We start from the raw sequence: 54,705 nt of genomic DNA, 5'->3' as shown, positions 1-54,705 counted from the left end.
GGGCCTGCATGAACATGCAGGCGCAACGGGCGGGAGCGCCCCCGCCCCGGTCTTGTCAGTGCCGGTGAATCAGACGCCGAGACACCAGCGCATCACCGCCTTCTGCGCATGCAGACGGTTCTCGGCCTCGTCAAAGATCACCGACTGCGGCCCGTCCATCACCGCCGAGGTCACCTCCTCCTCGCGGTGCGCGGGCAGGCAGTGCATGAACAGCGCATCGGGCTTGGCGTGGGCCATCAGCGCATCATTGACCTGATAGGGCCGCAGCATGTTGTGGCGCCGCTCCTTGGAGGACTGGCTGTCATGCATCGACACCCAGGTGTCCGCCACCACCAGATCGGCGCCCGCCACGGCCTTGGCCGCGTCGCGTTCGATGGAGATGGTGGCACCGGCCTTGCGCGCCAGACCGATGAATTCCTCCTCCGGGTCCAGTTGCGACGGGCCGGTAAACGTGAGGTCAAAGCCGAACTGCCCGGCCGCATGGATGAAGGAAGCGCAGACGTTGTTGCCGTCCCCGGTCCAGACCACCTTCTTGCCCTTGATGGGGCCGCGATGCTCCTCATAGGTGAGGATGTCGGCCATGATCTGGCAGGGGTGGGTGCGGTCGGTGAGACCGTTGATCACCGGCACATCGGCATATTCCGCCATCTCGGTCAGCACCGTCTCGTCAAAGGTGCGGATCATGATCAGATCCACATAGCGCGACATGACGCGGGCGGTATCGGCGATGGTCTCGCCGTGCCCCAGCTGCATGTCCTTGCCCGACAGCACCATGGTCTCGCCGCCCATCTGGCGCACGCCGACGTCGAACGACACCCGGGTCCGGGTCGAGGGTTTTTCGAAGATCAGCGCCACCATGCGCCCCGCAAGCGGCTGGTCGTCGTCGGGCGTGCCCTTGGGGCGGCCGGCGCGCGCGGATTTCATCTGCGCGGCATGGTCGATGATCTGCCGCAGGTCGTCGGGGGAGGTCTTATGGATGTCGAGGAAATGGTTCATGAGGTGTATCGCTTTGTTGTGCCAGAGGTGACGCTGGGACCCGTCCCCGCACCCCTGGGGTATTTGGGAAAAGATGAAGGTCAGGCAGCCTCGACCGCCGTGGCAGCCGCATCGAGGCGCAGGACGGCCTCCTCGATATCCGCATCGGTGATGGTCAATGCGGGCAGCAGGCGGATCACATTGTCGGCGGCGGGCACCGTGATGACCTCGGCGGCATAGCCCGCCTTGACCACATCGGCGTTCACCGCCCTGCATTTCAGCCCCAGCATCAGCCCGGAACCGCGCACCTCCTCGAACACCTCGGGGTGCGAGGCAACCAGCCCTTCGAGCTTCTGGCGCATGAGGCCCGCCTTGCGGTTCACCTCCGCGAGGAACTCGGGCGCGGCCACGTGATCCATCACCGCGCAGCCCACCGCGCAGCCCAGCGGGTTGCCGCCATAGGTGGAGCCATGGGTGCCCGCCGTCATGCCGGAGGCGGCCGTTTCGGTGGCCAGCACCGCACCGAGCGGGAAGCCGCCGCCGATGCCCTTGGCCACCATCATGATGTCGGGGGTGATGCCCGCCCATTCATGGGCAAAGAGCTTGCCGGTGCGGCCCACCCCGCATTGGACCTCGTCGAGGATCAGCAGGATGCCATGTGCGTCACAGAGCGCGCGCAGGTCCTTCAACTCCTGATCGGGCATCGGGCGGATGCCGCCCTCGCCCTGCACCGGCTCCACCAGCACCGCCGCGGTGGTCTCGCCAATGGCGGCCTCGACGGCGTCGGCGTCGCCCCAGGGCAGATGCACAAATCCCGGCAGCAGCGGGCCGAACCCCTTGGTCATCTTTTCCGACCCCGCCGCGGCGATGCCGGCGGAGGACCGGCCGTGGAAAGACCCCTCGAAGGTGATGATTTCCACTTTCTCCGGCTGGCCCTGCTCAAAGTGATATTTGCGCGCCATCTTCACCGCCAGCTCGCAGGCCTCGGTGCCGGAGTTGGTGAAGAACACCGTATCGGCAAAGGTTTCCGCCACCAGCTTGTCGGCCAGCGCCTGCTGCTGCGGGATCTCGTAGAGGTTGGAGACATGCCACAGGTTTTGCGCCTGGCTGGTCAGTGCCTCAACCAGCGCCGGATGCGCATGGCCCAGCGCGTTCACGGCGATGCCCGAGCCCAGATCCAGAAAACGTCGGCCATCCGCCTCGATCAGCCAGGAGCCTTCGCCTTTGACGAAGGTCAGGGGCGCCCGATTATAGGTCGGAAGAACGGAGGGGATCATGGGGGTCATCCTTATCATGACTATGAGGGATCAGGACCAAATCAGTGCCCCACCACGGGGCGACGGTCAACAACTGGTCCGGTCTGGGTTCGAGAAGGTCGCGCCCCCTTGATGAACAAGCAAGGCGCGCGGGATCAAAGGCGCTGCGGATGGCAGCGTGTCAGGCACATTGGCGTCGACGTCGGGTCGACAGGAAAGACGCGTGTTTGATCATAGGCAGGGTCCATAACGGAAGTTTATCGGCATGAAAACCCCCTTTGACACCTTCATCAGCGCAAACCGGCATCCCAGCCCATCCGGGGGCACGGGACGCATCACCCCGGAGCGCAGCCTTTGCGCTTGCCTTTGGCGGCGGCCTGACGCACCGATTGACGCATGAGCCATGTGACCCCGCAAAACCCACCGCTTGCCGCCGCGCTGATCCTGCTGGCGACCGTCTTCATCGCCGGCACCACGCTGTTGGCAAAGTCGCTCGGCACCGACACGCTCGGCCCGCCGTTGCATGCCTTGCAGATCAGCCAGGGGCGGTTCGTCTTTGCCTTCATCGGGATTTCGATTGCGGTGATGGCGCGGCGCCAGCAGATTCGCGCGCCGCACTGGGGGTTGCATATCGGGCGCTCCTCCTTTGGCTGGGGCGGTGTCACGCTGATGTTTGCCTCCGTTGCCTTCATCCCGCTGGCGGATGCGACGGCGATTTCCTTTCTGAACCCGGTGATCGGCATGCTGCTGGCGATCCCGTTCCTGGGCGAGAAGGTCGGCCCCTGGCGCTGGCTGGCCGCCGCCATCGCCCTTGCGGGTGCGATGATCCTGCTGCGCCCGACACCGGAGAGTTTCCAGCCCGCAGCGGTTCTGGCGCTTGGCGCTGCGGTCGCCATGGGGGCGGAGCTGATCTTTATCAAGAAACTGGCGGGACGCGAACCGCCCTTGCAGGTGCTGTGGGTGAACAACCTGATCGGCATGGTGATCGCCAGCTGCGCCGCGCTGGCGGTCTGGCAGATGCCGACCCCGGCGCAATGGGGCGCGCTGGCCGCGCTTGGCGGATTGATGGCCTGTGCGCAGGCCTGTTTCATCAATGGCATGGCGCGGGCGGATGCGTCCTTTGTGGCGCCCTTTGCCTATGGCACGCTGGTCTTTGCCGCGATCTACGATGCGGTGATCTTTGGCGTGCTGCCGGATTGGATCACCCTTCTGGGGGCCGGCATCATCCTCTCCGGCGCGGCGCTGCTGGCCTGGCGCGAGAGCGTCAACGGCAAGCGCCCAAGCGTGACCGCACGCCGCCCCGCCCCCTGAGCCTCCGGACCTTCTGCGTCGCTCAGTCCTTCAGCCGGTATCCGCGGCGCAGCATCTGCCAGGCTACGACCAGAATGACGGCCGTTGCCCCAAGGCACACCAGGGCGCCAAAGGCCGGGTCGCTGTCGGACACGCCGATCATCCCGAACCGCACCCCATCAATGAGGTAGAATACCGGGTTGACGTGGCTGATCGCATAGAGCACCGGCGGCAGCGCCTCGACCGAGTAGAAGGTCCCCGACAGGAAGGCCAGCGGCGTCACGATAAAGTTGGTGATCGCCGCCATCTGGTCGAACTTCTCGGCAAATACCCCGGCCACGATGCCCAAGCCGCCCAGAAACGCGGCTCCCAGCACCACAAAGCCCAGCGCCACCAGCGGATGCGCGGGCACCAGCCCCAGCACCAGCACCAACCCGAGACCGATTCCCGTCGCCACCAGCAACCCGCGTGCGATCGCCCCGGCGAGATAGCCCAGCAGGATCTCCAGCCCCGACAAGGGCGGCATCAGCGTGTCAACGATATTGCCCTGCACCTTGGAGATCACCAGCGACGACGAGGTATTGGCAAAAGCGTTCTGGATCACCGTCATCATCATGATACCCGGCGCGATGAACGACATGAAGTCCACGCCCATGACGTCGCCCCGGCGCGGCCCGATGGCGATCGAAAAGATCAGCAGGAACAGCGCCGCCGTCACCATCGGCGCCACCAGCGTCTGGGTATAGACCACCAGGAACCGCTTGATCTCGCGCTCCGCCAGGGTTTTCAGACCCAGCCAATTGACCCGGCCGAACCGGCGTTCGCCGACCTCGATGCGAAAGCTCGAGTGTATGTTGTTGTCGGTCATAGCATCCTCATCGTCTCAGTCCCCCCTGCATAATCGCTCATTCCCGGGATGCAAGCTGCGGTTCTGTGCCGTCAGGGGTCGGTTCATGACTTGTATCTCGCCCGCCAGTGACTATTGTAGGGCAACACTCTGGAATTCGATGGCGGCCACAGGTTTCTTGAGGCCGCTATTAGCTTTGAAAGGCACCTTATGTCCTGGACAGACGAGCGCGTCGAACTGCTCAAGAAAATGTGGGGCGAAGGCCAGTCGGCCAGTCAGATCGCAAAGGAACTCGGCGGGGTGACCCGCAATGCAGTGATCGGCAAGGTTCACCGCCTCGGCCTGTCCAATCGCACCACCGGCGGCAGCAGCAAGGCCGCAGCCGAGCCGAAGGAAAAGCCCGCGCCCAAGGCGGCCGCAAAGCCCAAGGCCGCGCCCAAGACGGAACCGGCCCGCCCGGCCGCACCGGCCCCCGTCGCCGAAGCTCCGGCGGCAGAGCCGAAACCCGCCGCCCCGGCGCGCAAGCAGATCATCCCCGCAGGTCAGCCGCTGCCGCCGCAGCCCTCTGCCAATGAGATCAGCCCCGAAGCCCTGGCCAAGGTCAACGAGATCGAAAAGAAGGCCAAGAAGCTGACGCTGATGGAACTGACGGAGCGCACCTGCAAATGGCCCGTTGGGGATCCGGCGACCGATGATTTCTGGTTCTGCGGCCTGCCCACCCAGCAGGGCAAACCCTATTGCGAGGCGCATGTGGGCGTTGCCTTCCAGCCGATGAGCTCGCGCCGCGACCGCAAGCGCTGAGCGCGCATCCCACACGACACGACAGAAACCCCGGCGCCTTTTTGGACAGCCGGGGTTTTTCGTTGCACGCGGCCCATGCGGGGCGGGATGGGTCCGGACCTCGCCCAAGGCGCGCCGCCGCCAGGGCAGCGGCGCATCTCCCGCCCGAAGCGCTGCCCTAGGGGTGCATCTTTGCGCCTTTGGTGATCTTGTCGACCAGCTTCCTGTCTGCGCGCAGCGCCAGCCCCGCGAGGGTCAGATCCGCCGCTGCGTACTCCGCCACCACCGCGCGGTTGGCGGCGTCATGGCCGGTGGCAAACATCTCCTCGGTATAAAGCGACAGCGGCACCTCCCGGCTCAGCGCCCGCGCATGGATCTTGCCCAGCCCCGCGCCGTCGCTGGCCAGAACGATGACCGGCTGAATGGCCAGCGCGTTGTAGCTGTTACCGTCCGCGTCGCGGTAGCGCTCCCCGATCAGCTCCAGCGCCGCGCCGACGATGCCCGACATCAGAAACGCGGTGACATTGAGCTTCTGCCAGGTGGCAAGATCCGCGCGCAGGACAATGGCGATCTTGGTCTCGAACTGCATCGCTCAGCCCTCCGCCTGCAGGCGCTTTGGCGCCGCCACGGTCAGGGCACTCTCGGCATCACCGGTGTTCACCGTACCGGCGGGTTCCACCATGATCACCACCGGCTCCGGCGTCAGCGCCCGGGGGCGATGTTCGACGCCACGCGGCACACAGAGGAACTCCCCCTGCCCCAGTTCAACCACACCATCGCGGAAATCGATGGCGATACGCCCGCGCAGGACCAGAAACGCCTCGTCCTCCGCCGGGTGGCTGTGCCAGTCGAACAGGGGACCGAACTTGGCGACCTTGACCTGCGCGTCATTCACATCCGCCACGATATGCGGATCGAAGACCTGCGTTATCTGCGCATCTACCTGATCGAGAATATTGAGTTTTTCAGGCGGCAAAGGGATACTCCTTGTTGTAGTGCCAACCAGCCCGAGCCGGGCCAGCAGGATATGTCCCGTGCCGCCCAAGGATCCCCACCCATGACCGACACGTCGTCAAAGCCGCACCCTGCCAGAGCCGAACCGCCCGGTCTTGAACGATCCTGCACATTGCCCAGCCGCGGTGACTGGTTGCGGGTGGCGCCGCAAACCCCCGGCATCGAGCGGATCGAGGCGCATTTCGACGGCCATGCCTATGGTCCGCACCGCCACGACACCTATGCGATCGGCTATACCATCACCGGCGTGCAGAGCTTTCGCTATCGCGGGGCGCGGGCGGACAGTCTTGCGGGGAACGTGATCGTCATTCACCCGGACGAGCTGCATGATGGCGAAGCTGGTCATGACGCCGGGTTTTCCTACCGGATGCTCTATATCGCCCCGACCCGCATCCGGGACGCGCTCGGCCCAAACGCCCGCGCGCTGCCGTTTGCCCGCGATCCGGTGCTGACCGATGGCGCATTGTTGCAGGCGCTCCAGAACGCCTGCGCGGATATGGGCCGGACCCTGGAGCCGCTGCAACTGGATCAGATCATCACGCTGCTGGCGCAGGGATTGCTCGCACAGGACCAGAGCGCGGGCCAGATGCGGACGTCCCGCATTGATCTCCGCGCGGTGGAGCAGGCGCGCGCCTATCTGGATGCCCACGCGGACCAGGTGGTTCCGTCCGAGGACCTGGAGAACCTGACCCAGCACGACCGCTACAGCCTGTCCCGGCAATTCCGCGCCGCGCTGGGCACCAGCCCCTATCGCTACCTGACGCTGCGTCGGGTCGACCGGGCACGGCAGGCGATTTCCGACGGCATGTCCCTGGCGGAGGCGGCGGCCTATGCAGGTTTCAGCGACCAGCCGCATATGACCCGCCAGTTTACCGCCGCCGTGGGCATGTCTCCGGGGCGGTGGCAACGGATGGCAGGCCCGTCACCGGCCCGCTGATCCCCCCCCCCCCGCAGCAGACAGTGCAAACAAAAAGGCCCCGCATCACCTGCGGGGCCTGTGTATGACTGACCTTTAACCGTCAGTCCTGCGCCGGGGCGCTGGACGCAAAGTTCGGGATCGGATTGGTCGACGCCGGGTTGGGATCAATGCCGGGCCAGTTGCCCTCGGCCAGGGTGATGTTGCCGGGAATGTCTTCTTCCCAGAAGCTCACCACATTCTTGGTGATGTTCAGATACAGCTTGTCATCCACGATCCGCCACAGGTTGGGATTGCCCGGCACCTTGCCGCCCTTGGAGACGCCATAGGCACAGTGGCCGTCATAGGCCGGGGCATAATAGGCCGGGTTCTCCAGGAAGGTGTCGCGGTTTTCCTCGGTCGCAAAGGCGAAGGTCGCGCCATTGTAATCCGCGGTGATGTCGGCCTTGCCGGGGACCGCGGCGGGCTGCGCCTGCCCAACCGGGGCCTGCGCCAGGCTGCGGTAGGCCACGACGTCATAGCCCGAAACCGCATAGCCGGTGTCGTCCACAAACTGCTCACCAGCAAACGCGGGTAGACCAAAAGACAGGGCTGCCACCGCAGCCAATGCAAAACGTTTCATCGCCAATTCCTCTCCTCGCGCCAGACGGCGCAGCAAACTCCAGTTGATCCGCATCAGTGCGGGATCTCAGGCGAAGATACGCGAGATTGGTCACATGCGAAGTGGCTCTCACGCGGCTGTGTTGAGAGACGAGACCGCGTGAGATACGCGTGATCGGCCGTGCGTCCGGCGCTATTCTGCGTCCTGACGCGCACGCCCGATGCGGCCGAGATGCGTAAATTCAAAGCCTTGCGGTGTTTTCAACCCGTATCCCAGCATCCGGTCGAGACCGCAATGCGCCAGCCAGAGCGCACCCAGCTCCCACCCCAGCGGCGCCTGCCACAGATGCGCCAGCACCAATGTAACAATTGCCGCCGCGTAGACGTGGACCAGGTTGTAACAAATCGCCCCGACACGGCGCCCGAATAGATAGCCGAGAAAGCTCAGATCCGGGGCAAAGAACACAAGCACCGCCCCCCAGATCGGAAGCACCGCCTCCGCTCCGGCATAGAGCCACAGACCGGCCGCGCAGATCACCGCGCCCTCGGCTTTTTGCCAGCGGAGCGCGCCAGGTTGCGGTGTCGGCATCAATCGAGCCGCCGCACGAGGATCTGGTTGCCGTCCCCCCTGCGGGTTTCCAGGATTTTCATCGTGGCGATCAGGTCCGAGAGTTTGCTCTTGCCGTAGCTGCGGGTATCGAAGTCCGGGCTGGCGGCGGTGATATACTGGCCGATCTGCCCAAGCGAGAACCACTCGTCCTCCTGGCTGATCGCATCCATGGCGCGCAGCACCAGTTTCTGCGGATCTTCGAGCTCTGCCGGAGCCTGATCGTCCTGCGGTGCTGCGGTCTGCTCGGTCGCCTGCGCGGCTGGTTTCTGTTTCTGCTTTTGCGGTTTGGGCTCCTCTTTCAGGAGATTCTCCACATAGATGAACCGCTTGCACGCCCGCACAAAGGCCGCCGGCGTCTTGCGCATCCCCATGCCATAGACATCCAGCCCCTGTTCGCGGATGCGACTGGCCAGACGGGTGAAATCGCTGTCGGACGAGATCAGCACAAACCCGTCGAACCGGCCCGAATGCAGGATGTCCATCGCGTCGATCACCAGCGCGATATCGCTGGCGTTCTTGCCGGTGGTGTTGGCAAATTGCTGATGCGGAACAATCGCATAGGCGGCAAGCTTGTCCTTGCTCCAGCCCTGCGGACCGCCACCGGAGAAATCCCCGTAGATGCGCCGGATGCTTGCCTCCCCCAGCGAGGCGATCTCCTCGAACATGGCTTCTGCAAATTTTGCGGAGATATTATCCGCGTCGATCAGGACCGCCAGAAGAGGCGGTTTTTCGCTTGTGGCCATGGGATATTCTGCCTGTCTGTAAGGGGCTTTCCCCATACATACGCGGCTGGGCGGAAATGAAAACCGCCGAGGTTCCCGTCAGCGCCAAATTGCGCCGCAGATCGCGGCGGATCGGGCCTCCGGCCCCGCCGCGCAACAACCGCGCACAATCAGGTGTCCAAAAATTTACCGCGCCAGACCTTCCAGTCATTGGAATTTTCGGTATCGTCCCCATCTGAGGTGAGGCGCCGCCTGCGGGCTGGCCCTTCACCAACGTCTGACACGGGAACAAAGAGGCCCTCCATGAGCGATTCGACCTATACCCCTCCGAAGGTCTGGACCTGGGAGCAGGAAAGCGGCGGCCAGTTCGCCTCCATCAACCGCCCCATAGCCGGCGCCACCCATGACAAGGATCTGCCGGTGGGCGCGCATCCCTTCCAGCTCTATTCCCTGGCAACGCCCAATGGCGTCAAGGTCACGGTGATGCTGGAAGAACTGCTGGCCGCGGGCGTCAAGGAGGCGGAATATGATGCCTGGCTGATCAAGATCGGCGACGGCGATCAGTTCGGCTCCGGTTTTGTCGAGATCAACCCGAATTCCAAGATCCCCGCGCTGCTCGATCGCAGCGGCGCAGAGCCTGTCCGGGTGTTCGAAAGTGCGTCGATCCTGATGCATCTGGCCGAGAAGTTCGGCCACTTCCTGCCCAAGGAGGGCAGCGCGCGCACCGAGGTTCTGAACTGGCTGTTCTGGCAGATGGGCTCCGCCCCCTATCTGGGCGGCGGGTTTGGCCATTTCTACGCCTATGCGCCGGAGAAATTCGAATACCCGATCAACCGGTTCACCATGGAGGTCAAGCGTCAGCTGGATGTGCTGAACCGGGAACTGGCGACCAAAACCCATATCGCCGGCGAGGACTACACGATTGCCGATATGGCGATCTGGCCCTGGTATGGCCAATTGGTTCTGGGCCGGCAGTACAATGCGGCAGAGTTCCTCGATGTGGAGAGCTATGAGCACGTCATGCGGTGGGCCAAGGCGATTGATGCCCGCCCGGCCGTCCAGCGCGGCCGCATGGTGAACCGCGTCTTTGGCGAGCTGTCCTCGCAGCTGCACGAACGCCACGCGGCAGAGGACTTCGACACCAAGACACAGGACAAGCTCGAAGCGGCCGAGTAATCTCCGGCCTTGGTTCATGAAATCGGCCGCAGGTCCCGCGGGGCTTGTGGCCGTTTTGTTTGAGCGGCGGTTTTTTGAACGGTACGGAGCCGAGCCAGAACAGCGGGATCAAGGCAGCATTCACCGTCGCGGCACCAGGGACGGGGGCGCTCCCGCCCCTGCGGGTGCCCTGCCTGCGGCAGATCCCCCTGGCAGCGTTGGGCCCAGCCTCCAGCCCCATTCGGGGCTGGAGGCCGCGCCGGGCCGACAGGCCCGGCGCCCGGCCCAACGGGAGCGGATCATGCAGATGATCCGACGACGGGCGGGAGCCCCCCCCGCCGCTGTCAACGCTCCATGGTTATTTCAAGCGCGGGGGCTTGGCCGGATCCGCGCCCGGCATCTGTGGGGCATGTGTTGGCGCGGATGCGGGCTCCGGCAGGTCGAACCGCAACCCGACCCGCGACAGGCGTGCGGAGATCTCGTCGCGGGCGGCAAAGAACCCGACGTCCAGTGCTCCGGCCTCGATGCCGGAGAACGTCAACGCCTCCCCCACAGCCTTGGCCAGCGCACCCTCGGACCCGGGGCGGGCCCCGACGAACGCCAGCAAATGGCCGTTGCCGCCGCCCTCGTAGGTCACCGCCGCCAGATAGGCCATCTTGGCCAGCCCGCCCGAGGTGGCCAGCTTGGCATCCAGCGCCGTCAACAGCACCTCCGGCAAGCCCTGCGGCGGGCGCACTTCGGATATCGCCGCCTCCACCTCGCCCGGGGCATGCGACAGGGTCTCCGCCAGCCACCCCATCGCCGCATCCGGGATCAATATCGACGAGGGCGCGACCTCAAGATTGACCCCAAGACCAATCCCCTGCCCCGCCAGCATCGCGGCGATCACCCGTCCCGACAGCGCCGCATAGGGCACGATCCGATCGGCGAACTGCGCCAGACGCTCCTCGCGGTCGAACACCAGCACAAAACGCCCCTCGCCGGTGTCAAAGATCTCCGGGCTGATGCGATCCCCTTCGGGTTCCTTGTCCAGCAGGATGAACAGCTCGCAATCGGCCAGCCGCTCAAAGAACCGCAACCGCGCCGCGTCGTCTTCGGGCGCGGCCTCCATCGCCGCATGGGCCAGATCCAGCGGGGTCATCTCAGTCATCTTGCATCTGCTCCTTCACCCGGGCGCGCAGAACCGGCAGCAGTTCCGCCTCGAACCAGGGGTTTCGATTCAGCCAAGCCGTATTGCGCCACGACGGATGAGGCAAGGCAAAGACCCCCTCGGGCAGGTCGCGCCAGGCCTGAACAACCTCCGTCACGCCCTTGCGGGTGCCGAGGTGATAGCGGTGAGCATGCCCGCCCACGATGATGCGCAGGCGGATCTCCTCCAGCTCCGCCATCACCTGACCGTGCCAGGTCGCGCCGCAGATCCGCGGCGGCGGCAGATCGGACCCCCCGGCGTCATAGCCCGGAAAACAAAAGGCCATCGGCACGATCGCCACCCGACGCTGGTCGTAGAACTGCTCGGCGTCCAGCCCGAGCCAATCCCGCAGACGATCCCCCGACGCATCCGTAAAGGGTTTACCACTTTCATGCACGCGAAGCCCCGGCGCCTGTCCGGCAATCAGGATACGCGCGCCGGGATCGAACCAGACCACCGGCCGCGGCGCATGCGCGGTTGCCGTGGCAGCAAACCGGTCCGCACAAATGCGACATGCAGCAATGCGTTGTTTTAACGTTAAGATCTCAGTCATGATGGCTCATCCCAACTCTGCTGCTGCGGCCCCCGCCCCGCCTCCGGGCCGCCCGGGCCCTGCGGCACAGTTGCACAGGTTTGCTCAAATTCGACATATTTGCGCCCAAATCAACGCGTAAACCGTTAACGATCCTGTGCTAGGGCTCGCTAAGCAGGCAGCTGGTCCAACATGCGCATGCATCAAGGCAACGACGCCGGCAGGCGGTGCGCACGGCAGACACGGAGCAAGGCAGGCGCGGAGCACGGCAGGCGCCGAGCATGGCGCGATGGCACGGCGCGGCCGAAACCGGCCCGCCACCCAAGGGTGACGGGATGCGGCGCATCCGGATTCAAAAATCCGGTGCCGCATGATAAGAACAAGCAAGGAGCGCACGGCCCGCAGCCGATGCCTCCGGGAACATGAGGCAAGAGGCGACAGACCGATCGGGCAATGTTGGAATTCGTGAACGTCAGCAAATCCTTCTGGACCGGGACCCAGCGCAAGGTGATCCTGGATCGGGTCTCCTTTGAGGTGAACCTGGGGACCTCGCTTGGCATCCTCGCGCCCAATGGCACCGGCAAGACCACCCTGATCAACATGATGGCCGGGCTGGAAAAACCCGACGAAGGGGAGATTTATCGCGGCTGCAAGATCTCCTTTCCGCTCGGTTTTATGGGCGGCGTCATCGGTCGCCTGTCCGGCATGGAAAACAGCCGCTATATCGCCCGTCTCTACGGGCTCGACCCGGATTACGTGGAAAGCTACTGCCGCTGGCTCTGCGGGCTGAACGAATACTTCGACCAGCCGCTGGGAACCTATTCTGCCGGCATGAAGTCGCGGTTTTCCTTTGCATTGATGCTGGCGCTGGATTTTGACATCTATCTGATTGACGAGGGCATGCCCAGTTCCACCGACGTGGAATTCAACCGCAAGGCCGGTGCGATTCTCCAGGAACGCCTGCAAACCACGACCATCGTGATCGTGTCGCACCAGCCCCGCACCCTGGAGAAATTCGCCAATTCGGCGGCGGTGCTGATGAACGGGCAGCTCCATATGTTTGAAACCTTGGAAGAAGCGAAACAGCTCTATGACTACGAAACCCAAGGCTAAGAAATTCCGCATCCGCCGCAGCGCCACGGCCGCGGCAGAGCAAGGCGACGCGCGCCCGGACGCCGCCACGGCACGCCCCGTGCCGGGACCCGACCGGGCGGAATTTGCTCAGGCTGGCTCTGCTCAGGCCGATCAGGCCGCGCCGCGGGCGGGCAACGCCGCAGCACGGGACCAGGCCGAACCGGCGCCGCAGTCCGGTGCCACCTCTGCCTCCGCCACCGGCCCGGACGCTGGGGCCCGCTCCGCCGCGGGGACCAACGCCGCTGATCCGGCGGCCACGCCCCGCAGCGGTCAGCTGTCCTCTGCCGCGGAAACCGCCGCGAGCACCGATATTGACGCCATCAAGCAGGAAGGGCTGACCGGCCGACAGCTGCGCCTCGCACGCCGCGTGGCCCAGAAACACGACCTGCCCGCCACCTCGGACTACGACGCGGTGCGCCTCTTGCGCCTGCGCGGCATCGATCCCTTCAAACGGGCCAACATGCTGGAACTGGTGGTCCCCCAGGGGCAGAAATCCGGCGTCCCGGCCAAGACCGACCCCGGCGACACCGCCAAGCCGCAGACCCTGCCGCAAACGGTCCCCGCAGGCGACCGCCCCGTACCGAGCACCGAAACCCTCAGCCCGGCAGAGCGGCGCAACCGCGAGATCCAGTCGATCCAGCGCGACATCGCGCGCCGTCGTCGCCGCAAAATGGCCCTGCTCGGCGTGCGTCTCAGCGCCTTTGTGCTGTTGCCGACCCTGCTGGCGGGGATCTATTTCTATACCATCGCCACGCCGATGTACTCCTCCAAGTCGGAGTTCCTGGTGCTCAAGGCCGACAGCACCGGCTCCTCCGGCTTCGGCGGGTTGCTCAGCGGCACCCAGTTTGCCACCAGCCAGGACTCGATCGCCGTGCAGGCCTACCTGCAATCCAAGGTCGCCATGCGGCGCCTCGATGAGGAGGCCGGCTTCCGCGCCCATTTCTCGCAGGACTGGATCGATCCGATCCAGCGGCTGGAACCCGGGGCCAGCAACGATGACGCCTACAAGATCTACAAGCGCAACGTGAAGATCGGCTACGACCCGACCGAAGGGGTCGTCCGGCTCGAGGTTTCGGCCGCCGAGCCCGAGGTTGCGGCCGAGTTCTCGCGCCACCTGATCTCCTACGCGCAGGAAAACGTGAACCACCTGTCCGAACAAAAACGCGCCGATCAGGTGGGCGATGCCGAAGACGCGCTGGAACTGGCCGAACAGCAGCGCCGCGACGCCCAGGCCGAACTGGTCCGCCTGCAACAACAGGGCGCCGTCCTCGACCCCGAGGGGGTGATTGCCTCGCTGCGCTCCCAGATCAACACCTTCGAGCTTCAGCTGCAGCAGAAACGTCTGGAACTGGCGGCGCTGAAGGACAACCTGCGCCCCAACCAGGCCAAGGTCGAAGGCACCGCCGCAGACATCAAGCGGCTGGAAACACTGATCTTTGAGCTGAACGAACGGATGACCGATGCCTCCCAGGGGGAAAACTCCCTGGCCTCGCTCAGCGTCAAGATCCAGATGGCCCAGGCCGACCTCGCCACCCGCGACATGATGCTGCAATCGGCGCTGCAACAGGTGGAACAGACCCGGATGGAGGCCAACCGCCAGGTGCGCTACCTCACCACCGCGGTCGAGCCGGTTCCCGCCGACACGCCCTCCTACCCGCGAAAATTCGAGAATACGATTTTGGCTTTCCTGATCTTTTCCGGTATCTACCTGATGTGTGCCCTGACGGCATCCATTCTCCGGGAACAGGTCTCTTCGTAAGCTCATGAAAAAAATCGACATCAATGGTCTCACCATTGGCAATGACTGTCCGCTGACCGTCATTGCCGGCCCCTGCCAGTTGGAAAGCGCCGATCACGCCCAGATGATCGCCGGCAAGATGAAGGAAGCCTGCGACGCCGTGGGCGCGCAATATGTCTTCAAGGCCTCCTACGACAAGGCCAACCGCACCTCGCTGTCGGGCAAGCGCGGTCTCGGCATCGACGCCGGGCTCCAGGTTCTGGCGGATGTGCGTGACACCCTTGGCGTGCCGGTGCTGACCGATGTCCACACCGAAGCCCAATGCGGCATCTCCGGCGACGTGGTCGACATCCTGCAGATCCCGGCCTTCCTCTGCCGCCAGACCGATATGCTGCTGGCCGCGGGCAACACCGGCAAGGCGGTGAACATCAAGAAGGGCCAGTTCCTCGCGCCCTGGGACATGGACAATGTGGTGTCCAAGGTCGCAAGCACCGGCAACGACAAGATCCTCCTGACCGAGCGCGGCACCTCCTTTGGCTACAACGCCCTGGTGGCCGACATGCGCGGCCTGCCCCGCATGGCGCAGACCGGCTACCCGGTGGTGATGGACGCCACCCATTCGGTGCAGCAACCGGGCGGCCAGGGCGGCTCCACCGGCGGCCAGCGCGAATTCGCCCCGGTGATGGCACGGGCTGCCGTTTCCTTGGGCATTGCCGCCGTTTTCATCGAAACCCACGAGGATCCGGACAATGCGCCCTCCGACGGGCCGAATATGATTTACCTCCGCGACATGCCGCAATTGATTGAGACTTTGATGGGCTTTGATGCGCTTGCCAAAGCCAACCCGATCCAAATGTGATTGCCAAAGGACCTGTTTTCCGATGACCAAACCGCTGCCCGATGTGACGCCAAACACCTGGGAATTCCTGCGCGATCCGATGATCACGCCCACCGGCTTTCGCGAATATGACGCGCGCTGGAAATACCCCAACGAGATCAACCTGCCCGGCATGACCGCGCTTGGCCTCGGCCTTGGCACCCAGATGATCCGCAATGGCATCGACCCGGTGATCGCCGTCGGAAACGACTACCGCGACTATTCGCTGACCATCAAGAACGCCCTGATCCTCGGCCTCATGCAGGCCGGCATCACAGTCAAAGACATCGGCCCCTGCATCACGCCGATGGCCTATTTCTCGTCCTTCCACCTCGGCGGCTGCGCGGTGGCCATGGTCACCGCCTCGCACAACCCCAACGGCTGGACCGGGGTCAAGATGGGCTTCAACATGCCGCTGACCCACGGCCCGGACGAAATGGCAGAGCTGAAGGACATCGTGCTCAACGGCAAGGGCGAGCCGCGCCCCGGCGGCGCCTATGAGTTCGTCGATGGTGTCTGGGACGCCTATATGGACGACCTCGTCGGCGACTTCAAAATGTCCCGCAAGCTCAAGGTCGTCTGCGCCACCGGCAATGGCACCGCCGCCGCCTTTGCACCGGCCCTGTTCAAACGCATCGGCGTCGAGGTGGTCGAGAGCCACAATTCCCTCGACTACACCTTCCCGCACTACAACCCCAATCCCGAAGCGATGGAAATGCTGCACGACATGGCCGACAGCGTGCGCGCCTCGGGCGCGGATTTCGCGCTGGGGTTTGACGGCGACGGCGACCGCTGCGGCGTGGTCGATGACGAGGGCGAGGAGATCTTTGCCGACAAGGTGGGCGTCATCATGGCGCGCGACCTGTCGAAACTGCACCCGAACGCCACCTTCGTCGCGGATGTGAAATCCACCGGCCTCTTTGCCTCCGACCCGGAACTCCAGGCCAATGGCGTTACCGCCGACTACTGGAAGACCGGCCACAGCCACATGAAACGCCGCGTGCACGAACTCGGCGCGCTGGCGGGGTTCGAGAAATCCGGCCACTACTTCATGGCAGAGCCGGTGGGCCGTGGCTATGACGACGGCATGCGCGTCGCGGTGGAAATCTGCAAGCTGATGGACCGCAACCCGGACATGCAGATGTCCGACCTGCGCAAGGCGCTGCCGAAAACCTGGTCCACCCCCACCATGTCGCCCTATGCCGCCGATACCGAGAAATACGACATCCTCGACCGGCTGGTGCAGAAACTCGTCGCCAAACACGAGGCGGGTGACACCTTTGCCGGCCGCGCCATCAAGGAGGTGGTCACCGTCAACGGCGCCCGCGTCATCCTCGACAATGGCTCCTGGGGGCTGGTGCGCGCGTCTTCGAACACGCCGAACCTGGTGGTGGTCTGCGAAAGCTCCGACAGCGAGGCCGAGATGCGCGCCATCTTCGCCGACATCGACGCCGTGATCCGCACCGAACCCGCCGTCGGCGACTACGACCAGACCATCTGACCGGCGCCCCCACAGAGAACAGCCGCGCCCCGGACAGGAGGCGCGGCTCTTCACCTTCATCTTCTTGACAAATATCCCGGGGTCCGGGGCAGCGCCCCGGTCCGGAACGCGGCCTCAGTTGCCGCCGAGGAATTTCAGCAACTGCTCCCGTGCCTCTTCCTCGACCCGGCGTTTCAGCGCGTCATTCAGGTCCTCTTCGGTCTCCACCGGCACCCCCAGCTCCTCGCTCAGCTTGTCCTTCACCGCCTGTTTCGCCTTCTCCTCGGCGTCTTCCAGCTGCGGCTCCACCAGCTTGCTCAGGTCCGGCTTGATCTTCGGATCGAACCAGGACCCGGATATGCGCACCGGCACCGACACCCCGGCGGAGGTCTCACTGGCAAAGGCGGTCGGGGTAAAGGTATAGTCCAGATCCTGCGCCCCGATCCCGACGCGCCCCTCCCCCTCGGCCTTCAGCGCCTCCAGCGTGGCCAGGAAATCCTGATTGGTCAGCGTGCCATCGGCGATATTGAAACTCGCGGTCAGACCGTCGAACACCGTGGTGCCGCCATTGCCGCCGTCGGGATCCATGATCGACTGCAGGTCAAACCCGGTAAAGAACCCCTTGCCGATCTCCAGCGTCCCCTTGCCATCAAGCGACCGCATGATCTGATCCATGGAGTTGCCGACACCGAGAAACTCCAGCGAACCCAGCGCCTCGCCCGTCAGCTTGTCATAGCCCGCCAGCTGCCCCAGCGCCTCCTGCATCTTCACATCGGCAAAGCTCAGCCGCCCGGCCACCGACAACCCGTTGCGATTGTTGGCGATCAGCTCGCCCTGAAGACTACCGCCAAAGGCCTGGACCGGCAGCAGGGACAACACCGCCCGCGATCGGTCGATGACCAGGTTCAGCCGGCTTGGCCCCAGCGTCAGCGCGGTGGTCTTCAGCCCCTGCACATCAAGGCCGATCTGCCCGTCCAGCAGCCCCAGCGCCGAGGCATCAATGGGATCGCTCGACCAGCCCTGCGCACCCGCCCCCGCAGCGCCGCCCCCGGCAGCCCCCGGTTGCGGCGCATCCAGCGCGCTCAGATCCAGCACATCCGCCCGCAACGCCGCCGTCACCCGCATCGGCGCACTGCCAAGCGTCAGATCCGCCTCGCCGCCGAGGGTGTTGTGATCCAGCGTCAGGCTGAGGTCGCGCAGGGCCAGTTTGCCATCCGGCGTATAGGTGGTGTCCGCCGCCACCTGAACCGCCTGACCGAGGCCCCGCGGGATCTCCACCGGCGCTTGGCCCAGCGCCGTCATCAGGGCGCGGGTGTCCTCGCTGGCGCCGGTCACGCGGCCGTCAAAGGCCCCGGTCAGATCCGCCCGCCCGTCCAGCCGCAGCTTGCTCGCCGCCGCCGTCATCGTCAGCCCGACCGACGCCACCTCGCCGCCAAGAAAACGGGCAAACTGGCCCACCTCGCCCTGCACCCGCAGCGGCGATCCCGCCGGACGCAGGGTCAGATCCACAGTCGCGGTGCCGGTGGGCTCCGGCCACAGCAGGTTGAGGTCCAGCTGGTCCATCTCCACCGGCTCCTGGCCGTAGGGCGCATAGCGCAGCGAGGCCCCGCTGAGCGAGATCGCCTCGATGGCAAAGGAGGCCTGCGCATCGCCCGCCCCCTCGGCCGCGGCGCCGCCCGCCGCCCCTTCAGCGGGTTCAAAGACCCAGTTTCCGGTGCCATCCGCCCGGGTCTCCAGGTTCAGATGCGGCACGATCGCGGTCAGCTCGGTGACCCGCACATCGCCCCGGATCAGCCGCGCCGCATCCACCCCGATGGTTAGCCGACCGGCCGTCAGCATCGGCTCCGGCCCCGCCCAGTCGGCATTGGCAAAGGCCACGTTGTCCGCCTGGATGCCCAGCGTCGGCCAGAAGGAAAACCGCACATCGCCGCCAAAAACCACCTGCCGCCCGGTCTGTTTCTCGATCTGCTGTCCGGCCAGCTCGGCCAGCTTCTGCCCGGGCAGAAAGGTCAGCAGCACAAGCGCCACGGCAATGGTCAGCAGAAATGCAGAGAGGATACGAAAAATCAGGCGCATAGGTCTTGGCCCCTTCTGGGAGTGCGTCGGGATTGAGCCCGCGGTACGTGGGCTTTGGCGCAGATTACACCGCTCGCGCGCGGGATCAATCCACCGCAGCCGCCCGCCGCGACCTCAGCGCAATCGAAACCGCTGCCGCAGCGCCAGACCGAGGAAAAACAACAGCGGCAGCGACAACACGGTCTGCGCCCCCGAAAGCACCTGCGCCCAGCGTGGCAAGCCCGCGAGCACCTCGCTCAGAAACACCCGGCCAAAGCCAAAGAGCGGAAACAGGTTGGAAAAGCTCAGCGCCATCGCCGTGCCCATCGGGCGTTCCACCACCCCCGGCGGCGTGGGCACGCGACAGCTCGCAAGATAGCCCCAGAAGGCAGCACCGCCAAAGGCCCACAGACACAGCAGCCACACAAGGGGTCGCTGGATCGAATACCCAAAGTCGGACAGCCAGCCGAACAACCGATAAGGCAGCCGCTGCCAGAATGAGCCGATCTGGCTGGCAAAGCGCATTTCCCGGCGAAAGAAGAAATGCGCGTCCTCCGGCAGCCCTTGCTGGGTCAGAAGATGCCGGATGGTGGCACATGCCTCCTTTGAACCCGCAGTGTCCTGCGGCGTGTGTTTCGGCCAGTGTTGATCGTTGGCACTAAAAGTCACGTTATCAGGAAAACTTGTACCATTCAGTTGAGGGTAGCTTGACGAGAATGTTGCATGATCAAAGCTCACCGGCGCCTGAAAATCGCACCCGTCAAACCTGATGGCGCGGGTAACATTGGTTTTAGAAACATCCGTTATGCCGTAAAACTTGGCCTCCCCAAAATCCACTCGCTTATGAAACAGTCCGGTTGTGAACCAAGCGCCATCGTCGAATTGTGTGGAGCGGAAGCCAGCTATCGAGTTAAATACTCCACCTTGAAAGCAGGCATTGGATTTGAAGTGACACAACTGGAAGTCTAAGGAACCCGAAAACTCAACGACTTGAAATTTCGCCTCTCCCCCAAATACTACCTTAGCGAACGAAACATCACCCTGAAATTTAGCGCGCTGAAAATACACTCTGCTAAATTTCGAATCTTCGAATTTTGCAATACCTCCGAAGTTAGCGTGAGTGGCGAACAGATCCCCCTTGACTAAAACCTTCGAAAAATCGACGTCGTTGCAACACTCTGTCTCGCGAAACTCAAGCAACCCGTGAAAGGTAGAATTTTGCGCGCTAAAAGAACCTGAAAAGTATGATTTGTTGACGTCTACTCCGGCAACAGCCTCAACGTTATCGAAACTCACCCCCCCATCAAACACCGTGCTTGCCGCAACCACCCCCTTATCGAAGAACGAACCATCTAGAAGAATGGAATGAGGTATCATCATTCCCTGCATGACGAGCGTGTTTTCGAAGTGCAGCTCACCCATAGCTAATCCCGTACGGAACTGCGGTAATGCGCGGCCCTGCCAATTACACTCATTTCGAGTCCGATACACTTCTCTGAAAAGCTTCCAAGCCTCTGGTCGTGCAGTGTGGAATTCCTCGCGACTTGGCACACTCAAGCCAAGTTCTCGGGCCTTTTCTCTGACCGCTTCTCCAATCGAATTCGATACCAATCTGTTCCAAAGCTTGGAGTTTTTCTCGTGCAATTCCCAATCAACCTCCTCCCCCTCCTGCTCCCCATAAAGGGTCATCAGAACATACCAGGGGTTTTCATTGGCGGGGCGCAGGCCCTCCGGGGTCTCGGGCGCATCAGTCATCAATCGGCTTTCGTCATCAAAATCGCGGTGCAGCCAGCCTAACCAGCGCGCGGGGGCCGGGCCAAGGGTGTTTTGCGCCAAGCAGCGTCCGAATACCGCCCCCGCCTGCGCGCGCCGGTCAGCGGAGCATGCAAATCCTGCATTCCCTTGCCCGCCCGCGCGGTTTATACGACGGCCATGACCAGCAATCCGCCAGATCTCCGCCCCGACCTTGCTCCGAAACCCACCTTCGGGTCAGCCCCCCGCCCCGACCAGCCGACCCTCGGCATGGTCTCGCTCGGCTGCCCCAAGGCGCTGGTGGACAGCGAGCGCATCCTCACCCGGCTGCGGGCCGAGGGCTATGGCATCTCGGCCGACTATTCCGGCGCCGATGCGGTGATCGTCAACACCTGCGGCTTTCTCGACAGCGCCAAGGCCGAGAGCCTGGAGGCCATTGGCGAGGCGCTGAAGGAAAACGGCAAGGTGATCGTCACCGGCTGTCTGGGGGCCGAGCCGGACTACATCCGCGAACACCACCCGCGTATCCTCGCCGTGACCGGCCCGCATCAATACGAACAGGTGCTCGACGCGGTGCATGCCGCCGTGCCGCCCGCGCCCAACCCCTTTGTGGACCTGCTGCCGGCGGCGGGCGTGAAGCTCACCCCGCGCCACTTCAGCTATCTGAAGATCTCCGAGGGCTGCAATCACAAGTGCAAGTTCTGCATCATCCCGGACATGCGCGGGCGTCTGGCGTCGCGCCCCGCCCACGCGGTGCTGCGCGAGGCGGAAAAGCTGGTCGGCGCCGGCGTGCGCGAACTCCTGGTGATCTCTCAGGACACCTCCGCCTATGGTCTGGATCGCAAATATGACGTGAACCCGTGGAAGGACGGCGAGGTCCGCAGCCATATCACCGACCTCACCCGCGCTCTGGGGGAGCTGGCCCCGGCGGAGGAGCTGTGGGTGCGGCTGCACTACGTCTACCCCTACCCCTCGGTGCGCGAGCTGATCCCGCTGATGGCCGATCCCGCCAACGCAGTGCTGCCCTATCTCGACATCCCCTTCCAGCACGCCCACCCGGATGTGCTAAAGCGCATGGCGCGACCCGCAGCGGCGGCCAAGACCCTGGACGAAATCCGGGCCTGGCGCGCCATCTGCCCCGAGATTACCCTGCGGTCGACCTTTATCGTCGGCTACCCCGGCGAGACGGAAGCCGAGTTCCAGCATCTGCTGGACTGGATGGACGAGGCGCAGCTGGATCGGGTGGGTTGCTTCAAATACGAAAACGTCGACGGCGCACGCTCCAACGCGCTGCCCGATCACGTGCCCGAAGAGGTCAAGCAGGAGCGCTGGGACCGGTTCATGGAAAAGGCGCAGGCGATTTCCGAGGCCAAGCTGGCCGCCAAGGTGGGTCAGACCATGCAAGTGATCGTGGACGACATCGACGCAGACGGCATCGCCACCTGCCGCACCAAGGCCGACGCGCCGGAGATCGACGGCAACCTGTTCATCGACGAGGGCACCGAAGGGCTGAACGTAGGCGATCTGGTGACGGTCGAGGTGGATGAGGCCGGGGAGTATGATCTGTGGGGCGCGCTGCGCTAACCTCGATTGATCGATCCGGCCGAGAGGCCGGACAGCCCCCGACCTCCCCCACGGGAGGGGGCTTCACCCCCACCCGAGGTCGGGGACTGTCCTACCCGGAACACAAAGCGGGTTCAGGGCTCCGCGCTGGCATCAAGTCAACGCCAAAACGAATCGCATCAGCATATAGCGTTGCTCAAGGCGACCTGCACTAAATGCAGATCGGCCATGCGCGACTTATCGCCACTATTCGAATTAGCGCCCCATGCCCCTTGACAGCCCTTAAAAATAGGCGCATTTCGGCAGAAGGCAGACACCGAGAGCGTTAGGAATTCGACTAATTGAATTTCTAACGAGTTGTGGCTATAAACGGAAAAGGCGAGGCACGCAGATCGCGGCCTCGCCTTTTGAAAAGAGGCCATGGTCCAAGCAACCCTTTCGGCCTGCCTCGTCACCACTTGTCACTCTCTCCTAGCAAAGCGAGTGTAAGTCGGTGACGCGGAAAATTCAACGGTTGCTGCGCAGGCAACATGGGAGAATTTCCATGCCGAAAAAACGTCCGAGCCCTCGGCTCACCCCAACCCTCGCCGCCTATATCAAATGGCTCTGGCAGTTCACGCCGCTCAACCAGGCTCAAATCGCGTCCCTCCTTGGCGCATTGAACCAGGGGCGGGTCTCCGAGGTCATCAATGGTCATCGCTTCCCCGAAGTCGCACCGCGGGAATATGCGGGGTGGAACGCATGACAAAGATCAAAGGCAACAATGACGGCCCCGGCGGTCGCAATGAGACTTACGACATTGGACGGCGCAAAAACGTGCGTCGTAGCGAAGTTGTCAAGGAAGTCGAAAAAGGTCTTCACCCGGACGCCCACGTTATCAAGGTGAAGAACCGCAAGTATGTGCGGGACAATCCTGATCGCTCCAAGTCTGACAATGTGAACAGATAAACGTCAGCGCCAGTGTCCTGAGCATTGCTCGTCACACCAAGCAAAGCCCCGCCCCTCCGGCCCGGAAGAGCGGGGCTTTTTGTTGTCTCGACGATCCTTGCGGTCGGAAGACAGGGACCGCCCCCTACTCCGCTGCCACCGCCTGCTCTTCCTTCAGATAGGCCAGCAGATCGGCGTTGCGGCAGTAATCCGGGGTGCGCTCGATCTCGCCTTCCAGGCTGGCCAGCTTGCGGTCACAGACCTGCGGGCAGGCGCAGCGGGTGCAGCGCAGGACCGCTTCGGCGATTTCCTCGAACCTGAGCGTGCCATTCACGGCTTCCTGTTCAAGGTCGAGGCCCATGGCCCGCCCCATGCGGTCAAAGAGGTCGGCGTGGGTCTTCAGTGTCTCCGGGTCGGTCATGGCGCGGCTCCTGATCCTGTTCACGGGGACCACCATGCCCGCCGCCGCAGCCGCGCGCCTTGATCGAGGTCAAATCCGCCCCTGCCACCCTCAGCGCCCCTCCAGATAGGCGCGGACCGCGTCCTGCACCCGGCGGAACCGGTCGCCGCCCAGCTTCTTGCCGCCGTACCAACGGGTGACGATGATGACGTGATCGGCAATCTCCTCGCGCTCCATCATCCGCAGGATCACCATGCCGGCGCCGCTTTCGCCATCGTCGGCCTTGAGCGCGCCGGTGGGCAGCATCGCCGCCCAGGTGTTGTGGGTGGCCTTGGCATAGGCGCGGTCTTCCTTCAGCGCGGCCAGCACCGCGTCGACCTCTGCGCGGCTGGTGACCGGCGCGCCGCTCACCGCATATTTGGACCCACGATCTGTCAGCACCACGCCAAGCCGGGTCAGGGCCGGCGTCGCGGCCTTGTCATTCTGTGTCATTGCCTGCCTCAGTTCAGCCCGTAGGTGCGGATCGTCTCCCGGACCACCAGGATACGGTCCGGATTGGCCGGATGGGTGCCGAGGAACGCGTCGCCGGGATCGGGGATCTGCTCGAAAAAGCGGACCCCGACACTGGGGCGATAGCCCGCCAGATGGGTGATCACCGTGCCCAGTGCATCCGCTTCCAGCTCGAACGCCTTGGAATAGCTGCGCGCGCCCACCACCGCACCGACATATTGCGCATTGGCGATTTCCTCCGGTGTCCCCCCTTCGAGCGAGACCAGCTCGCCCAGGAACACCGCCCCCTGCACCGCGTTGCGCCGCTGCTGATCCAGATGCCCGAGGATGTGATGCGCCACCTCATGGCTCATCACAAAGGCCATCTCGTCTGGGTTGCGAAAGGTCTCCAGCATGGCGGCGGTAAAGATCACCACCGGACGCCCGTTGCGATCAACGGTCTGGAACGCATTGGCCGGCGCCTGCGGGTCGAGATCCAGCTGCACGTCGAAATCGCAGTTGCGGTTGGGGTTCTGCTTGATGCATTCGGCTTCCGCCACGGGCTCCACGTCCTGCGCCACCGCGACAAAGGCGCGATAGGCCGGATCATCGGGCATCACCCCGGTACAGCCTGCCACCCACAGGAGAATGAGAATCAGATAACGGCGCATGCTATTCCAAAACTAGAGCCCCTCCACGCTAGACCGGATCACCGCGCGGGTGCAAACGGTTGGCGGGAATGCGTGCCAGCGGACCGGCGCCTCCGATCCCGGCTTGCCAGAGACGGGCACAGGGTGGCACTCTGGAGACATGTTTACCATCGAGCACGAATTCGATTCCACCGTGATCACACTCGTCGACGAGGGCAAGACGCATCTGAACGAGGATGTGATCCTGAACGCCTTTGCCGAATGCGTGACCATCGAACAATTCGACCCGCGCACCAATGTCGTGCAGCGCATCACCCTGTCGCCGGAACAGGTGCAGGACCTTGCCGCGGCGCTGGATCTGCCCGAAGGCGTCTATCGGCTGGTGCTGGAAAAGAACGACTGAGCACCGCCGACGGCCGCCTCAGCCCTCCCTGTATCTGCCGCGCGCCGCCGGAGACCAGAGCGCGCTGTGGCCCCGCCGCGGGCCGTCCCTAATCGCCATTGCGGATGGCAAAGACCTTGTCCCGCGCGGCAGCGCCGCGCCGCAACTCCAGCCGCGACGGTGCCAGACCAAGGGCACGGGCCAGCAGCGCCTGCACATCCGCCGTGGCCTTGCCGCCCTCGGGCACTGTCGTCACCAGCACCTTGATGACATCCCCCCGCCGCACCACCGCGTTATAGGCTGATCGCGGCGTCACCCGCACCGCGATCTCCGCCCCCGGCTGCGCAAGGTCGCTCAGATCCGCCAGTTCCCGCGCCTTTGGCCGTGCCATATGTCGATCCCCCTTTTTGCGCAATGTGCGTCATCGCTCGCCTGCCTGTGCAGCCGCACCAGTGGACGACCGACCTGCGCTCTCGTACACCCTGTGACGATCCGGTCCCAGCCCCGCGTGCCCGCCCTCATCGAGGTCCGCAGCCCGGCCCCTTTCCCCTTGAAACCCCGCTCCCGCTGCCCGACATAGGGGGAGACCAAATGTAAAGAGGTTTTACATATGCCGCAACGCAACGAGGCCGTCCTCGACTTCCTGCACCGTCGCCGCTCCCGCCCGGCCAAGACCCTGGTCGCCCCGGCGCCCGACCGCGCGGAGCTGATGGACCTCCTGACCGCCGCCGCCCGCACGCCGGACCATGGCAAGCTGGAGCCCTGGCGCTTTATCGTGGTGGAACACGGCGCCATGGCGCGGCTGGCGCAGCTGACCGAGGAAACCGGCGCGCGCCTGGGCAAATCGGCGGACGACATCGCCAAGGCCCGCAGCCAGTTCGACCTCGGCCAGCTTGCCGTGGTGGTGGTGGAGATCCAGAAGGACAACCCCAAGATCCCGGCGTTGGAAATGACCTATTCCGCGGGTGCGGTCTGCCTGGCCCTGCTGAACGCGGCACTGGCGGCTGGCTGGGGGGCGAACTGGCTCTCGGGCTGGATGAGTCACGACCGGGGCTTCTGCGAGGCGGCCTTTGACCTCGCCCCCAACGAGCGCATCGCGGGGCTGGTGCATATCGCCACCGAAGGTGCGGTGCCGCCCGACCGCCCGCGCCCCGATGTGGCGGCGCTCACCAGCTGGGTCGAGACATGATCTTTGCGGCCTTTGGCAAGGCCCTGGGCCAGACCGGCGACCCGCGCTTTCGCCGGGTGCTGTTCCTTGGCGTCGGCCTGACCTTCGCGCTGCTGGTGGTCGCCTATGCGGCGCTGTTGATGCTGATCCAATGGATGGTGGGGCCGGAAACCACCCTGCCCCTGATCGGCGAGGTGACCTGGCTCAACGACCTGCTGTCGGTGGGCTCGTTCTTCTTCATGATGCTGCTGTCGGTGTTTCTGATGGTGCCGGTCGCCTCGGCGATCACCTCGATGTTCCTGGATGAGGTCGCTGCCGCGGTGGAGGCCCGCCACTACCCGCATCTTGCGCCGGTGCCCGGGCTCTCGGTCTGGGACGGGGTGAAGGACACGGTGAACTTCCTCGGCGTGCTGATCACCGCCAATGTGCTGGCGCTGGTGCTGTATCTGATGTTTGCCCCGGCGGCCCTGTTCATCTTCTGGGGGCTGAACGGATTTCTGCTGGGGCGGGAGTATTTCACCCTCGCCGCCGCGCGCCGGGTCGGCCTGGTGGAGGCCAAACGACTGCGCCGCCGTCATGGCGCCACGATCTGGGCTGCGGGTGTGCTGATGGCGATGCCGCTGTCGCTGCCTCTGGTGAACCTGGTGATCCCGATCCTCGGCGCGGCCACCTTCACCCATATCTTCCACGCCCTGTGGCGGGCGGAGTGACCGGAGGTCCCCGGCTGCCTGGCACCGGGGGCGCTCCCGCGCCTGTGCGCCGCATCACAGATGCGACCCAATCAGCCTTGGGCCCGGCCGCGCCCCTGGCGGGGCGCGGCGGATGCGCCGGTGGCGAGGGCATGCCCAAGTCCGATCCTGGCGCCCTGCGCCGGTCCGCCAGGACCGGCGCAGGGCCCAACGGGCGGCCTGGTCTGTGCCAGACCGGGCCAACGGGCGGGAGCCTCCCCGTCCGTCTCGCCTCCACGCGCCGAGACCCGCGCGGGGCGACGGCAATCACCGGATCGTCAGGGATGGTGTCAGGGACGGTCTGGCAGCCGGTCGAACCAGTCGAAATCATTGACGCTGATCGCGCCGGACAGGATGACCCCGGCAATGATCGCCCAGAGCACCGCCGCCGCCGCCGTGGTGATCCAGGCCTTCTGCTTCAGGAAATGCCGCTCGGGCGCGCCGGCGTGGGTGCCAGGCACCACCTCGCCCACGTCGCCCTGTGTTTCCAGACGGATGGGGATCACCACCAGGAAGGTCAGGAACCAGATCACCGCATAGAGCACGATCGCGGATGTGATACCCATGGAATATTCCTCTCATATACGGGGAAGACTGCGCCCCGCCACACGCCACAGCCGGCATCAGGGCCCGTATCCGGCCGCCTTGCCAACTTGCGGTCTATCTAGTCTCAAACCTGTTCGAGTTCCACCAGGCAGCCGTTGAAATCCTTGGGATGCAGGAACAGCACCGGCTTGCCATGGGCGCCGATCTTGGGCTCTCCGGTGCCCAGCACCCGGGCGCCCTGCGCCTGCAGCCGGTCCCGCGCCGCCAGAATATCCTCGACCTCATAGCAGATGTGGTGAATGCCGCCGGCCGGGTTCTTGTCGAGGAACCCCTGGATCGGCGAGGCCTCCCCCAGCGGATGCAGCAGCTCGATCTTGGTATTGGGCAGCTCGATGAAAACCACCGTCACACCGTGATCCGGCTCCGCCTGCGGCGCGCCCACCTTGGCCCCCAGCGTATCGCGGTATTGTGCCGCCGCGGCCTCAAGATCCGGCACGGCAATGGCAACATGGTTCAGACGTCCGATCATGGCGAGGCCCCTCAGCGTTGGAAATGATATGTCCCCGTACAGATCAAACCCGCATGTTTGTTGCAAGCCCATCCGCACACGCTGAAGCTGTATCTCGCCGCGTCCTGTGGTCACAGCCCGCCCCGTTAATGAGTTGTTAGCCCAGAATCCATAGCGTCGACCCATGTAATCAGTGAGGGTCAGAACATGGATGATTCGGATCTCTTTGCCTCGGCAACCCGCCTGGGAAGTGGACGCCGCCCGCTTCTGGGGTTGACGATCCTGGTGGTCGAGGACAGCCGCTACGCCTGCGAGGCACTGCGCCTTCTGTGCTTGCGCAGCGGCGCACGCATCCGACGGGCCGACAGTCTGAAATCGGCGCGCAAGCACCTCCAGGTCTATCGCCCCTCGGTGGTGATCATCGACCTCGGCCTGCCCGATGGCTCCGGTGCGGATCTGATCCAGTCGCTTGCCGACGCCAATCCGCGCGTTGCCGTGATCCTGGGCATCTCCGGTGATGACAACGCCGAAGCGACCGCGCTGGCCGCCGGCGCCGACAGTTTCCTGCCCAAGCCGATCGTCTCCCTCTCGGCGTTTCAGAACGCGATCCTGTCCAACCTGCCGCCCGAACGCCAGCCGCTCGGCCCCCGTCCGATGACGGATGAAGCCGTGGAACCGGACCTGCTCGCCTTTCGCGACGATATGGCCCACGCCGCCGAAGTGCTGGGCGAAGCTGCCGATGAAAAGACGCTGGACTATCTGGCACAATTCCTCGGCGGTGTGGCCCGCAGCGTCGGAGATGCGCCGCTTGCCAAGGCCGCAACCCGGCTGGCCGAAACCCGCAGCAGCGGCGGCCCGATCGCCGTCGAAGCCGCCCATATCGCCGATCTGGTGCAGGAACGGCTTCAGCGCAAGATCGCGATCTGATCATGCTGGAAACACTGCTGATCGCATCACTGACCCTGATCATCGTCCTTGGGCTTCAGTCCCGTCTGATCCCGAGCCGGCCGGATGCGGGAAAACCCCGCACCTCCCGCCGTCGGTTCCGGCTGCGCTAGATCCGGATCATTCGCGCCTGCGCCAACAGTCCAATCAGCGGGCCCGGGTCCTCTGCTGGCCATACATTACGGTCGTCACTGCGCCCGGAATTGAGCGCCCCCGGCAAGCCCCCCCACCTGCAAGCCCCCCTTTCGCGACAGGTTTGGTGACAGGACGCTGGAACGCGGAATATCGTCGCCATTCGCTGCGCAGGCTTGACGGATCTCCGGTTTCGGGTCGCGATCAACCCACACGACGGTGAGGGCTCGAGAGAGCGCCCCGACGAGGCGCCCAACAAAAACGGAACAGAATGCGCGACACGCCGGGCACCAGGTCGCGTGCACCCGCATATGGATCACCGTGCCTTCGATCGTCGCCCCCCTCAGGATAGCTGCGCCAGGCAAGACCCTCCGTGTTGCAACACGCCGCCCTGGCAGCCGCGAAAACTGTCTCTGACAGAAGAAAAGGGGCGGCCAAACTGGCCGCCCCCAACACAGTCTACCGACGCCTCAGCATCAGTCGTCCTGCGGGATCACACGCAGGCCAAGTTCCATCAGCTGCTCCGACATCGGCTCGGAGGGCGCGGACATCATCAGATCTTCGGCGCGTTGGTTCATCGGGAACATGATGACCTCGCGGATATTGGCTTCATCCGCCAAGAGCATCACCATCCGGTCGATACCAGCCGCGCAGCCCCCATGCGGCGGCGCGCCATATTGGAAGGCATTGACCATGCCGCCAAAGCGTTTTTCGACTTCTTCCTTGCCGTAACCCGCGATTTCAAAGGCCTTGAACATGATCTCCGGCTTGTGGTTCCGGATCGCCCCCGAGACCAGCTCGTAGCCGTTGCAGGCGAGGTCATACTGGAACCCGCGCACAGCCAATGGGTCGCCCTCCAGCGCCTCCATCCCGCCCTGCGGCATGGAAAACGGGTTGTGTTCAAAGTCGATCTTGCCGGTTTCCTCATCTGCCTCGTAGATCGGGAAATCCACGATCCAGGCAAAGGCAAAGCGGTCCTTGTCCGTGAGGCCCAGCTCCTCGCCGATCACGTTGCGGGCGCGGCCGGCAACGGCCTCAAACGTCTTCGGCTTGCCACCAAGGAAGAAGGCCGCATCGCCAACGCCCAGCCCCAGCTGCTGGCGGATCGCCTCGGTGCGCTCTGGCCCGATGTTCTTGGCCAGCGGTCCGGCGGCTTCCATTTCGCCGTCCTTCTCGCGCCAGAAGATATAGCCCATGCCGGGCAGGCCTTCCTTCTGGGCAAAGGCGTTCATGCGGTCGCAGAACTTGCGGCTGCCGCCGGTCGGTGCCGGAATGGCGCGAATTTCAGTGCCGTCCTGCTCCAGGAGTTTGGCAAAGATCGCGAACCCGGACCCGCGGAAATGTTCGGAGACCACCTGCATCTTGATCGGGTTGCGCAGGTCCGGCTTGTCGGAGCCATACCACAGGGCGGCGTCCTTGTAGGAGATCTGCGGCCAGTCTTCGGCGGCATCCACCTTGCGGCCCTTGCCGAATTCCTCGAACACGCCCGCCATCACCGGCGCGATGGTGTCGAACACATCCTGCTGGGTGACAAAGGACATTTCCATGTCGAGCTGGTAGAAATCGGTGGGCGAACGGTCGGCGCGCGGGTCCTCGTCGCGGAAGCAGGGCGCGATCTGGAAATACTTGTCAAAGCCCGACACCATCATCAGCTGCTTGAACTGCTGCGGCGCCTGCGGCAGCGCGTAGAACTTGCCCGGGTGCAGGCGCGACGGCACCAGGAAGTCGCGCGCGCCCTCGGGGGAGGAGGCGGTGATGATCGGGGTCTGGTATTCGTTGAAGCCACGATCCCACATGCGCTTGCGGATCGACTGGATCATCTGCGCGCGCAGCACCATGTTGTTCTGCATCTTCTCGCGCCGCAGGTCGAGATAGCGGTAGCGCAGGCGGGTTTCTTCCGGGTATTCCTGCTCGCCAAAGACCATCAGCGGCAGCTCTTCGGATTTGCCGAGGATTTCGATGTCGCGGATGAACACCTCGATCTCGCCGGTCGGGATCTTCGGGTTCACCAGGCTGTCGTCGCGGGCCATGACATTGCCGTCAATGCGGATGCACCATTCCGAGCGCACCTTCTCGATCTCGGCAAACACCGGGCTGTCGGGGTCGGCCATCACCTGGGTGACGCCGTAATGGTCGCGCAGGTCGATGAACAAGAGGCCGCCGTGGTCGCGGACCCGGTGGACCCAGCCGGACAGGCGAACGGTTTCGCCGACGTGGGATTTGTTCAATTCGGCGCAGGTGTGGCTGCGGTATGCGTGCATGGATCTGGTCTCTCTCGGCTGCGGCTGGCGCGATGCGGGGCATCAGCGCCGGGCAAAATTCATCCGCACCCGTACACAGGGTTCGACCGGTCTTGTCAAGCAAACCGGGCCAATTGAGCGTCCTGATCGCCCTGTTTCGCACCACCGCAGGGGGACGGGGGCCCTCCCGCCCACGCGGGCCGCCCTGCACAGGCAGGGCAACACCTTGCGGTTGGGCCGGGCGCCGCGCGATGCGTGGCGCCGCAGCCGGTCCCCAGCGGGGACCGGCTGCCCCCCATTCCCCTCCGGCATCCTGACCGCAACACCTGTTCGGCAGAGCCGCGCGGGTTAGCGCCCAAGCTGCGCCGGAATCTGTCCCCGCAGTGCATTCATCAGGTGGATCTCCCGCGCCTGTCGCAGATCATCCATCGTCAGAACCGCCTCGTGCAGCGCGCCCGCTTCCAGCAGGCTCTGACGGCAGATCCCCGGCAGGCAGCCCGAGGCCAGCGGCGGTGTGAGCCTGTCGCCCTGCGCGGTGGTGATGGCGATATTGGTGATCGTGCCCTCGCAGAGCTCTCCGCGCGTGTTCAGGAACACCATTTCCTGCAGCCCGTTCGGAAGCTCGTGCCGCACCTGATCGTAGAGCCCCCGCCGGGTGGTCTTGTGGCGCAAGAACGGGTCCTCCGCCTCCAGCCGCGCCTCGGCGATATCAAACCGCCACATCGGTGCAGCGGGCGGCATCGGCGATGTGGTCAGATCCAGCGCGCCATCTGCCGCCAGAGTCATCCGACAGCGCAGCGGTGCCGCGCCCCCGAGCCCCGTCACCAAACGCGAAGCCGCAGCGGCATCAAAGGCGATGCCAAAGGCCTCTGCCGACCGCGCCATCCGCGCCAGGTGCAGCGCCAGCCGCGCGACACCGCGGCCGGGCACATAGCCGAAGGTCTCGATCAGGCGGAAATCGGCGTCGTCACCTGTGCAAATCGGGCTTTCCACAGCGCTTCCTCATATTCCGACTCCGCGGTACTGTCCCAGACCAGCCCGCCACCGACATTGAACGTCGCGCGGTCGCCCTCCAGCAGCACCGTGCGGATCGCCACATTGAACTCCGACCGCCCGTCCGGCGCCGCCCAGCCGATCGAGCCACAATAGATGTCCCGCGCCCAGGGCTCCAGGTCGCGCAGCACCTCCATGGCACGGATCTTCGGCGCCCCGGTGATCGACCCGCAGGGATAGAGCGCGGCAAAGATCTCGGCGAGGCCACAGCCCGCGGCCAGCCGCGCCCGCACCAGCGACACCATCTGATGCACGGTCGCATAGCTTTCGATCGCGAACAGCTCCGGCACCCGCACCGATCCGGTCTCGGCCACGCGGCTGATATCGTTGCGCAACAGATCCACGATCATCAGGTTCTCGGCCCGGTTCTTCTCATCCGCCTGCAGGAATTCGCGCCGCCGCGCATCCTCCGCCGGATCGGCACTGCGCGGCTGGGTGCCCTTCATCGGGCGGGTCTCGATCACGCCCTCACCCGTGGTGCGAAAGAACAGCTCCGGGCTGCGCGACAGGATCGCGGGCAGGCCCTCCTGCTCGATCAGGACCCCATGCCCCACCGGCTGACGTTCAGCCAAGGCCGCATAGAGCGCCTCCGGACGGCCCCAGGCCGGCACATCGATGGGAAAAGTCAGATTGGCCTGATAGATGTCGCCCGCCCCGATCAGCGCCTTCACCCGGTCAAAGGCCTCAGCATAGCGCGCCGCATCCCAGCGCGGCACCGCCTCGCCAAACCCCGCATCGCCCGCCCAGCGCGGAACATCGGCGCGCGCCGGCGCATGGTACACCCCGAACTGCATCAACGGCAGACGCCGGCGCTCCGGCATCCGTGCCAGCAGGCGCGGCTCCAGCGCATAGCCCAGCTCGTAAGAGGCATAGCCCGCAACCCAATAGCCCTCGGCGCGCGCCTCATCCAGGGCCGCCAGCGCATCCGGCACCTCCTGCGCACAGGTGGCCGCGATCATCCGCACCGGGTCGGCAAACCGAACCGCTCCGCCCTGATCCCCGCTCACCGGGCCATTGTCAAAACGCAGTCGCACCGTCAGAGTCTCCTCGCAGGCTGGTGGAGCCCCGCATATAGCGGTTTGCCTGCCGCGGGAAAGGCCCGAAAACGGCAAAATGCATCACAGGGCCGATCCCCCTTGCACCTTTTGTCTCGCTCCCTATAACGCAGGACAATTTGGGCGCTGCCCGCGCCTGATTCAGACTGCCACGCCGCATAGTTTTCCAAGAGGACGCCACGCCATGCCCAAAAGAACCGATATCCAGTCGATCATGATCATTGGCGCGGGACCGATCATCATCGGTCAGGCCTGCGAATTCGACTACTCCGGTGCGCAAGCCTGCAAAGCGCTGAAGGAAGAAGGCTACCGCGTCATCCTGGTCAACTCCAATCCCGCCACGATCATGACCGATCCGGGCCTGGCCGACGCCACCTATATCGAACCGATCACCCCCGAGGTGGTCGCCAAGATCATCGAAAAGGAACGCCCCGACGCGCTGTTGCCGACCATGGGCGGTCAGACCGGCCTCAACACCTCGCTCGCGCTCGAGGAAATGGGCGTGCTGGAGAAATTCGGCGTCGAGATGATCGGCGCCAAGCGCGAGGCCATCGAGATGGCCGAAGACCGCAAGCTGTTCCGCGAGGCAATGGACCGGCTTGGTCTGGAAAACCCGCGCGCCACCATCGTCACCGCGCCCAAAAAGGAAAACGGCTCCGCGGATCTGGAGGCCGGCGTGCAGATCGCCCTGGAGGAACTCGAAGGCATCGGCCTGCCCGCGATCATCCGCCCCGCCTTCACCCTCGGCGGCACCGGCGGCGGCGTCGCCTACAACCGCGAGGATTACATCCACTACTGCCGCTCCGGCATGGATGCCTCGCCGGTGAACCAGATCCTCGTCGATGAAAGCCTGCTGGGCTGGAAGGAATACGAGATGGAAGTGGTCCGCGACAAGGCGGACAACGCGATCATCGTCTGCTCGATCGAGAACGTCGATCCGATGGGCGTGCACACCGGCGACAGCATCACCGTGGCCCCGGCGCTGACGCTCACCGACAAGGAATACCAGATCATGCGCACCGCCTCGATCGCGGTGCTGCGGGAGATCGGCGTCGAGACCGGCGGCTCCAACGTGCAATGGGCGGTGAACCCCGACGATGGCCGCATGGTGGTGATCGAGATGAACCCCCGCGTGTCGCGCTCCTCGGCGCTGGCGTCCAAGGCCACCGGTTTCCCGATCGCCAAGATCGCCGCCAAACTCGCCGTGGGCTACACGCTGGACGAGCTGGACAACGACATCACCAAGGTGACGCCGGCCTCCTTTGAGCCGACCATCGACTATGTGGTCACCAAGATCCCGAAATTCGCCTTTGAGAAATTCGCCGGTGCCGAGCCCTTCCTCACCACCGCGATGAAATCCGTGGGCGAGGCGATGGCGATCGGCCGCACCATCCACGAATCGATGCAAAAGGCGCTGGCCTCGATGGAATCGGGCCTCACCGGCTTTGACGAGGTCGAGATCCCCGGCGTGCAGGCCGGTCTCTGGGAGAGCGTCGGTTCGGATGACAAGGCCGCCGTCATCAAGGCGATCAGCCAGCAGACCCCGGACCGGCTGCGCACCATCGCCCAGGCGATGCGCCACGGGCTGTCCGATGACGAGATCCAGGCCGTCACCAAATTCGACCCCTGGTTCCTCGCCCGCATCCGCGAGATCATCGACGCCGAGCGCGACGTGCGCAAAAACGGCCTGCCGATGCGTGAGGACGGCCTGCGCGCGCTCAAGATGCTCGGCTTCACCGACGCCCGCCTCGGCGCGCTCACCGGTCGGGACGAGGACAACGTGCGCCGCGCCCGCCACAATCTCGGCGTCAAGGCCGTGTTCAAACGCATCGACACCTGCGCCGCCGAATTCGAGGCGCAGACGCCCTATATGTACTCCACCTACGAGGCCCCGATGATGGGCGACGTGGAATGCGAGGCGCGCCCGTCGGACAAGAAAAAGGTCGTCATCCTCGGTGGTGGCCCCAACCGCATCGGTCAGGGCATCGAGTTCGACTACTGCTGCTGCCACGCCTGTTTTGCGCTCACCGACGCGGGCTACGAGACCATCATGGTCAACTGCAACCCGGAGACGGTGTCGACCGACTATGACACCTCGGATCGCCTGTATTTCGAGCCCCTGACCATGGAGCACGTGATGGAGATCCTGCGCGTCGAGCAGGAGAACGGCACCCTGCACGGCGTCATCGTGCAGTTCGGTGGCCAGACCCCGCTCAAACTCGCCAACGCGCTGGAGGCCGAGGGCATCCCGATCCTCGGTACCACGCCCGACGCCATCGACCTAGCCGAGGACCGCGAGCGTTTCCAGGCGCTGGTCAACGAGCTGGGCCTGAAGCAGCCGAAGAACGGCATTGCCTCCACGGATACACAAGCACTTGAAATCGCAGAAGAGATCGGCTTTCCGCTGGTCATCCGTCCGTCCTATGTTCTGGGCGGTCGTGCGATGGAGATCGTGCGCGACATGGATCACCTCAAGCGCTACATCAACGAGGCCGTGGTGGTCTCCGGCGACAGCCCGGTGCTTCTGGACAGCTATCTCTCCGGCGCAGTGGAACTGGATGTGGACGCGCTTTGCGACGGCACCGACGTGCATGTGGCCGGCATCATGCAGCACATCGAGGAGGCCGGCGTGCACTCCGGCGACAGCGCCTGCTCGCTGCCGCCCTACTCGCTCGACAAGGATGTGATCGAGCGCATCAAGGAGCAGAGCTTTGCGCTGGCCAAGGCGCTGAATGTGGTTGGCCTGATGAACGTGCAGTTCGCGATCAAGGACAATGAGATCTACCTGATCGAGGTCAACCCGCGTGCGTCCCGGACCGTGCCCTTTGTGGCCAAGGCCACCGACAGCGCCATTGCCTCCATCGCCGCGCGCATCATGGCGGGCGAGCCGCTGGCGAACTTCCCGCAGCGCGCGCCCTATGAACCGGACGCGGGCTATGACGTCGACACGCCGATGGCCGACCCGATGACGCTGGCCGACCCGGACATGCCGTGGTTCTCGGTCAAGGAGGCGGTGCTGCCCTTCGCCCGCTTCCCCGGTGTCGACACCATCCTCGGCCCAGAAATGCGCTCCACCGGCGAGGTCATGGGCTGGGACCGCAGCTTTGCGCGCGCCTTCCTCAAGGCGCAGATGGGGGCCGGCATGGTGCTGCCCAGCGCGGGCCGCGCCTTCATCTCGATCCGCGACACCGACAAGACCGAGGTGATGCTGGATACCGCCCGCATCCTGCTGGATCAGGGGTTTGAACTGGTCGCCACCCGCGGCACCCAAGGCTGGCTCTCCGGTCACGGGGTTGCATGTTCGGTGGTCAACAAGGTCTACGAGGGCCGCCCGCATGTGGTCGACATGCTCAAGGACGGTGGCATCCAGCTGGTGCTGAACACCACCGAAGGCGCTCAGGCGGTCGAGGACTCCAAGCCGATGCGCGAAGTGGCGCTCTATGACAAGATCCCCTATTTCACCACCGCCGCCGGCGCCCATGCCGCCGCCCGCGCCATCCAGGCGCAGGCAGAGGGCGACGTCGAGGTGAAGAGCCTGCAGGGCTGAGCCCTGCCCTTTCTAAAAAAACGGCAAACGCCCCCGTTCCGGGGGCGTTTTCTTGTTTGAGCCCGCAGGGCGGTCGGATCGCCACAGGCGATCCGATCCGGGCGGCAGCAGCGCAGGCCCTGCGGGCCTGCGCTGCTGCCGCCACCCCCGGTTCATCCCAAGGCGCGCCTTTCACAGCTTTCATACAGCCGAAAGGTTTCCCGGCTATCCCTGTGCCTGTTTCCATGCCGCACCACGCCGGAGCCCAGCCCCATGCGACACCTGATCTGCCTTTGCACCTTTCTCACACTTGCCGCCTGCGACGTCCCGCTGGTGCCCCTGATCTAAGCGTGGAACACGCAAAGCCCGGCAGAATTTCACTCAATTGAGTCAGATCTTTACGTTGGTATAACGCCGCTCGCGTTGCGCCGACTCGGTCGCCGCGTCACAGTGATCCCTGCATAGAGCAGCCCAGAAGGGCAGCGGAAGATCATGTTCCCTCCAGGCCATCGTTGCTCTCTCACCCCTCACGGATGGCCGTCTCTTGATCTCCCCCAAACGGAAAAGCCCCGCGGGACAGGTCCCCGGGGCTTTTCTTATCTCGCAGCGACGCCAGGACGCGAGAGGACACCAGGGCGCGAGGCCAGCCCGCGCCCGGATGCCGCTCAGGCCGCGGCTGCCGCCCGCTCGCGCCGTTCCACCCCCTTGAAGAAGATCAGGTAGAACACCGGCGCGGCCACCAGGGTCAGCACGGTGGCAAAGGCCAGCCCGCCCATGATCGTCACCGCCATGGAGACGAAGAAGGCATCGCTCATCAGCGGCGCCATGCCCAGGATGGTCGTCACCGCCGCCAGCATCACCGGCCGCAGACGCGAGACCGAGGCCTTGACGATGCTCTCGCGCAGCGGCAGTCCCTCTTCGCGGCGCACGATGTCGATCTCCTCGACCAGCACGATGCCGTTCTTGATCAGCATGCCCGACAGGCTCAGCAGACCCAGCAGCGCGGTAAAGGTGAACGGCAGGCCGGTGCCCATCAGCCCGATCACCACGCCGTTGACGCTCATCGGAACCAGGAGCCAGATGATGATCGGCTGGCGGATCGCGTTGAACAGCAGCACCGAGATCAGCACCATGATCAAGAGCGACAGCGGCAGCTGCTTGCCAAGGCTCTCGTTGGCCTCCGAGGAGTTCTCGTGCTCGCCGCCCCATTCCATCTTGAAGCCCCGGGGCACCTCGATCGCCTCGACCGCCGCCTGCACTTCGCCAAAGACCGTGGCCGCCGTCACCTCGCTGTCGATATCGGCCCCCACGGTGATGGTGTAGACCCGGTCGCGGCGATGGACCAGCGTGTTCTGCACCTCGTAGGTCACCCCGTCGAGCATTTGCTCCAGCGGGATCCAGGCGCCTGCGGCTTCGGAGAACACCACCTGGTTCATCAGGTTGTAAGGCTCCTCCATCGGTCGGCGCATCACGATCGGGATCAGGCGCTCGCGCTCCCGGAACACGCCCGTGGTCAGGCCGTTGGTGGAGAACTCCAGCGCGTTGGAGATCGCATCCCGGGTCACCCCGGCGGTCTGCGCCCGATCCGTGGCATAGACCGGTTTCAGCACCAGCTCCTGCTCGCGCCAGTCGTGGCGAATGTCACGGGTCAGGTCGCTTGCCTCTTCCAGTGCCAGCTTGGCCTCTTCCGCCAGCTGCCGCAGCACCGCCGGATCGGGCCCGGAGAACCGCACCTCCACCGGCGCGCCGCCGCCAGGACCAAAGACCAGCCGTTCGGTGCGGAACTCGCCTTCGGGGAACCGCGCCTTGCCGTAGGATTCCAGCTCCGCCTGCAAGGCCGGGATCTGCTCCAGGCTCTCGGTGCGGATGATCAGGTGCCCGTAGCTCGGGTTGGCCTTCTGCGCCGAATAGGTCAGCAGGAACCGGGTTGCCCCCTGGCCGACGAAGGTCGCCACCGACACCACGTCATCGCGCGCTGCCAGCCAGTCCTCGACCTCTGCCATATGCGCCGAGGTGGTCTCGATCGCGGTGCCCTGCGACAGCTTGTAATGGACATAGAACAAGGGCGTGTTGGAGTTCGGAAAAAACTGCTGCTTCAACATGCCAAAGCCCATGAAACACAGCACCGTGATCGCCACCAGACCGGCGACCACCAGCCAGCGCAGCTTCAACGCCGCGCGCAACAGCGCGCCATAGGCCCGGAACAGCAGACCGCCATAGCTGTCCTGCACCTCGCCCGTGCCACGCTTGAAGAAATAATGCCCCAGCAAGGGGGTGACGGTCAGCGCCAGCAGCCAGCTCAGCAACAGCGAAATGCCGATCACCGCAAACAGCGAGAACAGGAATTCCCCGGTGGCATCCGGGCTGAGACCGATACCGGCAAAGGCCATGATGCCGATGACCGTGGCCCCCAGCAGCGGGATCTGCGTCTTGGAGGCCGCCTCATGCGCCGCTTCGCGCGAGGATTTGCCCCGCTGCATGGAGATCTGCATCCCCTCGGCGACAACAATGGCGTTGTCCACCAGCATGCCCATGGCGATGATCAGCGCCCCAAGCGAGATCCGTTCCATCTCGATCGAGAAGATCGCCATGAAGAACAGCGTGCCCACCACCGTCAGCAGCAGGGTGGAGCCCACCACGATCGCCGCACGCCAGCCCATGAACAGGGCCAGCACCACGATCACGATCGCCACCGACATCGCCAGGTTCACCAGAAAGTCGTTGGAGGCTTTCTCCACCACGATATGCTGCTGATAGATCGGATGCAGCTCGACCCCGACCGGGATTTCGCCATCCAGCTCCGCCAGCTTGGCATCCACCCGGTGCCCGACATCGACGATGTTTTCATTGGCAATGCCCGACACCCCAAGGGTAAAGGCCTCGACCCCGTTGAAACGGATAATCTCGCTCGGGTCGATCTCGCGCCCGCGCCAGACATTGGCAATATCGATGATATTGATGGTCTCGCCACCAACGCCCACCGTCAGCCCGGCGATCTCGGACACCGAGTCGGAGCCTTCCGGCGTCTGCATCAGCGTATTGACCGTCCCCGCCTTGATCTCGCCCGCAGGCGTCACCGAGTTCGAGGTGGCAATGGCGTTGGCGATCGCCTGCACCGACACCCCGAGGTTGGTGGCGATCGGCATGTCCGGCTCGACATAGATGGTCTCGTTGCGCAGCCCGGCAATATCCACATCGGCCACACCGTCCACCGTCAACAGCTCGCGCCGCAGATAGGTGGACAGCTCGTATTTCTCCTTGTCGGTAAAGCCTTCCGCCGTCACCGCGTAGAAGATGCCAAACACATCGCCGAAACTGTCGTTGACCAGCGGCTCGCTGACCCCCTCCGGCAGCCTCCGCGCCGCATCACGCACCTTGGCGCGCAGCTTGGTCCAGATCGCCGGCAGTTCGTTGCCGTCATAGGTGTCCTGCATCTCCACCTCGATCACCGACACGCCGGGCCGGTTCATCGAGCTGATTTCCTTCACTTCCTCCATCTTCTGGATGGCGGATTCCAGCGGCTCCGACACCTCCAGCGCCACCTGCTCGGCGGTGGCACCGGGATAGGTGGTCTGGATCACCGCGTTCTTGATGGTAAAGGCCGGGTCTTCCAGCCGTCCCAGGTTGAGAAACCCCCAGATGCCCCCGAACAGGGCAAAGAGCATGATCAGCCACGTATAAAGAGGCCGTTGGATCGATCCGCGTGCAATATCCATGTCGCGGGCCTCAGTTGCTGAAACCGGTAAAGCGGCGCACCGCCTGACCGTCTTCCAGCGCAGCACCGCCGGTCAGGACAACCTCGTCGCCATCGGCAATCCCCGACAGCACGTCGAACGTGCCGAACTGGTTCGGCTCGATCTCCACCTCGGTCCAGCGCACCGAGCCCTGATCGGCGCCCGTGGGGGTGAAGATCATCACCCCGGTTTCGCCCGCAGGCGTGGTCACGATCGCCGTCGCCGGCAGCGCGATCCGGTGGCGCCCGGTCATCACCCGCACCTTCACCGTGGTCGACGCCCCCGGCAGGATCTGGCGATCCTCCGGCGGGTCCATCCGCAGGGTCACCCGATAGGTCTGCCCCACCGCAGAGGCCTCGGCGGCATATTCCAGGATCTCGGCCGGGTATTCGGTGCTCGACCCCGGGAAGGTTGCAACAATGTCAAAGGTGTCGCTCTCGTTGGCGCGCTGGAACAGCAGCTCCGGCACGTCGATTTCCACATGCAGCTCCGACATGTCATGCAGCCGGGCGATCGGCGTTCCGGCCGAAACCGTGGAAAACAGCGCCACCTCACGGCGGGCCACCAGCGCATCAAAGGGCGCGTAAAGCGTCGCATGATCCAGATTGGTCTGGGCGGTGCGCAGGGCCACCTCGGCCAGGCCCGCGGCCGTCTCCGCATCCTCGATCGCCACCTGGCTCACCGTTCCGGCCAGGCGTTCGTTGCGCTCCTTGCTGCGGTCCGCCTGCTGCTTGTTCAGGACCGCCTGCTCCAGCTGCAATTGAAAGGTCTCGAGATCCAGCTGCCCGATCAGCTCCCCCTCGGGCACCACATCGCCCTCGGTCACCGGCAGCCGCAGCACCTGGCCGCCGACCTGAAACGCCAGGTCCACGGTCTCCTTCGCCGCCACCTGGCCGAAAAACTGCCGCTCCAGCGGCGATGCGCCCCCGTTTGCGGTCATCAGCTTCACCGGCTTCAGCACCGCCGCCGGTTCGGCCTCCTCCTGCGCGCCGACAGTCTGCGGCAATGCAAGAACCGCGCCCAGCAACACGGCCCGGATTGATCTCAATGTCATGTCTCGTCTCCTTCACAGGGTCCCACAGCGCCCGACTGAACGGCCTTGTTATGTATCTTTTGTGCCAACCCGGCGAGAAGCTTGGCTTCCTCCTCGCTCAGGCCCGATGTCTCATAGAAGACCGCAGAGGCCCGGGCGACAAGCTGTTGTCGGCGGTTCTGTCCGTCTTCCGTCAATTCCAGCAGCCAGGCCCGCCCGTCACGCGCATCCCGCACGCGCCGGATCAGCCCCTGCGCCTCCAGTGTCGCCGCCGCAGCGGTCACCACCGAGGGCGCCTTCAACGCCAGCCGCGCCAGTTCCCCCATGCGGCGGGGCCGCGCGAGAATCAGCAGCAGCTGGCATTCGGACCGTCCCAACTGTTCCCCCAGACTTGCATCAATCAGCCGTTGCTCCAATTGCCAATGCAGCGCAAAGACCCCCATCATGGCCTGCACTTCGGGCGTAAAGAGATCCCAGCTGTCGGAAAAATCTGCATGCATGTCCTGTCTCCTGCCCGCGAGATAGTTCAGACCATGAAGTATTTAAAGGGGAGCTTTCCCGCTTTTTGCCGCAACCTGACCCAAGGGCATGCGCCCCCGCGCCCGCTGCCACCCTTGACCTTGCACCTTGAAACGGTCCCTATATGCGCCACCTCGAGACAGGAGCCGTCACGGATCCGCCACCTGGGACACAGACATGCATACACCCGCCATCACCGGCACCGGGGTCTTCACCCCCTCCGAGCGCATCACCAATGCGGAACTGGTCACCGCCTTCAACGCCTATGTGGACCTCTACAACGCCGAACACGCCGCAGAGATCGCCGCCGGGGATCGCGCCCCGTTGCAGTATTCCTCGGAGGAGTTCATCGAGAAGGCCTCCGGCATCCAGAGTCGCTACGTGATGGACAAGACCGGCGTGCTCGACCCGGAGGTGATGCATCCGCGGCTGCGCCAGCGCAGCGATGATGAACCGGGCATCATGGCGGAAATGGCGCTGGACGCGGCCAGACAGGCGCTTGCCCAGGCCGGGCGCACCGCCGCGGATGTGGACCTGGTGATCTGCGCCGCCTCCAACCTGGAACGCGCCTACCCCGCTGTCGCCATCGAAGTGCAACAGCTACTGGGCTGCGGCGGCTTTGCCTTTGACATGAATGTCGCCTGCTCCTCGGCCACCTTCGCCATCCAGGCCGCCGCCGACATGGTGCGCGCAGGCTCGATCCGCACCGCGCTGGTGGTCAACCCGGAGATCTGCTCCGGCCATCTGGAATGGCGCGACCGCGATTGCCACTTCATCTTTGGCGATGTGGCCACCGCCACCCTGATCGAGCGGCAGTCCGATGCCACCGGCGCCCATTTCGAGATCCTCTCGACCCGCTGCGCCACGGAGTTTTCCAACAATATCCGCAACAACAACGGTTTCCTGCGCCGCTCCCGCCCCGACGGGGTCACCGACCGCCGCGACATGCAGTTCATGCAGAACGGCCGCAAGGTGTTCAAGGAGGTGCTGCCGATGGTCAGCCAGCACATCGCCGACCATATGGCCGCCGAAGGGGTGGAGGCCACCGCGCTCAAGCGCCTCTGGCTGCATCAGGCCAACAAGACGATGAATGATTTCATCGGCAAGAAAGTCCTCGGTCGCACCCCCGAGCCGGGCGAACAGCCCAATATTCTGCAGGACTACGCCAATACCTCCTCCGCCGGTTCGATCATCGCCTTTTCCAAATATTCCGACGATCTCGCCCCCGGCGACACCGGCCTGATCTGCTCCTTCGGGGCGGGCTATTCCGTCGGCTCGGTGATCCTGCGCCGCCACGCGGCCCCTGTCTCCGCCTGACGCCGACGCTGCTGCTTCGGAGCCATCCCCGCCCTGCACCCCGACAGCCGGACGTATCAGCGCCGGGGGCACGGCAAATCGCCGAGGCTCCGCGCCCGGCCCCGCCTGCGGGCGACGGGCGTGGATACGGCTATTTTCCTTGCGCCCAAGCGGCGTCCGGCAGACCGGGGGCATGGCCGGGATGGATCTGAAGCTGCTGCTTTGGTGGATCCTTGCCTGCCCATCGCCCCCTCTTCACACACAAAAAAGCGCGCGCCCGGTCAGGGCGCGCACCGTTTGAAACCCGAATTGAAACCCGAAATTTGCAGTCAAAACAACCGATCCCGGCCCCAACCAACGCTGCCCACGTCCGCAGGATCGCTTCCGAAAAACCCACCTCCCGGCACGCCCGCGGGGCCCAACCCCTTGCGCACAACCACCAATGGATCAGCGGGGCTGGCGCGTCAGGTGCTTTCCTCTTCCAGATGCAGCTTCATATCCAGCAGCACCTGTTGCAGCAGCACCGTTTCCTTCAGCAGGCGCTTGGCCTCGTTCACGGTGATGATGCCATCGGCGATCGCGTCCTGATACTCGCTCATCAACTGCGCAAAACGCCGGCTTAACGCGATCACATCGGTGTTGACCCCACCCGGGCGCGACACGGTACCGGGCTCGCCGGAATAGGACAGCGTGATGTTCTTCAGATCCGCCAGCGCCGAGGTCACATGCGGAAAGGACGACGCCCCTTCCAGCTTTGCAACCGCATCCACGGGAATGAAACGATCCGCATGTTCCACATTGTCGGAATAATAGCGTCCCAATGTGGCCTTCGACTTGCCGGTGATCTGGCAGGCGGCTTCGATCCCCACGTCCTTCACCAGTGCTTCTGTGTGTTTTTTCAGATACGTCCCGATATCCGCCATAATGCTCTTTCACCCAAATCGATGTCCCCGCCTCACTCTGGCGGGGGAACCTCGAGATTAATTTCCCATTAAGTTTGCTTAACTGAATTGGCATACCTTTGCCATACCTGCCGTGACAGCTCAACGTGACGAGTGGCGTGTGTGACCATTGGTGTCCCGGCAGGTGAGAGGGTCGTGCTTGTGAGTGAGGTTTCGATCCTTGTTGCGGTAATTGGTCTGCCCGTTTGGATGCCCCCTCGGTCCGGGTGCGGTTCAGAATAAGGCACTGGGTGCCCTGAGCCCACGCTCTTGCTCTGGGGGCATCGCCACATCCGCCGTGACAGGCCACCGCGACAGGCCTCCACCCTGCCCGCAAGTCTCCGCAAGTCAAGCGGCGCGCCGGTGCCAGTGCAAGTCCCGGTTCCGCCCCTCTGGCCCGATACCTGCCAAACCTGCGACCAACCCGTTACCTGCGACCAGGAGGTCCCGCCCCGCACAAGGTGGGGGCTGTTGCCACGGCCGGCGCCGGGGAGCATCGGCGGCGCATTTTCAGCTTTTCCGAACCCGCGCGACGGGGTAAGCCCGCGCCATGGCCAAGCTCTACTTCAATTACTCCACGATGAATGCCGGCAAATCGACCGTGCTGCTGCAGGCATCCTACAACTATCGCGAGAACAACATGCAGACCTATCTGCTGACCGCGCGCATCGACGATCGCGCCGGCACCGGTCGCATTGCCTCGCGCATCGGCATCAGTGCCGAGGCGGATGTTTTCCTGCCCGAAGACGACCTCTTCGCCCGCGTCTCCCGGCGGCTGGAGGACGGACCGGTGGCCGCGATCTTTGTGGATGAGGCGCAGTTCCTCACCCCCGAGCAGGTCTGGCAGCTGGCCCGGGTGGTCGATGATCTGCGGGTGCCGGTGCTGGCCTACGGCCTGCGAGTGGATTTCCAGGGCAAGCTGTTCCCCGGCTCGGCGACGCTGCTGGCGCTTGCGGATGAGATGCGCGAGGTGCGCACCATCTGCCACTGTGGTAAAAAAGCGACCATGGTGGTGCGCCAGGACGATCAGGGCAATGTCCTGACCCAAGGCGATCAGGTGCAGATCGGGGGCAATGAAAGCTATGTATCGCTCTGCCGCCGCCACTGGCGGGAGGCGATGGGAGATGCGCCGAAGCGCTGACATCCCGCCCCCCGCCCCTGCACCCCTCTCGAAACACATCGCGTGAGCCCGCGGCACTCCACATAGTCTGATCGCACCGCCGCCGCTCTTTGCACCCCGTGCCCCGGCAAAACGAGATGTCAGGACCAAACAGGGGCCGCTCCCGCCCAAACAGGGATGTGCCGATGGCACCCCCGGTTCGGTTGGGCCTGGCACGCAAGGTGCCAAGGGCACCTTGCGTGCCGCAGCCAGCCCGTTGGGCTGGCTGCCCGGCCCAAGGCCGCCAAGGGGGTGCGGCCCGACGGGCCAAACCACCTGCGGGCGCGGGAGCCTCCCCGTCTTCCCAGACACAGCAGCCACGTCCCCCTTGCCGCAGGGGGCAGCGCACCGCGCTGGATGAGGGGAGCTAACGCCTAGACTGGGTTGGGCAGTGCCAGCCCGGCCAGATGCGCCGTCACATTGTCCAGTGCCATATGGCCCATGTCACTGCGCACCTCCTCGGTGGCGGTGCCCAGATGCGGCAGCAAGGTCACAGTGTCCAGCGCGCGCAACGCCTGCGGCACCTCGGGCTCGAACTCGTAGACATCCAGCCCCGCACCGGCGATCTGCCCCGCCTGCAAGGCCGCGATCAGCGCCGCCTCGTCGACGACCTCGCCGCGGGCGATATTGATCAGATGCCCATGGCGCGGCATCGCCGCCAGCACCTCCGCATCAATCAGGTGACGGGTCTCCGCGCCGCCCGGCACCGCAACCACCAGCATGTCAACGGCGGCTGCCAACTCCGGCAGGGACGCGGCACGCCGGGCCGGGTAGTCCGTCGCCTTGTCGCTGCGCGCCACATAGGAAATCTCCATGCCAAAGCCAAAATGCGCCCGCCGCGCGATCGCATCCCCGATCCGCCCGAGCCCGACCACCCCCAGTCGCTTGCCGGTCAGATGCAGCCCCAGCATCTGAGTCGGGTGCCAGCCCGCCCATTGGCCGGAGCGCACCAGCCGCTCGCCCTCCGCCGCGCGCCGCGCACTCATCAGCATAAGCGTCAGCGCAATATCCGCCGTGGCATCGGTCACCGCCCCGGGCGTATTGGTCACCGCCACCCCCGCAGACCGGGCCGCCACCACATCGATGTGATTGAACCCAACGCCGAAATTCGCCAGCAACCGGCAGCGCGGTGCCGCTGCGGCGGCAAAGATCTCCGCCCCATAGGCATCCCCCAGGGTCGGCACCACCACGTCGAAATCGCGCAGGCTGGCGATCATCTCGTCGCGCCCCATCGGCGTGGTCTGCGCCCGGATCTCCACGTCGAACTCCGCCTGCGCCCGCGCCGTGACCTCCGCCGTCATCGGACGCGTCACCAGCACCCGCATCGCATCCCTGCCCGCCATCAGTGCATCCGCCCACCGGTCGGCACCTCGGCGGACACGTCGCCATCGGGGCCGATCAACACGATCTCGCCCTTTGCGTCCGGCAGCCCCAGCACCAGCACCTCGGACATGAATGTGCCGATCTGGCGCGGCGGGAAATTCACCACCGCCATCACCTGCTTGCCAATCAGCGCCTCGGGCGCGTAATGCGCCGTCACCTGGGCCGAGGTCTTGCGCTCGCCGATCTCGTCGCCAAAGTCGATCCACATCTTGATCGCCGGCTTGCGCGCCTCCGGAAAGGCTTCCGCCCGGACCACCGTGCCCACGCGCACATCCACCTTCAGAAAATCGTCAAAGGAAATCTCAGCCACGGGACAGCTCCTCGGACCGCCTGGCCGCCGCCGCCACCGCGCGCTGCAACAGCGGCGGGAAGCCCGCCTGCGCATCCATCAGCACCTCAAGCGCCGCCTGGGTGGTGCCATTGGGGCTGGTTACATTGACCCGCAACTGGGCGGGATCTTCCTCGGCCGCCTCCGCCAGCGCCCCGGCCCCTGCCACGGTCGCCTTGGCCAGCTGCATCGCCAGATCCTCCGACAGGCCCTGCGCCACGCCTGCCGCCGCCAATGTCTCGATCAGGTGGAACACATAGGCCGGACCAGAGCCGCTGACGCCGGTGACCGCATCCATCTGGCCTTCGCTCTCCAGCCGCACGGTCTGACCCACCGCCTGCAACAGCGCCTCGGCCTGCGCCAGCTGCGCCTCGCCCGCATGGGCATTGCCAATGATCGCGGTGATGCCGCGCCCGACCGCAGCCGGCGTGTTGGGCATGGCCCGCACGATCGGCGTGCCGGCGCCCAGCATGTCCTCGAAGGTCTGGATCGACGTGCCGGCGGCCACCGAAATGAACAGCGTCCCACCGCCGCCGTAGGATTTCGCCGAGGGCAGCGCCGCGCCCATCATCTGGGGTTTCACCGCCACCAGCACGATGGCAGGCGCCTCCGGTGCGGCGGCATTGATATGCACCCCGGTGCCCTTCAGCCAGTCCGAAGGTTTCGGGTCCATCACATAGACGGCCTCACGCGGCAACCCGCGCTCCAGCCAGCCTGCCAGCATGGCCGATCCCATCTTGCCGCAGCCCAAAAGCACCAGCCCCCGCGCCGCGATCTGTTCCATATCCATGATAACCCCCATCTGTCGTTCAGCTCGTCACCGATCCAAAACCGGTTGATGGGGGCAAGACTTACGCGCGCCCGTAGGCCTCTGCAATGGCGACCTGCATCGCCTCCTTGGCCGGGCGCTCGCCCCAGACCATCAGCTGGATCGCCGGGTAATAGCGTTCGCAGTTGCCCACCGCCGCCTGCACGATCGCATCAACCTGCTCAGGCGTGGCCATCTGCCCGCCCGACAGCACCAGGCCATAGCGATACAGCATCAGCTTGTGCTCCGGCCAGTAGCTAAACGCCCCGGCCCAGCACTGGTCATTCATGTGGTTGATCAGCTCATAGAGCTGCGGCACCTTGGCCGCCGGCGGCTCCATCTCGAAGCTGCACACCAGCCGCAATGTCTCGTCATAATCGGACCAGGCCAGCGTCAGGGAATAGGTGCGCCACTGTCCCTCGACCGCCATGGCGATCTGATCGTCGGCAATCCGGTCGAAATCCCAGTCGTGATGGGAGGCCAGGTTCTCAACGATGTCGATGGGGTGAAGGTCGTCCTGCAACTCGTGCTCGGAAAGTGCCATGATGCCACCTCTCTGGTCTCTAGCTTATGGGAACCCGATGTGCCCCTATTGCTAGCTGTCTGATCTAAGGACCGGGGAGGATCTCCCCGCTCCCTACTAAATATGGTGATCCTGCGGCCAGCGTCTGGCAACCCTTTATTTGGGGACAACTGCAATAAGTTGTGGATGACTGGAAAAAACGTGCAAAATATCGATGTTGTGCTAGGCTGACACAGGAGCGTTACCCGAGCTGCCTAGACTGGTGGTCCGGAACCGGAGAAGCCGCGCCCGCGCTGCGGATCACGGCCCGGAGGCGCTGCCATATTCCCCCCGCGACAGCCATGAAACCGCGCTGATTCCCAGCCGCGCCCGACCTGCCACCCGGTCAGAAGATCCGCGCGGCGCTCCCGGCACGCGCCACGGCCCGGGGCGGAGCATCCGCTCCGACCCGGGCTCAAACTGAAAAAGGGATGCGTCAACGCATCCCTTTTGCCGCTTGGTACCAGCGCGTGGCGGATCGGCTCGTGCCGGGCGGATGGGCCGGCATATGGGCCGTTAGCGCCCGGATGGGTCAGTCGGACTTGGCTTCCAGCGCGTCCAGCCGGGCCTTCAGCGCCGCGTTTTCCTCACGCGCCTTCTGCGCCATGGCGCGCACCGCGTCGAACTCTTCCCGGGTCACGAAATCGCGATCGGCCAGCCAGCGGTCGATCATGCCCTTCATCGCGGTCTCGGCTTCGTCCTTCGCCCCCTGCGCCACGCCCATGGCGTTGGTCATCAGCTGCGAAATATCGTCCATAATCTTGTTGCGGGTCTGCATAGCCATCTCCCGGTTCATGTCTTACCTCTGTGAGGCTTGCCCCCTATATGGGCGCTTGAGGCAGAAACGGCAAGCCGTTGACAGGACTTGCCCCAAAGAGGCACAGAGACCCCCATGCTGGCTGACATGATCCCCTTCCCGAACCTTTCGCCCGAGATCTTTTCGGTCTCCCTCTTCGGCATGGAGTTCGCGCTGCGCTGGTATGCGCTGGCCTATATCGTCGGCATCCTGATCGCCTGGCACCTGGCCGTGCGCGCGGTCAAACGCCCGGCGCTCTGGCCCGCAGAGACCGCGCCGATGACCCCGCGCCAGGTCGAGGATCTGATGACCTGGATCATCCTCGGCGTGATCCTCGGCGGGCGGCTGGGCTATGTGCTGTTCTACCAGCCCGCCGTCTACCTGCAGAACCCGGCCCAGATCCTGCGCATCTGGGAGGGCGGCATGGCCTTTCATGGTGGTCTTCTCGGGGTTGTGCTGGCCGCATGGCTCTATGCCCGGGCGCAGAACATCAACAGCCTGCAGATCGCCGATCTGGTCGCCCATACCGTGGCCCCGGGGCTGCTGCTGGGGCGGCTGGCGAATTTCGTCAATGCCGAGCTGTGGGGCCGCGCCACCGACCTGCCCTGGGGGGTCGCCTTTCCGGGCCGCGCCGCGCAGGACTGCGGCCAGGCCCTGGGCGAGATCTGCGCCCGTCACCCCAGCCAGCTCTACGAGGCGGCGCTGGAGGGTCTGATCCTCGGCGCACTGATCCTGTGGCTGGTCTACCGCCACCGCGCCTTTCAGGCCCCCGGCCGCATCCTCGGCACCTTTCTGGCCGGCTATGGCGCTGCCCGCTTTGTTGTGGAGTTCTTCCGCCAGCCCGACTCCCAGTTCGTGTCGGAGGGCAACCCGCTGGGCCTCGCCTGGCAGATCGGCGGCTACGGGCTGACCCAGGGCCAGGCCCTGTCGCTGCCGATGATCGCGCTGGGGCTGTGGTTCCTCCTGCGCGCCCGCCGCGCCCCTGCACCGGAGGCCACCGCATGAGCCTGATGGAAACCCTGCTGCGCCGCATCACCCTCGACGGGCCGATCAGCGTTGCGGATTACATGTCCGAATGCCTGCTGAACCCGGCCCACGGCTATTACACCACCGCCACCGCGATCGGGGCCGAGGGCGATTTCATCACCGCGCCGGAGATCAGCCAGATGTTCGGCGAACTCCTCGGCCTGGCACTGGTGCAGGCCTGGCTCGACCAGGGACGCCCCGCGCCCTTCACCCTGGCCGAACTCGGCCCCGGCCGCGGCACCCTGATGGTCGATATGCTGCGCGCCACCCGCGCGGTGCCCGGGTTCCACGACGCCATGGAGCTGGTGCTGATCGAGGCCGCCCCGCGCCTGCGTGAACAGCAGGCGGCAGCGCTCAAGGCCCACGCCCCGCGCTGGCTGCCCTCGGTCGAGGACCTGCCCCAGCAGCCGCTCTATCTGGTGGCCAATGAATTCTTCGACGCGCTGCCGATCCGGCAGTTCCAGCGCGACGGCGACCAGTGGCGCGAACGCCGGGTCGGACGCGCCGAGGCTGGCGAGACCGGCGCCGCCACAGCCCTGACCCTGGGCCTTGGCGCGCCCGCCCCCCAGCCCGCCCTGGCGCATCGGCTCGACGACACCCGCGACGGCGATCTGGTCGAACATTGCGAAATCGCCATGGTCGTCACCGAGGCGATCGCCCAGCGCATCGCAGAACACGGCGGCGCCGCCCTGGTGGTGGACTACGGCGACTGGCGCTCGCTCGGCGACACCCTGCAAGCGCTGCGCGCCAAGGCCCCCGCCGATCCGCTGGAGCATCCCGGCGCCGCCGATCTCACCGCGCATGTGGATTTCGAAACCCTCTGCCGCGCCGCCCGCGCCTGCGGCTGCGCCCATACGCGGCTGACCCCGCAGGGCGTGTTCCTGGAGCGGCTCGGCATTTCCGAACGCGCCCGCGCCCTGGCCGCCGGGCTGGACGGAGATCCGCTCGACCAGCTGATCGCCGCACATCGACGGTTGACGCACCCGGAGGAAATGGGAAACCTGTTCAAAGTGCTCGGCCTCTATCCCGCCCAATGCCCTCCCCCCGCAGGACTGGAAAAATGACGCTTGAATCTGTCACATCCGATCTTCTGGCCCCCGTCGCGCACGGGTTCTTCACCCGCAAGGGCGGCGCCTCCTCCGGCGTGTTTGCGGGGCTCAACTGCGGCGTCGGATCCTCGGATCAGCGCGAGGCCGTGATGCTGAACCGCGCCCGTGTCGCTGCGGCGATGGCCGCCCCGACCGACGCGCTCCTCGGCATGCATCAGGTGCATTCCGCCGATGTGGCCGTGGTCGACGGGCTGCCCGAAGATCCCGACGCGCCCCGCCCCAGGGCCGATGCCATGGTGACCGCCACCCCCGGCGTGGTGCTGTCGGTGCTGACCGCCGATTGCCAGCCGGTGCTGTTTGCCGATCCCGAAGCCGGCGTCATCGGCGCTGCCCACGCGGGATGGCGCGGCACCCTCGACGGGGTGCTGGAGGCCACGGTCGAGGCGATGCTGGCCCTGGGCGCCAGCCGTGCCAATCTGCGCGCGGTGATCGGCCCGACGATTTCGCAGCGCGCCTATGAGGTCGGGCCGGACTTCTTTGATGATTTCATGATGCAGGATCCGGCCAATGGCCGATTCTTCGCCCAGGGTCAGGGCGACCGCATGCAGTTCGACCTGCCGGGCCTCGGTCTCGCCCGGCTGCGCGCCGCCGGGATCGATCACTGCGCATGGACCCGCCACTGCACCTACAGCGATCCCGAGCGGTTCTATTCCTATCGCCGCAGCACCCACGCCAAGGAAGCCGACTACGGGCGCCTGATCTCCTGCATCCGGCTCTGACGCAGAGGGGATCGCGCGGCGGCGCGCTGGCGCGCGCGCCGCACCAATCCTGCCATATTTCTGTGCCGTGGCCCCTGCGCCACCCCTTCCCCTGCGTCAATCAACGCCATTTTATTCATGAATTTCAGACCCCTGGACGCTGCTCCGGCAAATTATTAACGGCCTGCGCAGTTTCCACCAGTTGGTCATATTCAAACCGCAATGATCGTCGAAAACAGAATGCGTTAAGATTTGATCCGCCCTCGGGCGCCAGGGAGTTTGAATATGCCGTCGCAGTCACGTTTCGTGAAATCCATCATTGCCACCTCCAAAGCACAGGAGGTCCGCATGCCCTGGACCCGCGGCGCCACGCGCAAGGCGATGATCGCCCGCCGTCGCGCCAAGGCCGCCGAGACCGCTAAGACAGCTGCGACCCAGACCGCCAAGGCCGCCTGAGCGGATTTTTCCCGCCGGAGAACCCGGCAGCCCCTGCACCCGGGACAACCACTCGCCCCCGGACCATGCAGGACGCATATCCCGCCCCTGTGCGTGCCGCCCCCTTCGGGGTCCGCTGGTCGATCTGCTGACCAGTCCGGATCCGGGGCCGGTTCTGCGTATTGTTCCGGGCGGGGCACACATCACGCACGAAGACACCGGTGGGGGCCGGACTTCGTGCCACAAGCAAGGAGGCCAGGGCCATGACCTTACCTCAGTCGTTGCAGCGCGCTGCCGCGAATATCGCCAAGACCCAACCGCTGCTGCGGGACCCATCCGCCGCTCCGCGTGCCGACACCAAACCGCAGTTGCGCCGCTACGAGGTGGCCAGCCTGCTGCCGAACGGAAACCTCGCCGAGACCCGGCACATCGCGCCGGCGCTGCCGCTGTTCGAACAGGCCTTCACCGCCTTTACCCGCGGCTCGCTGGTGGAAACGGATTATGGCCCGGTGGCGATCGAGGATCTCTTTCCCGGCGATCAGGTCCTGACCCACAGCGGCACCTACGAGCCGGTGGTCTGGAAGGGCATGACCACGATGGTTCCCGGCCGCAAGACCGCCACCGGGGCCCGGCTGGCGCTTACCAGTTTCATGGCCGACAGCCTCGGCATGGCCAAGCCCAGCTCCTGCGTCGTGACTGGCCCCGCCGCGCGTCTGCTGCGCACCCCGGCGCATCTGCGCCCGGCCGAGGACAAGGGCCCGCTGCTGACCCCGGTGACCGAGTTCCTCGACGGGATGAACATCGTCGAAACCACGCCCCCGGCGCCGGTCGACATGTATCACCTGTGTCTGGCCCGGCATGCGGTGATCCGCGTCGGCGGGCTGGAGTTCGAGACCTACCACCCCGGCCCCGACGCGCTGCGCCTGGTCAGCTACCCGATCAAGACGCTGTATCTGAACATGTTCCCGCAGGTGGACTCGATCGCCGGATTTGGCCCGCTCGCCTTCGACCGCACCCGGGTCGCGCAGGCCTAGGGCCGCGACGCACCAACAGGCGGCACAACATGCAAAACGCCCGCTCTGGCATCAGGGGCGGGCGTTTTCTGTCTGTGCGGGTTTTTCTGCCTGGGGGCCATCGGATCGCAGCCTATGACCACGCGTATCGCAGACGCGCCGAGGGGGTCAGGCCTCGCGCGCCAGCCGTTCTTCCAGCACGTCAAAGGGCACGCCGGGCTCGTCCTTGGCGCCGCGGATCACCAGCGAGGTCTTGACGCTGGCCACATTCGGCGTGGTCAGCAGATCGCTGGTCAGGAACCGCTGAAAGGTCGACAGATCCGGCGCCACGCATTTCAGGATGAAATCCACCTCGCCGTTCAGCATGTGGCACTCGCGCACCAGCGGCCAGCCGCGGCATTTCTCCTCAAAGGCCGACAGCTCCGCCTCCGCCTGGCTCTCCAGACCCACCATGGCAAAGACCTGGACCTCAAAGCCCAGCTCGCGGTCGTTCACTTCCGCGTGGTAGCCGCGGATCAGCCCGGCCTCCTCCAGCGCCCGCACCCGGCGCAGGCAGGGCGGCGCGGAAATTCCGACGCGCTTGGCCAGTTCGACATTCGTCATCCGGCCATCGGCCTGTAGCTCCGACAGA

Annotated in this window: 55 protein-coding genes (1 of these 55 cut by a window edge); 24 read left to right on the top strand and 31 right to left on the bottom strand. The window is 65.0% G+C overall.

The features are described from left to right. Nucleotides 1-69: 69 nt before the first annotated feature. Entirely contained in the window at nucleotides 70-996 is a 927-nt protein-coding gene (argF, locus tag MHM97_RS06045) for an ornithine carbamoyltransferase (protein ID WP_239320703.1), read from the bottom strand. Between the two features lie 80 nt (nucleotides 997-1,076). Then, nucleotides 1,077-2,252, bottom strand: coding sequence for an aspartate aminotransferase family protein (locus tag MHM97_RS06040; protein ID WP_239320700.1), 1,176 nt, complete (start codon nucleotides 2,250-2,252; stop codon nucleotides 1,077-1,079). A gap of 375 nt (nucleotides 2,253-2,627) precedes the next feature. Between MHM97_RS06040 and MHM97_RS06035 the strand changes: the two genes are divergently transcribed. Further along, nucleotides 2,628-3,542 carry a DMT family transporter gene (locus MHM97_RS06035; protein WP_239320697.1) on the top strand — a complete coding sequence of 305 codons (915 nt, stop codon included), beginning with the start codon at nucleotides 2,628-2,630 and terminating at the stop codon, nucleotides 3,540-3,542. A gap of 22 nt (nucleotides 3,543-3,564) precedes the next feature. Here MHM97_RS06035 and MHM97_RS06030 read toward each other — a convergent pair whose 3' ends face one another. Next, on the bottom strand, nucleotides 3,565-4,389 hold the full coding sequence (locus tag MHM97_RS06030; protein WP_239320695.1) for an ABC transporter permease: 825 nt from the start codon (nucleotides 4,387-4,389) through the stop codon (nucleotides 3,565-3,567). Nucleotides 4,390-4,578: 189 nt separating this feature from the next. Here MHM97_RS06030 and MHM97_RS06025 point away from each other — a divergent pair, with 189 nt between their 5' ends. Beyond that, on the top strand, nucleotides 4,579-5,169 hold the full coding sequence (locus MHM97_RS06025) for a GcrA family cell cycle regulator (protein ID WP_239320692.1): 591 nt from the start codon (nucleotides 4,579-4,581) through the stop codon (nucleotides 5,167-5,169). A gap of 157 nt (nucleotides 5,170-5,326) precedes the next feature. On the opposite strand, the gene MHM97_RS06020 is transcribed toward MHM97_RS06025, so the two are convergent. Then, nucleotides 5,327-5,737 carry a DUF2000 family protein gene (locus MHM97_RS06020; RefSeq protein WP_239320689.1) on the bottom strand — a complete coding sequence of 137 codons (411 nt, stop codon included), beginning with the start codon at nucleotides 5,735-5,737 and terminating at the stop codon, nucleotides 5,327-5,329. A gap of 3 nt (nucleotides 5,738-5,740) precedes the next feature. After that, entirely contained in the window at nucleotides 5,741-6,124 is a 384-nt protein-coding gene (locus MHM97_RS06015; protein ID WP_239320686.1) for a cupin domain-containing protein, read from the bottom strand. 81 nt (nucleotides 6,125-6,205) lie between these two features. Here MHM97_RS06015 and MHM97_RS06010 point away from each other — a divergent pair, with 81 nt between their 5' ends. Then, the gene (locus MHM97_RS06010) at nucleotides 6,206-7,099 is read left to right on the top strand and encodes an AraC family transcriptional regulator (protein WP_239320683.1); all 894 of its coding nucleotides are present in this window, start codon (nucleotides 6,206-6,208) and stop codon (nucleotides 7,097-7,099) included. A gap of 82 nt (nucleotides 7,100-7,181) precedes the next feature. On the opposite strand, the gene MHM97_RS06005 is transcribed toward MHM97_RS06010, so the two are convergent. The 3 genes from MHM97_RS06005 to MHM97_RS05995 all read right to left on the bottom strand — a co-directional run bounded on the left by MHM97_RS06005 (nucleotide 7,182) and on the right by MHM97_RS05995 (nucleotide 9,031). Further along, nucleotides 7,182-7,700, bottom strand: coding sequence for a YHS domain-containing (seleno)protein (locus tag MHM97_RS06005; RefSeq protein WP_239320680.1), 519 nt, complete (start codon nucleotides 7,698-7,700; stop codon nucleotides 7,182-7,184). A gap of 171 nt (nucleotides 7,701-7,871) precedes the next feature. Further along, nucleotides 7,872-8,267, bottom strand: a complete 396-nt coding sequence (locus MHM97_RS06000; protein ID WP_239320677.1) for a DUF4260 domain-containing protein — start codon at nucleotides 8,265-8,267, stop codon at nucleotides 7,872-7,874. Beyond that, on the bottom strand, nucleotides 8,267-9,031 hold the full coding sequence (locus MHM97_RS05995; protein WP_239320674.1) for an NYN domain-containing protein: 765 nt from the start codon (nucleotides 9,029-9,031) through the stop codon (nucleotides 8,267-8,269). The genes MHM97_RS06000 and MHM97_RS05995 overlap by 1 nt, the downstream gene beginning before the upstream one ends. Before the next feature lie 282 nt (nucleotides 9,032-9,313). On the opposite strand from MHM97_RS05995, the gene yghU reads away from it, so the two are divergent. Beyond that, a complete protein-coding gene (yghU, locus tag MHM97_RS05990) occupies nucleotides 9,314-10,186 on the top strand; it encodes a glutathione-dependent disulfide-bond oxidoreductase (RefSeq protein WP_239320672.1) in 873 nt (290 codons plus the stop codon). Between the two features lie 337 nt (nucleotides 10,187-10,523). On the opposite strand, the gene MHM97_RS05985 is transcribed toward yghU, so the two are convergent. Both MHM97_RS05985 and MHM97_RS05980 read right to left on the bottom strand, forming a co-directional pair. Next, nucleotides 10,524-11,315: an SseB family protein gene (locus MHM97_RS05985; protein WP_239320669.1), complete on the bottom strand. Its 792-nt coding sequence runs from the start codon at nucleotides 11,313-11,315 to the stop codon at nucleotides 10,524-10,526. After that, nucleotides 11,308-11,907, bottom strand: coding sequence for a uracil-DNA glycosylase family protein (locus MHM97_RS05980; RefSeq protein ID WP_239320666.1), 600 nt, complete (start codon nucleotides 11,905-11,907; stop codon nucleotides 11,308-11,310). Before MHM97_RS05980 ends, MHM97_RS05985 begins: the two co-directional genes overlap by 8 nt. A gap of 432 nt (nucleotides 11,908-12,339) precedes the next feature. Between MHM97_RS05980 and MHM97_RS05975 the strand changes: the two genes are divergently transcribed. Genes MHM97_RS05975 through MHM97_RS05960 form a run of 4 tightly spaced genes read left to right on the top strand, consistent with a single transcriptional unit; the run spans nucleotide 12,340 to nucleotide 17,136 of the window. Beyond that, nucleotides 12,340-12,999, top strand: coding sequence for an ABC transporter ATP-binding protein (locus MHM97_RS05975; RefSeq protein WP_239320663.1), 660 nt, complete (start codon nucleotides 12,340-12,342; stop codon nucleotides 12,997-12,999). Next, complete coding sequence (locus tag MHM97_RS05970) at nucleotides 12,977-14,779, top strand: capsule biosynthesis protein (RefSeq protein WP_239320660.1); 1,803 nt, start codon at nucleotides 12,977-12,979, stop codon at nucleotides 14,777-14,779. Before MHM97_RS05975 ends, MHM97_RS05970 begins: the two co-directional genes overlap by 23 nt. Nucleotides 14,780-14,783: 4 nt before the next feature. Beyond that, nucleotides 14,784-15,617 carry a 3-deoxy-8-phosphooctulonate synthase gene (gene kdsA / locus MHM97_RS05965; RefSeq protein WP_239320657.1) on the top strand — a complete coding sequence of 278 codons (834 nt, stop codon included), beginning with the start codon at nucleotides 14,784-14,786 and terminating at the stop codon, nucleotides 15,615-15,617. Nucleotides 15,618-15,639: 22 nt separating this feature from the next. Next, nucleotides 15,640-17,136: a phosphomannomutase/phosphoglucomutase gene (locus tag MHM97_RS05960; protein WP_239320655.1), complete on the top strand. Its 1,497-nt coding sequence runs from the start codon at nucleotides 15,640-15,642 to the stop codon at nucleotides 17,134-17,136. A gap of 114 nt (nucleotides 17,137-17,250) precedes the next feature. Here MHM97_RS05960 and MHM97_RS05955 read toward each other — a convergent pair whose 3' ends face one another. After that, a complete protein-coding gene (locus MHM97_RS05955) occupies nucleotides 17,251-19,191 on the bottom strand; it encodes an AsmA family protein (RefSeq protein WP_239320653.1) in 1,941 nt (646 codons plus the stop codon). Between the two features lie 114 nt (nucleotides 19,192-19,305). Next, the gene (locus MHM97_RS05950; protein ID WP_239320651.1) at nucleotides 19,306-21,006 is read right to left on the bottom strand and encodes a pentapeptide repeat-containing protein; all 1,701 of its coding nucleotides are present in this window, start codon (nucleotides 21,004-21,006) and stop codon (nucleotides 19,306-19,308) included. A gap of 96 nt (nucleotides 21,007-21,102) precedes the next feature. Between MHM97_RS05950 and rimO the strand changes: the two genes are divergently transcribed. The 3 genes from rimO to MHM97_RS05935 all read left to right on the top strand — a co-directional run bounded on the left by rimO (nucleotide 21,103) and on the right by MHM97_RS05935 (nucleotide 23,433). Continuing rightward, nucleotides 21,103-22,506, top strand: a complete 1,404-nt coding sequence (rimO, locus tag MHM97_RS05945) for a 30S ribosomal protein S12 methylthiotransferase RimO (protein WP_239320648.1) — start codon at nucleotides 21,103-21,105, stop codon at nucleotides 22,504-22,506. 523 nt (nucleotides 22,507-23,029) lie between these two features. Then, nucleotides 23,030-23,230, top strand: coding sequence for a hypothetical protein (locus tag MHM97_RS05940; protein WP_239320645.1), 201 nt, complete (start codon nucleotides 23,030-23,032; stop codon nucleotides 23,228-23,230). Beyond that, nucleotides 23,227-23,433 (top strand): hypothetical protein, encoded by a 207-nt coding sequence (locus tag MHM97_RS05935; RefSeq protein WP_239320642.1) that lies wholly within the window; start codon nucleotides 23,227-23,229, stop codon nucleotides 23,431-23,433. The genes MHM97_RS05940 and MHM97_RS05935 overlap by 4 nt, the downstream gene beginning before the upstream one ends. A 124-nt stretch (nucleotides 23,434-23,557) precedes the next feature. On the opposite strand, the gene MHM97_RS05930 is transcribed toward MHM97_RS05935, so the two are convergent. The 3 genes from MHM97_RS05930 to MHM97_RS05920 form a co-directional block, all read right to left on the bottom strand. Further along, nucleotides 23,558-23,833, bottom strand: a complete 276-nt coding sequence (locus MHM97_RS05930; RefSeq protein WP_239320639.1) for a DUF6455 family protein — start codon at nucleotides 23,831-23,833, stop codon at nucleotides 23,558-23,560. 90 nt (nucleotides 23,834-23,923) lie between these two features. Next, nucleotides 23,924-24,304 (bottom strand): YigZ family protein, encoded by a 381-nt coding sequence (locus MHM97_RS05925; RefSeq protein ID WP_239320636.1) that lies wholly within the window; start codon nucleotides 24,302-24,304, stop codon nucleotides 23,924-23,926. Between the two features lie 8 nt (nucleotides 24,305-24,312). Further along, entirely contained in the window at nucleotides 24,313-24,972 is a 660-nt protein-coding gene (locus MHM97_RS05920) for a M48 family metalloprotease (RefSeq protein ID WP_239320633.1), read from the bottom strand. Between the two features lie 139 nt (nucleotides 24,973-25,111). Between MHM97_RS05920 and MHM97_RS05915 the strand changes: the two genes are divergently transcribed. Next, complete coding sequence (locus MHM97_RS05915) at nucleotides 25,112-25,354, top strand: hypothetical protein (RefSeq protein WP_239320630.1); 243 nt, start codon at nucleotides 25,112-25,114, stop codon at nucleotides 25,352-25,354. 88 nt (nucleotides 25,355-25,442) lie between these two features. On the opposite strand, the gene MHM97_RS05910 is transcribed toward MHM97_RS05915, so the two are convergent. Beyond that, nucleotides 25,443-25,724 carry a DUF167 domain-containing protein gene (locus tag MHM97_RS05910; protein ID WP_239320627.1) on the bottom strand — a complete coding sequence of 94 codons (282 nt, stop codon included), beginning with the start codon at nucleotides 25,722-25,724 and terminating at the stop codon, nucleotides 25,443-25,445. Nucleotides 25,725-25,943: 219 nt separating this feature from the next. Between MHM97_RS05910 and MHM97_RS05905 the strand changes: the two genes are divergently transcribed. Both MHM97_RS05905 and MHM97_RS05900 read left to right on the top strand, forming a co-directional pair. Continuing rightward, the gene (locus tag MHM97_RS05905; RefSeq protein ID WP_239320624.1) at nucleotides 25,944-26,522 is read left to right on the top strand and encodes a nitroreductase family protein; all 579 of its coding nucleotides are present in this window, start codon (nucleotides 25,944-25,946) and stop codon (nucleotides 26,520-26,522) included. After that, on the top strand, nucleotides 26,519-27,211 hold the full coding sequence (locus MHM97_RS05900) for an EI24 domain-containing protein (RefSeq protein WP_239320621.1): 693 nt from the start codon (nucleotides 26,519-26,521) through the stop codon (nucleotides 27,209-27,211). The genes MHM97_RS05905 and MHM97_RS05900 overlap by 4 nt, the downstream gene beginning before the upstream one ends. A 308-nt stretch (nucleotides 27,212-27,519) precedes the next feature. Here MHM97_RS05900 and MHM97_RS05895 read toward each other — a convergent pair whose 3' ends face one another. Then, entirely contained in the window at nucleotides 27,520-27,795 is a 276-nt protein-coding gene (locus MHM97_RS05895) for a DUF1467 family protein (protein WP_239320585.1), read from the bottom strand. Between the two features lie 104 nt (nucleotides 27,796-27,899). Next, complete coding sequence (mce, locus tag MHM97_RS05890) at nucleotides 27,900-28,304, bottom strand: methylmalonyl-CoA epimerase (RefSeq protein ID WP_239320582.1); 405 nt, start codon at nucleotides 28,302-28,304, stop codon at nucleotides 27,900-27,902. A gap of 186 nt (nucleotides 28,305-28,490) precedes the next feature. Here mce and MHM97_RS05885 point away from each other — a divergent pair, with 186 nt between their 5' ends. Both MHM97_RS05885 and MHM97_RS22725 read left to right on the top strand, forming a co-directional pair. Beyond that, complete coding sequence (locus tag MHM97_RS05885) at nucleotides 28,491-29,210, top strand: response regulator (protein WP_239320580.1); 720 nt, start codon at nucleotides 28,491-28,493, stop codon at nucleotides 29,208-29,210. Between the two features lie 2 nt (nucleotides 29,211-29,212). Next, nucleotides 29,213-29,341, top strand: coding sequence for a hypothetical protein (locus tag MHM97_RS22725; RefSeq protein WP_255729439.1), 129 nt, complete (start codon nucleotides 29,213-29,215; stop codon nucleotides 29,339-29,341). 495 nt (nucleotides 29,342-29,836) lie between these two features. Here the strand turns inward: MHM97_RS22725 and aspS are convergent, their stop codons facing one another. The 3 genes from aspS to MHM97_RS05870 all read right to left on the bottom strand — a co-directional run bounded on the left by aspS (nucleotide 29,837) and on the right by MHM97_RS05870 (nucleotide 33,687). Continuing rightward, entirely contained in the window at nucleotides 29,837-31,621 is a 1,785-nt protein-coding gene (gene aspS, locus MHM97_RS05880) for an aspartate--tRNA ligase (RefSeq protein WP_239320579.1), read from the bottom strand. Between the two features lie 327 nt (nucleotides 31,622-31,948). Further along, complete coding sequence (locus MHM97_RS05875) at nucleotides 31,949-32,593, bottom strand: aminotransferase class IV family protein (protein WP_239320578.1); 645 nt, start codon at nucleotides 32,591-32,593, stop codon at nucleotides 31,949-31,951. Then, nucleotides 32,548-33,687, bottom strand: a complete 1,140-nt coding sequence (locus MHM97_RS05870; protein ID WP_239320577.1) for an aminodeoxychorismate synthase component I — start codon at nucleotides 33,685-33,687, stop codon at nucleotides 32,548-32,550. The genes MHM97_RS05875 and MHM97_RS05870 overlap by 46 nt, the downstream gene beginning before the upstream one ends. 205 nt (nucleotides 33,688-33,892) lie before the next feature. On the opposite strand from MHM97_RS05870, the gene carB reads away from it, so the two are divergent. Beyond that, on the top strand, nucleotides 33,893-37,255 hold the full coding sequence (carB, locus tag MHM97_RS05865; RefSeq protein ID WP_239320576.1) for a carbamoyl-phosphate synthase large subunit: 3,363 nt from the start codon (nucleotides 33,893-33,895) through the stop codon (nucleotides 37,253-37,255). A gap of 644 nt (nucleotides 37,256-37,899) precedes the next feature. On the opposite strand, the gene MHM97_RS05860 is transcribed toward carB, so the two are convergent. Genes MHM97_RS05860 through MHM97_RS05850 form a run of 3 tightly spaced genes read right to left on the bottom strand, consistent with a single transcriptional unit; the run spans nucleotide 37,900 to nucleotide 42,501 of the window. Further along, nucleotides 37,900-40,950 carry an efflux RND transporter permease subunit gene (locus MHM97_RS05860; protein WP_239320574.1) on the bottom strand — a complete coding sequence of 1,017 codons (3,051 nt, stop codon included), beginning with the start codon at nucleotides 40,948-40,950 and terminating at the stop codon, nucleotides 37,900-37,902. A 10-nt stretch (nucleotides 40,951-40,960) separates the two neighbouring features. Continuing rightward, on the bottom strand, nucleotides 40,961-42,022 hold the full coding sequence (locus tag MHM97_RS05855) for an efflux RND transporter periplasmic adaptor subunit (RefSeq protein WP_239320572.1): 1,062 nt from the start codon (nucleotides 42,020-42,022) through the stop codon (nucleotides 40,961-40,963). Then, nucleotides 42,019-42,501: a MarR family winged helix-turn-helix transcriptional regulator gene (locus tag MHM97_RS05850; RefSeq protein ID WP_239320570.1), complete on the bottom strand. Its 483-nt coding sequence runs from the start codon at nucleotides 42,499-42,501 to the stop codon at nucleotides 42,019-42,021. The genes MHM97_RS05855 and MHM97_RS05850 overlap by 4 nt, the downstream gene beginning before the upstream one ends. 196 nt (nucleotides 42,502-42,697) lie before the next feature. Here MHM97_RS05850 and MHM97_RS05845 point away from each other — a divergent pair, with 196 nt between their 5' ends. Continuing rightward, complete coding sequence (locus tag MHM97_RS05845; protein ID WP_239320568.1) at nucleotides 42,698-43,837, top strand: beta-ketoacyl-ACP synthase III; 1,140 nt, start codon at nucleotides 42,698-42,700, stop codon at nucleotides 43,835-43,837. Nucleotides 43,838-44,280: 443 nt separating this feature from the next. Here the strand turns inward: MHM97_RS05845 and MHM97_RS05840 are convergent, their stop codons facing one another. Beyond that, the gene (locus MHM97_RS05840) at nucleotides 44,281-44,739 is read right to left on the bottom strand and encodes a hypothetical protein (protein ID WP_239320565.1); all 459 of its coding nucleotides are present in this window, start codon (nucleotides 44,737-44,739) and stop codon (nucleotides 44,281-44,283) included. 568 nt (nucleotides 44,740-45,307) lie between these two features. On the opposite strand from MHM97_RS05840, the gene MHM97_RS05835 reads away from it, so the two are divergent. Beyond that, nucleotides 45,308-45,898, top strand: a complete 591-nt coding sequence (locus MHM97_RS05835; RefSeq protein ID WP_239320562.1) for a thymidine kinase — start codon at nucleotides 45,308-45,310, stop codon at nucleotides 45,896-45,898. Nucleotides 45,899-46,290: 392 nt separating this feature from the next. On the opposite strand, the gene MHM97_RS05830 is transcribed toward MHM97_RS05835, so the two are convergent. From MHM97_RS05830 to MHM97_RS05810, 5 genes are all read right to left on the bottom strand, one after another. Beyond that, nucleotides 46,291-47,241 (bottom strand): 2-hydroxyacid dehydrogenase, encoded by a 951-nt coding sequence (locus MHM97_RS05830; protein WP_370645688.1) that lies wholly within the window; start codon nucleotides 47,239-47,241, stop codon nucleotides 46,291-46,293. 17 nt (nucleotides 47,242-47,258) lie between these two features. Continuing rightward, on the bottom strand, nucleotides 47,259-47,609 hold the full coding sequence (locus MHM97_RS05825; RefSeq protein WP_239320559.1) for a tRNA-binding protein: 351 nt from the start codon (nucleotides 47,607-47,609) through the stop codon (nucleotides 47,259-47,261). Continuing rightward, nucleotides 47,602-48,417 (bottom strand): pyrroline-5-carboxylate reductase, encoded by an 816-nt coding sequence (gene proC / locus MHM97_RS05820; RefSeq protein WP_239320557.1) that lies wholly within the window; start codon nucleotides 48,415-48,417, stop codon nucleotides 47,602-47,604. Before proC ends, MHM97_RS05825 begins: the two co-directional genes overlap by 8 nt. Nucleotides 48,418-48,478: 61 nt before the next feature. Further along, on the bottom strand, nucleotides 48,479-48,979 hold the full coding sequence (locus tag MHM97_RS05815) for a YbjN domain-containing protein (protein WP_239320555.1): 501 nt from the start codon (nucleotides 48,977-48,979) through the stop codon (nucleotides 48,479-48,481). A 550-nt stretch (nucleotides 48,980-49,529) separates the two neighbouring features. Then, nucleotides 49,530-49,775 carry an accessory factor UbiK family protein gene (locus MHM97_RS05810; RefSeq protein WP_239320553.1) on the bottom strand — a complete coding sequence of 82 codons (246 nt, stop codon included), beginning with the start codon at nucleotides 49,773-49,775 and terminating at the stop codon, nucleotides 49,530-49,532. Nucleotides 49,776-49,889: 114 nt separating this feature from the next. Between MHM97_RS05810 and lgt the strand changes: the two genes are divergently transcribed. The 5 genes from lgt (at nucleotide 49,890) to MHM97_RS05785 (ending at nucleotide 54,095) form a co-directional block, all read left to right on the top strand. Continuing rightward, the gene (gene lgt / locus MHM97_RS05805) at nucleotides 49,890-50,798 is read left to right on the top strand and encodes a prolipoprotein diacylglyceryl transferase (RefSeq protein ID WP_239320551.1); all 909 of its coding nucleotides are present in this window, start codon (nucleotides 49,890-49,892) and stop codon (nucleotides 50,796-50,798) included. Next, nucleotides 50,795-51,883 (top strand): class I SAM-dependent methyltransferase, encoded by a 1,089-nt coding sequence (locus MHM97_RS05800; RefSeq protein WP_239320549.1) that lies wholly within the window; start codon nucleotides 50,795-50,797, stop codon nucleotides 51,881-51,883. The genes lgt and MHM97_RS05800 overlap by 4 nt, the downstream gene beginning before the upstream one ends. After that, nucleotides 51,880-52,647 carry a peptidoglycan editing factor PgeF gene (gene pgeF / locus MHM97_RS05795; RefSeq protein ID WP_239320547.1) on the top strand — a complete coding sequence of 256 codons (768 nt, stop codon included), beginning with the start codon at nucleotides 51,880-51,882 and terminating at the stop codon, nucleotides 52,645-52,647. The genes MHM97_RS05800 and pgeF overlap by 4 nt, the downstream gene beginning before the upstream one ends. A gap of 264 nt (nucleotides 52,648-52,911) precedes the next feature. After that, nucleotides 52,912-53,082, top strand: a complete 171-nt coding sequence (locus MHM97_RS05790) for a hypothetical protein (RefSeq protein ID WP_239320544.1) — start codon at nucleotides 52,912-52,914, stop codon at nucleotides 53,080-53,082. 242 nt (nucleotides 53,083-53,324) lie between these two features. Further along, on the top strand, nucleotides 53,325-54,095 hold the full coding sequence (locus MHM97_RS05785) for a Hint domain-containing protein (RefSeq protein ID WP_239320542.1): 771 nt from the start codon (nucleotides 53,325-53,327) through the stop codon (nucleotides 54,093-54,095). Nucleotides 54,096-54,242: 147 nt separating this feature from the next. On the opposite strand, the gene MHM97_RS05780 is transcribed toward MHM97_RS05785, so the two are convergent. Next, on the bottom strand, nucleotides 54,243-54,705 hold the 3' portion of the coding sequence (locus MHM97_RS05780) for an Lrp/AsnC family transcriptional regulator (protein ID WP_239320539.1). It continues 38 nt past the right edge of the window; 463 of the gene's 501 nt are visible here — the last part of the coding sequence; its start codon lies beyond the right edge, outside the window — the gene reads right to left on this strand; the stop codon is at nucleotides 54,243-54,245.

The organism is Epibacterium sp. Ofav1-8 (assembly GCF_022348185.1).
In the GTDB taxonomy this organism is placed as follows: domain Bacteria; phylum Pseudomonadota; class Alphaproteobacteria; order Rhodobacterales; family Rhodobacteraceae; genus Epibacterium.
The sequence above is the reverse complement of the archived record's forward strand: the minus strand, read 5'-3'. Positions and strand labels throughout refer to the sequence as shown.

Excerpts from the sequence above, each read along its gene's own strand:
- argF (WP_239320703.1), bottom strand. The coding sequence starts at position 996 with ATGAACCATTTCCTCGACATCCATAAGACCTCCCCCGACGACCTGCGG.
- MHM97_RS06040 (WP_239320700.1), bottom strand. The coding sequence starts at position 2,252 with ATGATCCCCTCCGTTCTTCCGACCTATAATCGGGCGCCCCTGACCTTC.
- MHM97_RS06035 (WP_239320697.1), top strand. The coding sequence starts at position 2,628 with ATGAGCCATGTGACCCCGCAAAACCCACCGCTTGCCGCCGCGCTGATC.
- MHM97_RS06030 (WP_239320695.1), bottom strand. The coding sequence starts at position 4,389 with ATGACCGACAACAACATACACTCGAGCTTTCGCATCGAGGTCGGCGAA.
- MHM97_RS06025 (WP_239320692.1), top strand. The coding sequence starts at position 4,579 with ATGTCCTGGACAGACGAGCGCGTCGAACTGCTCAAGAAAATGTGGGGC.
- MHM97_RS06020 (WP_239320689.1), bottom strand. The coding sequence starts at position 5,737 with ATGCAGTTCGAGACCAAGATCGCCATTGTCCTGCGCGCGGATCTTGCC.
- MHM97_RS06010 (WP_239320683.1), top strand. The coding sequence starts at position 6,206 with ATGACCGACACGTCGTCAAAGCCGCACCCTGCCAGAGCCGAACCGCCC.
- MHM97_RS06005 (WP_239320680.1), bottom strand. The coding sequence starts at position 7,700 with ATGAAACGTTTTGCATTGGCTGCGGTGGCAGCCCTGTCTTTTGGTCTA.
- MHM97_RS06000 (WP_239320677.1), bottom strand. The coding sequence starts at position 8,267 with ATGCCGACACCGCAACCTGGCGCGCTCCGCTGGCAAAAAGCCGAGGGC.
- MHM97_RS05995 (WP_239320674.1), bottom strand. The coding sequence starts at position 9,031 with ATGGCCACAAGCGAAAAACCGCCTCTTCTGGCGGTCCTGATCGACGCG.
- yghU (WP_239320672.1), top strand. The coding sequence starts at position 9,314 with ATGAGCGATTCGACCTATACCCCTCCGAAGGTCTGGACCTGGGAGCAG.
- MHM97_RS05985 (WP_239320669.1), bottom strand. The coding sequence starts at position 11,315 with ATGACTGAGATGACCCCGCTGGATCTGGCCCATGCGGCGATGGAGGCC.
- MHM97_RS05980 (WP_239320666.1), bottom strand. The coding sequence starts at position 11,907 with ATGACTGAGATCTTAACGTTAAAACAACGCATTGCTGCATGTCGCATT.
- MHM97_RS05975 (WP_239320663.1), top strand. The coding sequence starts at position 12,340 with ATGTTGGAATTCGTGAACGTCAGCAAATCCTTCTGGACCGGGACCCAG.
- MHM97_RS05970 (WP_239320660.1), top strand. The coding sequence starts at position 12,977 with ATGACTACGAAACCCAAGGCTAAGAAATTCCGCATCCGCCGCAGCGCC.
- kdsA (WP_239320657.1), top strand. The coding sequence starts at position 14,784 with ATGAAAAAAATCGACATCAATGGTCTCACCATTGGCAATGACTGTCCG.
- MHM97_RS05960 (WP_239320655.1), top strand. The coding sequence starts at position 15,640 with ATGACCAAACCGCTGCCCGATGTGACGCCAAACACCTGGGAATTCCTG.
- MHM97_RS05955 (WP_239320653.1), bottom strand. The coding sequence starts at position 19,191 with ATGCGCCTGATTTTTCGTATCCTCTCTGCATTTCTGCTGACCATTGCC.
- rimO (WP_239320648.1), top strand. The coding sequence starts at position 21,103 with ATGACCAGCAATCCGCCAGATCTCCGCCCCGACCTTGCTCCGAAACCC.
- MHM97_RS05940 (WP_239320645.1), top strand. The coding sequence starts at position 23,030 with ATGCCGAAAAAACGTCCGAGCCCTCGGCTCACCCCAACCCTCGCCGCC.
- MHM97_RS05935 (WP_239320642.1), top strand. The coding sequence starts at position 23,227 with ATGACAAAGATCAAAGGCAACAATGACGGCCCCGGCGGTCGCAATGAG.
- MHM97_RS05930 (WP_239320639.1), bottom strand. The coding sequence starts at position 23,833 with ATGACCGACCCGGAGACACTGAAGACCCACGCCGACCTCTTTGACCGC.
- MHM97_RS05925 (WP_239320636.1), bottom strand. The coding sequence starts at position 24,304 with ATGACACAGAATGACAAGGCCGCGACGCCGGCCCTGACCCGGCTTGGC.
- MHM97_RS05920 (WP_239320633.1), bottom strand. The coding sequence starts at position 24,972 with ATGCGCCGTTATCTGATTCTCATTCTCCTGTGGGTGGCAGGCTGTACC.
- MHM97_RS05915 (WP_239320630.1), top strand. The coding sequence starts at position 25,112 with ATGTTTACCATCGAGCACGAATTCGATTCCACCGTGATCACACTCGTC.
- MHM97_RS05910 (WP_239320627.1), bottom strand. The coding sequence starts at position 25,724 with ATGGCACGGCCAAAGGCGCGGGAACTGGCGGATCTGAGCGACCTTGCG.
- MHM97_RS05905 (WP_239320624.1), top strand. The coding sequence starts at position 25,944 with ATGCCGCAACGCAACGAGGCCGTCCTCGACTTCCTGCACCGTCGCCGC.
- MHM97_RS05900 (WP_239320621.1), top strand. The coding sequence starts at position 26,519 with ATGATCTTTGCGGCCTTTGGCAAGGCCCTGGGCCAGACCGGCGACCCG.
- MHM97_RS05895 (WP_239320585.1), bottom strand. The coding sequence starts at position 27,795 with ATGGGTATCACATCCGCGATCGTGCTCTATGCGGTGATCTGGTTCCTG.
- mce (WP_239320582.1), bottom strand. The coding sequence starts at position 28,304 with ATGATCGGACGTCTGAACCATGTTGCCATTGCCGTGCCGGATCTTGAG.
- MHM97_RS05885 (WP_239320580.1), top strand. The coding sequence starts at position 28,491 with ATGGATGATTCGGATCTCTTTGCCTCGGCAACCCGCCTGGGAAGTGGA.
- MHM97_RS22725 (WP_255729439.1), top strand. The coding sequence starts at position 29,213 with ATGCTGGAAACACTGCTGATCGCATCACTGACCCTGATCATCGTCCTT.
- aspS (WP_239320579.1), bottom strand. The coding sequence starts at position 31,621 with ATGCACGCATACCGCAGCCACACCTGCGCCGAATTGAACAAATCCCAC.
- carB (WP_239320576.1), top strand. The coding sequence starts at position 33,893 with ATGCCCAAAAGAACCGATATCCAGTCGATCATGATCATTGGCGCGGGA.
- MHM97_RS05860 (WP_239320574.1), bottom strand. The coding sequence starts at position 40,950 with ATGGATATTGCACGCGGATCGATCCAACGGCCTCTTTATACGTGGCTG.
- MHM97_RS05855 (WP_239320572.1), bottom strand. The coding sequence starts at position 42,022 with ATGACATTGAGATCAATCCGGGCCGTGTTGCTGGGCGCGGTTCTTGCA.
- MHM97_RS05850 (WP_239320570.1), bottom strand. The coding sequence starts at position 42,501 with ATGCATGCAGATTTTTCCGACAGCTGGGATCTCTTTACGCCCGAAGTG.
- MHM97_RS05845 (WP_239320568.1), top strand. The coding sequence starts at position 42,698 with ATGCATACACCCGCCATCACCGGCACCGGGGTCTTCACCCCCTCCGAG.
- MHM97_RS05840 (WP_239320565.1), bottom strand. The coding sequence starts at position 44,739 with ATGGCGGATATCGGGACGTATCTGAAAAAACACACAGAAGCACTGGTG.
- MHM97_RS05835 (WP_239320562.1), top strand. The coding sequence starts at position 45,308 with ATGGCCAAGCTCTACTTCAATTACTCCACGATGAATGCCGGCAAATCG.
- MHM97_RS05830 (WP_370645688.1), bottom strand. The coding sequence starts at position 47,241 with ATGCGGGTGCTGGTGACGCGTCCGATGACGGCGGAGGTCACGGCGCGG.
- proC (WP_239320557.1), bottom strand. The coding sequence starts at position 48,417 with ATGGATATGGAACAGATCGCGGCGCGGGGGCTGGTGCTTTTGGGCTGC.
- MHM97_RS05815 (WP_239320555.1), bottom strand. The coding sequence starts at position 48,979 with ATGGCACTTTCCGAGCACGAGTTGCAGGACGACCTTCACCCCATCGAC.
- MHM97_RS05810 (WP_239320553.1), bottom strand. The coding sequence starts at position 49,775 with ATGCAGACCCGCAACAAGATTATGGACGATATTTCGCAGCTGATGACC.
- lgt (WP_239320551.1), top strand. The coding sequence starts at position 49,890 with ATGCTGGCTGACATGATCCCCTTCCCGAACCTTTCGCCCGAGATCTTT.
- MHM97_RS05800 (WP_239320549.1), top strand. The coding sequence starts at position 50,795 with ATGAGCCTGATGGAAACCCTGCTGCGCCGCATCACCCTCGACGGGCCG.
- pgeF (WP_239320547.1), top strand. The coding sequence starts at position 51,880 with ATGACGCTTGAATCTGTCACATCCGATCTTCTGGCCCCCGTCGCGCAC.
- MHM97_RS05790 (WP_239320544.1), top strand. The coding sequence starts at position 52,912 with ATGCCGTCGCAGTCACGTTTCGTGAAATCCATCATTGCCACCTCCAAA.
- MHM97_RS05785 (WP_239320542.1), top strand. The coding sequence starts at position 53,325 with ATGACCTTACCTCAGTCGTTGCAGCGCGCTGCCGCGAATATCGCCAAG.